The organism is Streptomyces mayteni, from assembly GCF_054783955.1.
Map to the genome: position 1 here is coordinate 55462 of NZ_BAAGPR010000013.1, position 55220 is coordinate 110681.

Here is a 55220-nt window from a genome sequence, read left to right on the forward strand (position 1 = left end):
GGGAAGTGGCAGGCCGCGCCGTGCTCAGCCGGGCCGCCGATCGTCAGCACCGGGTCCCGTTCGGCGCAGATCGTGCGCTCCGGGTTGGCCAGCGGTCCGATCGGGCAGCGGGTGCGGAAGCGGCAGCCGGACGGCGGGTTCCTGGGGCTCGGCAGGTCGCCGCGGAGCACGATCCGCTCGCGTCCCGCGCCGACCTCGGGGGTCGGCACGGAGGACAGCAGCGAGACGGTGTACGGGTGCCGCGGGTCGGCGTAGAGCCGCTCGGCCGGTCCGGTCTCCACGATGCGGCCCAGGTACATCACGGCGACGCGGTCGCTGATGTGCCTGACCACGGCCAGGTCGTGGGCGATGAACAGGTAGCCGAGGCCGAGCCGGTCGCGCAGGTCGGCGAGCAGGTTCATGATCTGCGCCTGGATGGAGACGTCGAGCGCGGAGACCGGCTCGTCGAGGACCAGGCACTCGGGCTCGACGGCCAGCGCGCGGGCGATGCCGATGCGCTGCCGCTGGCCGCCCGAGAAGGCGTGCGGCAGCCGGTCGAGGTGGCGTTCGCCGAGGCCGACGAGGTCGAGGAGCTCGGCGGCCCTGGCCGCGCGGCGGGCGGCGGGCACGCCGCGCACCTCCAACGCCTCGTCGAGCACCTGGCGCACGGTGCGCCGTGGGTTGAGGGAGGCGTAGGGGTCCTGGAAGACGTACTGCACGCCCCTTCTGGCCTCGGCGGCCTCGCGGCGGGGCAGGGCGGCGACGTCCAGGCCGCGGATCCGGACGGCGCCGGCCGCCGGCCGGTTGATGCCGACGAGGGTGCGGGCGAGCGTCGACTTGCCGCATCCCGACTCGCCGACCAGGCCCAGGGTCTCGCCGGCGGCGACCCGCAGGCTGACGCCGTCGACGATGTACAGCGAGCCGCCGCGGCCGAAGGCGCGCCGGGTGCCGAGGTCGACCCGCAGGTCCTCGACCTCCAGGATGGTCCCGCCGATGGCGGGCCGTTCCGGGGCGGCGGCCTCGGCGGCCGCGTCGGCGCGTGCCTCGGCATCCGCCGCCGGGCGGCCGGCGGCGGTGGCCCAGCAGGCGGCCCGGTGCTCGGGGTCGGCCGGCAGCACGTCGAGGACCGGGGTCTCGGCGCGGCAGCGGTCGTGGGCGAGCACGCAGCGCGGGTTGAAGGCGCAGCCGGTGGGCAGCGCGGCCGGGTCCGGTGGCTGTCCCGGGATGGCGGGCAGCCGGCCGCCGGTCGGGGCGTCGAGCCGCGGCATGGCGCGCAGCAGGGCCCGGGTGTAGGGGTGGGCGGGGTCGGTGAACACGGCCTGCGCGGTGCCGGTCTCGACGATCCGGCCGCCGTACATGACGGCGACCTCGTCGCACAGCTCGGCGACGACGCCCATGTCGTGGGTGATCATCAGCACGGCGACGCCGGTGCGTTCGCGGAGTTCGGCGAGCAGCCGCAGGATCTGGGCCTGGATGGTGACGTCGAGCGCGGTGGTGGGCTCGTCGGCGATCAGCAGGTCGGGGTCGCGGGCGAGGGCCATGGCGATGACGACGCGCTGCCGCATGCCGCCGGAGAACTGGTGCGGGTACTCGCCGGCGCGCCGTTCGGGGTCGGGGATGCCGACCATGTCGAGGAGTTCCACGGCGCGGCGCCTGGCCGTGGCGCGGCCCTCGCCGTGCACGATCAGGGCCTCGGCGACCTGCTGCCCGACGGCGATCACGGGGTTGAGGGAGGCCTGCGGGTCCTGGAAGACCATGGCGATGCGGTCGCCGCGGATGGCGCGCATCTCGCGTTCCGGCAGGGTGAGCAGGTCGGTGCCGGCGAATCTGACACTGCCGGCCGAGGTGCGGCCCGGCTCCGGCACCATCCGCATCAGGGCGCGGGCGGTGATGGACTTGCCGGATCCGGACTCGCCGACCAGGCCGGTGATCCGGCCGCGCCTGATGCGCAGCGAGACTCCGTCGACGGCGGTGACGGGGCCGCCGTCCGTGTCGAAGGTGATCCGCAGGTCGCCGGCGTCCAGCAGGACGTCGGTCTTCTCGACGGGGGACGCCGTCGTCAGTGCTTCGGTCATTTCCGGGTCACCGCCTCGTTGAGCGCGTCGGAGAGCAGGCTGAAGGCGAGTGCCAGCAGCAGGAGGACGAGGGTCGGGCCCAGCACGTAGACGGGCGCGTAGGACAGGAAGCGGACCCCGGTGTTGAGCAGGGTGCCGAGGGAGGGCTGCGGGGGCTGGATGCCGAGGCCGACGAGGGAGAGGCCGGTCTCCAGGAAGATCGCGACCACCATGGCGATGGCGGTGTGCACGATGATCGGGTCGATGGCGTTGGGGAGGATGTGCCGGAGCAGCACCCGCCACCTGGGGACGCCGAGGACCCGGGCGGCCAGCACGTACTCGCGCTGTTCCTGGGTGAGGAGCGCGGCCCTGGCGAGCCGGCCGTAGCCGGGGAGCAGCACGATCACGATGGTGATGAGCAGCGCGGTGGAGCCGGGTTCGAGGATCAGGGCGATGACGATGCCGAGGACGAGCCCGGGGAAGCCGAGGATGATGTCGAAGACGCGCTGGAGGAACATGCCGAGCGGGCGGGAGAGTCCGCCGGCGATGCCGAGCAGGGTGCCGAGGACCATGGCGATCGGCACGCCGACGAAGAGCAGCACCAGGTCGGAGCGGAGCCCGAAGAGGGTGCGGACGAAGATGTCGCGGCCGAGTTCGTCGGTGCCGAAGGGGTGGGCGAGCGAGGGGTCGGCGAAGGTGTTGCCGGTCTGCTGGTCGTAGCCGTCGCTGAACGCCGGCACCAGCAGGGCGGTCAGCACCAGCGCGACGACGAGCGAGGCGCCGACGATGCCGCGGGGGCGGCGGAACGCGAGGAGGTAGCGGCGCCAGCCCTCGTGGCGGCGGGCGGCGGCCTTCTTCGCTTCGGCCGGCGCGAGCGCCGGCGCCGGCGGGGCCGCGGGGTCACCGGTGAGGCTCATCGGGTGCCCTCCAGTCTGATGCGGGGGTCGAGCAGCGACAGGCCGACCTCGGTGAGCAGTTGGAGCAGGACGGCGATGCCGACGGCGAGCAGGATCAGCGCCTCGATGACGAGGTAGTCGCGCTGTCCCGAGCTGGTGACGGCGAGGCTGCCGAGGCCGTTGCGGGCGAAGATCGCCTCGATGACGATGGCGCCGCCGAGCAGGTCGCCGAGCCGCATGCCGAGCGAGACCAGGGCGCTGGCCAGCGAGTTGCGCAGCACGTGGCGGACGGTGACGCGGCGGGCCGAGGCGCCCTTGGCGATCGCGGTCTGCACGTACTCCTCGCCGCGGGCCTGCCGCATGGCGCTCTGGATGAGCCTGGCGATGGAGGCGGCCTGGGGCAGGGCGAGCGCGAAGGCGGGCAGCAGCAGGTACTGGATGCCGATCTCGGCGTCGTCGAACAGCGACACCTCGCCGCTGACCGGCAGCACCTGCCAGGCCACGCCGAGCAGCAGGGCGAGCAGCAGGCCGGTGAGGAAGGCGGGGGTGGCGAGCAGGGTGGTGCAGGTGAGGTCGAGGAGCGACCTGGCCCAGGGGCGGCGGCTGGAGCCGGCGGCGACGCCGAGCAGCAGCCCGATGGTGATCATGAAGAGGGCGGCGAACATGGCGAGTTGCACGGTGCTGCCGACCCGGTCGCCGATGAGGTCGGTGACCTCGCGTCCTGTGATGTAGGAGGTGCCGAAGTCGCCGCGGAGCACGCCGCCGAACCAGCCGAGGTACTGGCTGACCAGGGGCTCGTCGAAGCCGAGGTCGGCGCGGATCGCGGCGATCTCCTCGGGTCCGGCGTCCGGCCCGGCCACGGCGGCGGCGGGATCGCCTGGCGCCATCCGGGGCAGCAGGAAGGCGAGCACGGAGGTGGCGAAGAGGACGAGCAGCGCTGAGGGGATCCGGCGGATCAGGAATCTGGTCATGATCACACCACGTATGTGTCGTCGAAGATGAACGAGCCGAGGAAGGTCTGCCGCACGTCCTGGACCCGCTTGGAGCGGACGATGGTGGACTGCGCGGTGGCGATGCTGATGTTGAACGCCTGGTCGAGCATGTAGCCGCCGAGCGCCTGGACGGCGGCCGCCCGCTGGTCGGGCGCGGCGCTGGCGGCGCCGGCGACGAGTTCGGTGTACTCGGCCGTGGTGAATTGCGAGGGGTTCTGCTCGGCGGAGAACGCGGGGTGGGTCGCGAAGGTGGCCGCCGACAGGTCGGATATGCCGTAGCCGTTGATGAACAGCTGGCCCAGGTTGCCCTCGACCTGGCGGCTGTTGTACTCGACGGGGTCGAGGACCTGGGTCCGCACCCGGAGCCCGGCCTCCTCCAGGTTGTAGCGGACGATCTGGGCGGTGCTCTGCACGGCCTGGATGGGCGTGGTGACGATGGCCACCTCGGTGCGGGCGGCGCCGGCGTCCCTGATCAGGTCCCTGGCGCGGTCCGGCTGGTAGTCGAAGGTGTCCGACTGCTCCTGGCTCCAGCCGACCTCCTTCTGGCTCCACCACAGGCTGGTGGGCCGGCCGTAGCCGGCGAAGACCTGGTCGGCGATGCGCTCGCGGTCGATGGCGTAGCCGACGGCCCTGCGTACCCGGATGTCGTCGAACGGGGGGCTGGTGACGTCCATGCCGATCGCGTAGTCGACGGTGACGCCGGCGTTGATCTCGTAGCGGCCGTCGGTGGAGACGCCGCGGGCGTCGAGCGGGGCGGCGCCGTAGGCCATGTGGGCCCGGCCGCTGCGGATGGCGGTGATCAGCGCGGTGGGGTCGGTGATGGTCGGCTGCTCGACGCGGTCCAGGTAGGGCCGCTCGGGGACGCGGTAGTCGTCGTTGCGGACCAGGGTGAGCCCGGATCCGGGGTTCCAGGTGCCCCAGCGGAAGGGCCCGGTGCCGACCATGGCGCTGCCGTCGGGGATGCCGTCGGCGGTCTCCTCGTCGAGGATGGTGGCGAGTTCGAAGGCGTCGAACAGGTTGCTCGCGGGGCGGCTGAGCCGGATGCGCAGCGCGTGGTCGCCGTCGGCCGTCATGTCGGTGATCAGCGAGGTGACGGCGCGGGCCTGGGACCTGGCCGCCGGGTCGGCCGACCTGGTCAGCGAGAACATGATGTCCCGGGCGGTCATCGGGCGGCCGGTGTGGAACCGGACGTCGTCACGGAGGTTCAGCGCGACGGTGGTGCCGCCGTCGCGGATCTCCCAGTCGGTGGCCAGCAGCGGCTGGGGGGTGCCAGAGGAGTCGTAGGCGGTCAGGGTCTCGAAGACCAGGCGGCGCCAGACCACCGAGTTGGCGTTGTGCGCCTGGACGCTGTCGGGTTGGGCGTCGACGTTGATCGCGACGATGAGCGTGCCGCCCCTGCGGGCCCCGCCGCCGCCCGAGGCGCCGCGCGCCTCGTCCACCGCGAGGCGACAGCCGCTCGCGGTCGCCAGGCCGAGGCCGGCGAGGCCGAGAAGTGTGCTGCGCCGGGTGACGCCCCCGGCTGTTCGATCGACTCTCATGGGCTTCCTGTCTCTCCATCCGCCGTCGTTGGCGGCACCACCCAGCGTCGGTGGGTGGCGTGGGAGCACTGTAGACCCAGAAACCAATCATGTGAATGGTTTGTTGCGGGTTCTTTTCCGGGGGCCCATCGCGGTGCGAACTAGGACAGTCCGTGCAGATAATCATCCATGAAGCGGGCGAACACCCCGGCCAGGTCCACCGCCTCGGGCACCAACAGCCACTGGGTCTGGAGGCCGTCCATCGCGGCCATGATCACGGTGGCCGCCACCGACACGTCGACGTCGGCCCGGATCACGCCCTCCACGTCGCGGGCGTGCCGCAGATAGCCGGCCACCCGGTCCCGCAGCAGCAGGAAGCGCTCGGCGAAGTACGGCTGCGCCGGATGCTCCCCGCCCACCGACTCGCCGCGCAGCACCGTGTAGAGCCGCACCAGGCCCACCTGGTTCGCGTTGAGCTCCATCAGGTCGACCAGCCGCCGCAGCGCGACCGTGCCGTTCTCCTCGGCGAGCGCCCGGTTGAACGCGGACTGCTCGGCGTCACGCAGCCGCAGCACCTCGGTGAGCAGGTCGTCCTTGTTCCGGAAATGGTGCAGCAGCCCGGCCTGGCTGAGGCCCACGGCCTCCGCGATCTCCCGCATCGACGTGCTCCGGTAGCCCTGCTCGGCGAAGGCGCGCAGGGCGGTGCGCACGATCTCCTCGCGGCGGGCCTTGCCCTTGGCGTAGCCGCGGCGCCCGGGTGTGGCGCGGTCGTCCGAGGGTGACTGTTCGACAGGCATGCGAAGAACGGTAACCGGCCCGGCAACGGCCCTTGACGTGGCCGAACGGCCCGATCTATGTTCATCCGCACATATGTGCAAGCGCACACAGGGAGCGCGATGAAGCTCGAACAGGTCCTGCTCCGGCTGCTGGCGACCCGCCCCTACAGCGGCTACGACCTGCGGAAATGGCTGGCCGCCGACGGCCAGTTCGTGGGCTCCAAGGTCCACCACAGCCAGATCTACCGCGCCCTGGCCAGGATGCGGGAGGCCGGCCTGGTCGAGGACCGGATCGACCCGCGGGACGGCCGCCCCGACGCCCGGGTCCACCGGCTCACCGAGCGCGGCAGGCAGGCCCTCCGCGACTGGCTCGACTCCCCCTACGAGCCCACCAGCCGCTTCCACGACTCCGACTTCGTCAACCGCTTCCTGCTCACTGCCGCGCTCGACCGCGAGGCGGCCATCCGCCTGGTGACCACGGAACTCGACCACCGCACCGAGCAGATCGCCAGGAACCGCGACCGGGACCGCGCCATCCGCTTCGAGGACCCGCTCCCCGGCCTCGACCCCGCCCGCCACCAGGCCGCCGCCGACCTCGTGCACGGCTACGGCGCCGGCGCCGTCGACTGGTGGGTCGCCTGGCTCCGCGACGTGCTCCGCCGGCTGGAGGAGGACGACCTCGCCCCGGCGCCACCCGTCACCCCCCTTCCCCCGCAGGAGCGCCCGTGAAAGCCATCATGGTGATGTTCGACAGCCTCAACCGGCACCTGCTGCCGCCGTACGGGGCCGACTGGACGCACGCCCCCCACTTCGCCCGGCTCGCCGAGCGCACCGTCACCTTCGAGAACGCCTACGCCGGCTCGCTGCCCTGCATGCCGGCCCGCCGCGAACTCCACACCGGCCGGCACAACTTCCTGCACCGGTCCTGGGGCCCGCTCGAACCGTTCGACGACTCGATGCCGGAACTCCTGCGGCAGGCCGGCGTCCACACCCACCTCACCAGCGACCACCCGCACTACTGGGAGGACGGCGGCGCCACCTACCACGGCCGGTACTCCACCTGGGAGTTCTTCCGCGGCCAGGAGGGCGACCCGTGGAAGGGCCAGGTCGCCGACCCGCCGATGCCCAGAGACCTCAAGGAGGTGCGCCGCCCCGGCTACCGACAGGACTGGGTCAACCGCCAGCACCTGCCGACCGAGGAGGTCCACCCGCAGACCCTCACCTTCGACGCCGGCGTCGAGTTCGTCCGCACCAACGCCGCGGCCGACCGCTGGTTCGTCCAGATCGAGACCTTCGACCCGCACGAGCCGTTCTTCTCCCACAAGCGGTACAAGGACCTCTACCCGCACGACTACGCCGGGCCGCACTTCGACTGGCCCGACTACAAGAAGGTCGCCGAGAGCGGCGCCGAGACCGACCACGCCCGCTACGAGTACGCGGCGCTGCTCTCCATGTGCGACCGCTCGCTCGGCCGGGTCCTCGACCTGATGGACGAACTCTCGCTCTGGGACGACACCCTGCTGATCGTCAACACCGACCACGGCCTGCTGCTCGGCGAGCACGGCTGGTGGGGCAAGGGCGTGCTGCCCTGGTTCGACGAGCTGGTCCACCTGCCGCTGTTCGTCTGGGACCCGCGGGTCGGCGCCGCCGGCGAACGCCGCTCCTCGCTGGTGCAGACGATCGACCTGGCGCCCACCCTCCTCGAGTTCTTCGACGTGCCGCGCCCGGCCGACGTGCGGGGCCGCCCGCTCCGCGACACCCTCGCCGACGACACCCCCGTCCGCGAGGCCGGCCTCTTCGGCAGCTTCGGCGGCCACGTCAACGTGACCGACGGCCGCCACGTCTACCTGCGGGCCTGCGTCGACGACTCCAACGCGCCGCTCAACGAGTACACCCTGATGCCCACCCACATGAAGGCCAGGTTCTCCCCCGCCGAACTCTCCGACATCCGGCTGGTCGAACCCTTCGACTTCACCAAGGGCGTCCGGCTGATCAGCGTGCCTGGCCACTCGATGATCAACACCGCCGCGTTCGGCACCCTGCTGTTCGACCTCGCCACCGACCCCGAACAGCGCACCCCCCTGGTGGACGACGAGGCCGAGCTGCGGATGGCCGAACTCCTCGTCCGACTGCTCCACGAATCCGAGGCCCCCGCCGACCAGTTCACCCGCCTCGGCCTCCCGGCCGAAGGCCCGGTCGGCCCCGAACACCTCCTGGCGCGCGCCCAACGCGAACGCGGCGCGACCACGCTGCGCGCGCTGCCGCCGGTCGAGGAGTTCCCCGAGAGCCGCCTCTCGGTCCGCACCCCGGTCGCCGAACTGACCGCCGACCCCGCCGCGTCCGAGATCCTCCGCCGCCACCTCCCGGGCGTCACCGACACGGAGAACCTCCAGTTCATGGCCACCATCTCCCTGATCGGCCTGGCCACCCTCCCGGTCGCCCGGGTCTCCGTCGCCCAACTCCACACCATCGCCGACGAACTGGCCGCACTCGACGCGACGCGCGCCTGACGATCGCCCGCCCCGCCCCTCGAACGGCGCGCCCGCGGCCGAGGCGCGCCGTCCCGGGCCTACAGCGTCATGCCCGGGAGGGGTCACGAGAGCGCGGCGTACGCTCGCCGGCATGGTCTACGTCGAACTTCCCGAGATCGGCCTCGAAGGGGAGTGGTCGGTCAGCGACGCGGAACGGACAGTGGCGGCGCGGCTGCTGCCGATGCTTCCGGCCGCTCCGGCTCCCCGTGCCGACGCGTCCACCCGATGGCGGATCGTGGACACCACGCTGCGCACGGTCCTGGAGGTGACTCGCGACAGCGGGACCGTGCTGTTCGGTGGCCGGAAGGGGGTCCAGGAGGAGCCCGGCAGGGTGGACATGATCGGCATGCCGTTCGTCATCGCCAGGCTGTTCGCGCATATCGAGGACTCCCACCGGGTCCGCGGCGCGAACGGGGGCGCGGCGGCGGCGAACGCGTATCTGGCCGACTGCCTCACCCGGTTGGAGCCGGAGGTGGCCGAGCTGCGGCGGTTGCTGGCGCAGGCCGCGGCACCAGACGTTGAGGCGTAGGGAGTGTCACGAGCACCAGAACGGCGGCCCCACGGCGGTGTTCGTCGAACCGGTTCACGAGCCGGACGCGTCCGCCCTCGACCGGTTCCCGCACGGCATCCGCCGGTGCTGGCCGCTGGTCCAACCGATCACCGCCGAGTCCGTCATCGGCTGCCTCGACCGTGAACTCGGCTATCCGGACAGCGGGCTGAATCCACGCCGGCCGCACTGGTTCATCCACGACCGCTCGGCGGTCTCCGAAAGCACGGCTCGCGGCGACGCCCCACACCCGGCCGGCGACCAGACACTCGACGTCGTGGACCCGGCCTACGCGTCCGGTGGACGGGTCTTCGACCAGCTCACCGATCAGCTCGTGCCCGGCCCACCGCACACCGGTGTCCGGCCTCACCGCGCCGGCGTCTTTCCACGCTTCCACGGGCAGATCGTCGAATGGTCGTCGCCCGTCACGATCTTGTTGTCGCAGTACGAGCACGTGACCGGCTCGGCCGACTGGACGACGCCTTCAAGCCCGGTGACGATGGTGACGGTCTTCTCGGGGCCAGGCTCCACGGGGCGGACTGACGACTCAGCCATGCCACGTCACCGCCCGTCGGCCCAGGGCTCGTTCGGCCGGGCTGACGAGGATGGGCCCCGGTTCCCCCCGGAATCGCCGCATGGCCTGGGTGGCCAGGAACCTCGGGATGCGAATCGCGTCCCACCCGCCGCGGATCGCGGTAGCCGTCCTGGGCATGGGTGTGGTCGTCACGGGCGCCTCCGCCGACTGGGATGGTGCCGTGACCGTAGGGCCGTTCAGGGCCCGGAACCCGAACTGTCAGCTCGGGTGTACTGGGCGCTCGGGTATCAGCTCACGCCCAGCCGGGCGGCGAGCGCCACAGTCTGTTTCCGGTAGGTGGGTCTGACTCGCTGAACGAGACGCCGGACCATACCGATCGCCTCCGGAGTGCGTGCCAAGTCTTCCGGCGCGTCGTGCTGGAGGTCGATCAGGTGCACCAACACGGCGGCGTCCTCGCGTCGTTGGTCGTAGCATCCAGCGACGTGCAGCGCGAAGGTGAATCGCCGTTCCAGGGACGGAAGGTTACCGGTGTCCACGTCGTCCGCGACCCGCAGCGCCTCGGCTGTCTGCCCGGCCTCCATCTCGATGGACAGTGCGTGCAGGCGCACGTTGGTGGGGCCGAACACCGTGTAGCCCGTGTTTCCCTCGCCGACGGTGTCGCCCAAGGAGGCTGTCCTCTCCAGGAGTTCGCGGGCTTCCCACCAGCGGCGCCGGCGGGCGAGGCCGACCACGGCCACCAGTTGGAGGGCGCCCTTCATTGCCAGAACCTCTTGGGAGGCAGGCACTCCGGACAGTTGCTCGATGCCCTCGTGAGCGACCTGTTCAGCGGCCTCCGGCTGCCTGTCGCCGAGCAGGATGTGTCCGAGGTTCCAGTGCGCGGTGGCGATCCTTACCGGGTCGTCGGCCTCTTGCGCGGCACGCAGTGCGCGGTCCGCCACCATGAGGGACAGGTCCGTCCTTCCGGTGCGCCGGCAGTAGGAGCGCAGCAGCGCGTAGAGGTCGGCGGCGCAGCACAGCACTTCGTTGTGTGCGGTGGCCTCGCCTGGCGAGCGGTAAGCCGTTCTGGCTGTCTCGACGTCGCGGATGAGGTCCGGCAGTATGCCCGCTGCCTGGCTGAAACGGTCGCCGGCCGTCTGCCAGATCTGCCACGCGGCCTCGACCCGTTCCCGTAGCGCGTCCGGCCGGACTGGCTCGGCTTGTGGCGTGCCCCCGTATCCGAGGAGAGCGTGAGCGATCGCGGGCGCGATGGACGGGGTGGCCGCCGCCGACGTCTCCTTCTCCCCCAGTAAGTGGGCGAGCGGTGTGCCCAGTTCGCGTCCGATGGCGTGGAGCACGTCGATCGACGGCACCTTCAGGCCACGCTCGATCTGCGAGAGGTAGTCGACCGTGATCCCACACAGTCCGGCCACCGCCACCTGAGTGCGCCCCTGCCGCTCGCGCGCAGCCCGTACCCTCTGACCGATGGGTGACCGTGGTGGTGCGCCCATGCGTTTCCCCTCCACCGGCATTCCTCGCCGTCAGCGTATCGGCACTGACGGTGACGAGGGGCGTCATCGCACCGACGCGACACCTGAGGACCGAATGCGGCTCGTGCTCTGGGACATCGACCACACCCTCGTCGACATGCGCGGCGTCGGCGGCCGGCTCTTCGCCGAGGCGTTCGAGCACGCACTCGGGACCCCGCAGCGGGAACGGATCCGCATCGACGGGCTCACCGACCCGGTGATCTTCCGCGAGACGGCCGAGGCGCACGGCATCTCCAGCACCCCCGCCGACCTGGAGCGATTCGCGCTACGACTCGCCGAACTCCACCACACGCGCATGCCCGACATCCGTGAACAGGGCCACGCCCTGCCCGGTGCGGCCGCCGCCCTCGCCGCCCTCGCCGCCGAGCCCGACGTGCGGCAGACCGTCGTGACCGGCAACCTCCGTGCCACGGCCAAGGTGAAACTGGCGGCCTACGGGCTCGACGGTCCCATCGGCTGGGACGCCGGCGCCTACGGAGAGGACGCCGACGAGCGAGCCGGACTGGTACGCCGAGCCTTGGCGCGCGCCGCCGCGCGATGGGGAAGCATCGACCCTGCCGAAGTGACCCTGTTCGGCGACACGCCAGCGGACATGATCGGCGCGGTGGCCGCCGGTGTCCGCGCCATCGGTGTAGCCACCGGCCGGAGCACCGAAGCGGACCTCGGCCGGGCCGGTGCGGCGGCCACGCTCCCCGATCTCGGCTCAACCCAGGCTGTCGTCAAGGCCGTCCAGCGACAGGCCGGCTGACGCCGGTTCCCTGGTGCGCGTTCGCGGCGGGCCCAGCCGGCGGGCTACGCCCGGTGGCGCGTTCGCTCTCGCCGGCACAGCCCTGGAGACAGGACTCCGTTACCGTTCCGGGCACACCATCGAACGTGCTCGCCAAGGAGATTCGCCATGCGCGTGGGGATCACCGGCCATCGAGGGCTGCCGACTGACGTGGCTCGTAGGGTGCGCGACGCCATCCACGCGGACCTCGGGCGCTACGCGCCCGAATCGCTGGTCGGCGTCTCGTGCGTCGCGGACGGCCCCGACGCGTGGTTCGCCCGCGCCGTGCTCGACCTCGGCGGCCGGATCGAGGTCGTGATCCCGGCCGACGCCTACCGGGCCGGCCTGCCGGACTGGCACCACGCCGAGTACGACGCGCTGGTGGCGGCGGCCGTGGCGATACACAGGACCGGCCTTACCGACTCGGACTCGCAAGCCCATATGGCCGGCAGCGAAGTCCTCGTCGGCCTGGTCGACCACCTCGTCGCCGTATGGGACGGACAACCCGCCCGCGGCTACGGCGGAACCGCCGACGTCGTCTCCTACGCGCAGCGCACCGGCGTACCGATCCGTGTTCTCTGGCCGGCGGGGGCCACCCGCGACTGAGTTCCCCGCCAGGGAGGTGAATCGGACGCTGCCGGGCGACGGTCAGCGGATTCCGCAGCGGGCCGCCAGCCCTCGTAGTTCGGGGGCCGTTCGGCCGGAGACCAGCATCCCTGAGAGCAGTAGGCGGACGCCCGGCCTGGCGTGGGTCTCCTCGGGCCAGTGATGCTCAGCACCCAGCAGCGCGCGCACGGACTCGTCACGCAGGCCGAGTTGGGCAAGCACGTTCGCCAGATCGGTGGAGAACCAGCATCGTCGTTCCGCGGTGGGCAGTTGGGCCAGCGCGACAGCTCGGGCCGCGGCCAGGGCCGCTCCCGGGCCCCTACCTGGTCACCGGCCCGAGCGGCGGTGTACGCGGCGGACTGTACGAGCGGCCCGCGCTCGGCGCGGCCGGCCGGGCCCACGGTGGCGAGTTCGGGCTCGTCGGCGGCGGACAACGCGATGGTCATCGCCTCTCGGTGCCAGGAGGCCCTTCGGGCGAGGACGGCGAGCCGCCGCGTGGCCGCCGCCGATCACCCGGGGTAGGCGGTGGTGAGGGCTGCACAGCGGCAGCCGTCGAAGTCCGCGGCCGAGGTCGCCGCCGGCGGCCGAGGCCGCCGTGGCCGCGATCCAGACACGCTAGGTGCGGGCAGGCCCGGAAACGCGGACGTCGCGGGCGGCACCGTCCTCGGGAGTCGGGGCAGCCGTCAGCCGGTGGTTCGTGACGGCGACGTGGTGCGTGGGCGATGGGCTCGAACGTCCACAGGGCGTCCATCGGGATCGCGAGCCGTCATCGTCCACTGCGTGGGCAGTGTCTCGATCCCTCCGACCGGCCACCCGGCGCCCAGGATGTGTTCGCGCACCTCACACAGTTGCGCGTATGTTCCCACGCGCAGCCCCCATCCGGCCTTCCCGAGGGGATCGAGATCAGTGGTCGGGGCGGTAGCGGTTTCGACGATCATCAGGTGGTCGTCCCCGCCGACATCGATGACCGCGATCCGAGGATCAGAAGCGGTGGCGGCGCGCTCGAAAGCGAGCGCTGCTCCGAGCAACTCCGTGTAGTACGTCACGAGCCGGTCGAGGTCGGTCGTGGACAGAGTCAGATGGTTGATTCCGAGGAGATCGGGCATGGTGGGCCAACTGTAGTGCAGCCGCTGGACGGCAACTGGGACGCGATGGGGATGTGGTGACACCGAGGCCGACCTCGGCCGGGCCGGGTCGGCGCGGCCGCCACGTTCCCCTGTCTCGCGTCGACCCAGGCTGTCGTCAAGGCCGTCCAACGGCCGGCCGGCTGACGCCGGTTCCGGCGCGCGCTCGCGGCGGGACCGACCGTCGGGGCTACGCCCCGAGCCACGTGTCGAGCCAGGCGAACGCCTCGTCCTGCATATCGGCAGTGAAGACGTGCCCGTGGTCGGGCCACACCTTGGTGACCAGCCGGTCGCCCGCGCGCTGGGAGTCCCAGACGGCGCGCATCTTGTCGAAGGCGCCGGTCACGCCCTCGGGTGGGAACAGGCCGTCCTGGCCGCCCGCGTGGAACAGCGCGGGGCGCGGGGCGGCGAGGGAGGCGATGTCCGGGATGTCGAGGTGGCGGTAGAGGCCGGGGTGGAGCATGTGGAAGGCGGACTGGCCGCGCAGCGTGTTGTTGCCGGGGACCATCATCTCCTTGAGCGTGGTCATCCAGCAGACGGCGACCGTGGCGCTGATGTCCCGGGACAGGGCGGCGAGTTGCCAGGCCCGGTAGGCGCCCATCGAGAAGCCGAGCGCTGCCACCCGGTCGCCGTCGACCTCCGGCAGGGAGGCGAGGAACGCCGCCGCGCGGACGTCCTCGTGGGCGGTGAGGCCGGCGAGCGAGGAGCCGAGGTTGTAGAAGTTGGCGGCCAGCGCCTGCTGGTCCTCGTAGGTGAGCGGGCCCCGGTCGGACCAGCCGAGCGTGTCGACGGCGAGCACCGCGTAGCCGCGCGCGGCCAGTTCGTCGCCGACGAAGCGGCCGCTGAAGTACCGCGCGGACCATGCCTCGGCCGAGGCGAGGCGGGCCTCGTCGCCCCAGGGGCGGATCAGCTTCTCCTTGCCGATGTCGAACCTGGAGCCGTGGTCGTGCAGGAGGAGCACCGCGGGGAACGGCCCCCTGCCGTGCGGCAGGAGCAGCAGGCCGCGGGCGCGGCCGTAGTGGGTGAGGGTGAACTCCACGGTGCGGCGCAGGTAGCGGTCACCGCGCTGCTCATCGACGGTCGCCGGCCGGAACGGGACGTCCTCCCGGGTGCGGGGGCGTAGGAGCGCGGCCTCGACCTGGCCCCTGGCCGCCGCCCGCCAGGCGCGGAAGTCCCGGATCCGCGAGTTCCCCCAGGCGAGCGGGAAGGTCAGCTCGTCCTTCAGGCGCTGGTAGAAGGCGGGGAGCACCCGCTCCGTCAGCCCCAGGCCCCCGGAGACACCGGCCGTGGCCGGTGCGGTGGCGGAGGCGGCAGAGGCACCGGCCGTGGCGGCGGAGTGGGCCGCGGCGTCGGGGATGAGGAGCGGGGAGAGCGACGGGAGTTGGGCGAGCGAGACGAACGTGCGGCGCTTCATTTCACCTGTCCTCAGGAGCGGACGAGCGTACGGGTGCCGCCACCGTAAGCGCTTACTCCGCCACGTCAAGGCTACCGGCGGGTACGCGCGTTGCCGGCGGGGACTCGTCTTCCGTCTCCGACTCCTCGGTCACCACCCCGAGGAGAGCCGCACGGACCGGATCAACTACGCCGAGGACCCGCGGTCCAACGCCGAGATCAACAGCATCGGCGAGGAGACCGGCTACTGCCCCGCGCCCGGCCAGTAGCCTCGCCGGGCGCCGCCCCGCGAAAAGCGGTTGCCGTCCCGGTGGGCCGCGGAGACGATCGCGGCATGGTTTTCTCCTCCCCGGCCGACGGCCGCGCCGGCATCGACGCGGCGCTGGTGCGGCGGCTGATCGCCGCCCAGTTCCCGCGGTGGCGCGACCTGCCGGTGACCCCCGTCGCGGTGGACGGCTGGGACAACCGCACCTACCGGCTCGGCGAGGACCTGACGGTGCGCCTTCCCACGGCGGCCGGCTACGCGCCCGCCGTCGCCAAGGAGAACCGGTGGCTGCCGGTGCTCGCACCGTTGCTGCCCGTCCCCGTGCCGCCGATCGTGGCGCGCGGCCTGCCGGGCGAGGGCTATGCCTTCGACTGGTCGATCCGTCGTTGGCTGGCGGGCGAGGTCGCCCGCCCCGAACGCATCGCCGACCCGCGGGAGTTCGCCACCGCCCTGGCCGGGTTCCTGCGCGCGCTGTGGCGCGCGGACGCCTCGGAAGGGCCGGCGGCGGGAGCCCACAGCTTCTACCGTGGCGCGCCGCTTACCCACTACGACGACGAGACCCGCCGCACCCTGTCCGCGCTGGCGGGGCGTGTCGACGCCGACCGGGCCGCCGCCGTCTGGGACGCCGCGCTGAAGGCGGAGTGGCGGGGGCGGCCGGTGTGGTTCCACGGCGACATCGCCGCCAACAACCTCCTGGTCAGGGACGGCCGGCTGGCCGCCGTCATCGACTTCGGCACCTCGGGCGTCGGCGACCCGGCCTGCGACCTGGTCATCTCCTGGACGATGCTGGCCGGCGAGAGCCGGGACACGTTCCGCCGGGCCGTGGGCCAGGACGAGCCGATGTGGGCGCGGGCCCGCGGCTGGGCCCTGTGGAAGGCGCTGATCAGCCTGGCCCAGCACCTCGACACCGACCTGGAGCAGGCCGCCGAGCACCGCCGCGTCGTCGACCGGGTGCTGGCCGACCACGACCTGTTCGGCTGACCCGCCTCGGCGGCCGTCAGCAGTTCTGACGGGGAGCGCCCGCGGAGCGGGTGAGGACGGCCGCCGTCTCGCGGAGGGCGGCCCGCGCCTCCGGCGTCAACGGCGTGAGCAGGCCGATGAGTTCGCCGGTGACGTCCCGGTGGAAGGCGAGCGCGGAGCGCCGCCCCTCGTCGGTCAGGACCACCTGCACGGCGCGTCGGTCGCCGGGCACGAGTGTGCGCTCGACCAGGCCGCGTTGGGTCGCGCGGTCGACGAGCCCGGTCAGGTTGGCCTTCCCCACCCCGAAGAGGCGGGCGAGTTCGGCCATGCCGTGCGGCCGCTCCGCCAGCACGCACAGCATCCGCCCCTGCACCGGCGTCAGTTCGTGGCGGTCGGCCACCCGGGCGAAGGTGTCCCGGATCACCCCGGAGAGCTGGACCAGGGCCAGGGTGTCGGCGGCCTCCTCGGGCGTCGAGTGCGTCGAGGGCGTCGAGGGCGTCGAGGAGGTGGAGGGGTCGGCCGGCGGCTCGGCTCCGCTCCGGGCCGGTTCCCCGCTCCCGGAGCCGACTGAGCGTGGGGCGGACATGGGCGCCATGATACATCCCGGCAACCATTCATCACATATACTATCTACTGAACGTACTAACCTCGCCCGTCCGAGACCGCCGAAGGCACCCCATGAACGCCACCCACGACCGCGACGGCACGCCCCTGGCCGCCGCCGACGCCTATTTCGACGCCTGGCGGACCAACCGTCCGGAGGCCCTCGCCGAGGTGCTCGCGCCCGATGTCCTGGTCAACGGCCCGCTGGGCCGGATCGACGGCGCGACGCGGTACCGGTCCGTGCTGGCCAGGATCTTCGACCTCACCGACCGGCTCGCCCTCCGCAGGCGCTGGGTGGACGGCGCCGACGTCATGACGTGGTTCGACCTGCACCCCCGCGGCGGCGCCGAGCCGTTCCCGGTGGCCAGTTGGCTGCACGTCGAGCACGGCCGGATCGCCCGCGTCGACGTCACCTTCGACCTCGGCAGGCTGCTGCGGGCCGGCGACCCCCGCGACGGCCCAGCCACCTAGGAGCCAGGACCCAGCCGGGCGCCGGCGAGCACGTCGGCGTCCGCGAGACCTCACACCAGCGCCCGAAGGGAAGCGAGACCCATGTCAGGATCCGACCCCACCACGCCCCCGGTCCTCGTCGTCGGCGCGACCGGCGCCCTCGGCGGCCAGGTCGTCGACGAGCTGCTGAAACGCGGCAGGGCGGTCCGCGCCCTGGTCCGCCCGGCCAGCGACGCGAGCCGGCTCGAACGGCGCGGCGTCGAGATCGCCCGCGGCGACATGCTCGACCTCGACTCGCTCGTCGCCGCCATGACCGGGGTCGACGCCGTCGTCACCACCGCCGCCGGCTACACCCGCCGCAGCCGGGACGCGGAGGCCATCGACACCACCGGCAACGCCAACCTGGCGGCCGCCGCCCACCGCGTCGGCGTGCGGCGGTTCGTCCTCACCAGCATCCTCACCAGCGACCAGACCCCGGACGTCACGCACTTCTGGCACAAGAAGCTCGCCGAGGACCGACTGGCGGAACTCGGCGTCCCGTTCGTCGCCCTGCGCCCCGGCGCCTTCCTCGACCAGATCGCCACCATGGCGGGCGACCCCCTGGAGAAGGGCCGCCTGGTGTGGATGGGCAACACCACCGTGCCGCTCACCTTCGTCCTCACCTCCGACCTCGCGGCCTACCTGGCGGCCGCGGTCGACGCCGACGTCGAGCCGGGCGAACGCGTCGACATCGGCTGGGACCGGCCGGTCAGCGTGCGCGAGGTGGCCGGGCTGCTCGGCGACCGGGCGGGAAGGAAGGTCAGGGTGTGGACGGTACCCTCCCCCGTCACCCGCGCCGCGGGCGCCATCGTCGGCGCCCTCCAGCCGATGGTCAGGGACATGGCCGCGATGTTCCGCTGGTTCGACGGCGGCCGCTACGTCGCCGACACCCGGCGACAGTCCGAACTGTTCGGCCCGCCCCCCACGGCGGAGGACGCGATCGCCCGCCTCACAGCCGGACTCGCGGAGGCGCGGCACGGGTAGCCTCGCCTCGTGGTGAACCAGGAGCGGTACGCGCGGTACGCGGCCGAGGCGACGGTGCTCGCGGCGATCGGCGAGCGGCTCGACACTCAGCTCGGCCGGGTCGTGGTGCGCCTGCCCCGGGCCCTGGCCGAGGCCGCGGCGGCCGCGTGGGAGCGCGACGACCCGCCTGAGCCGGGTGAGCCGGCCCCCGAGACCCACGAGCAGTACGCGGTGCGGGGCGAGGCCGCGGAACTCGCCCTGATCGGCCTCGCGATAGTCGATCGCGGCCGCTGGGAGGGCGACGAGGTCGTGGTCGACCTCGATATCGAGTCCGCCGGCGCGGCCATCCGGGCGTCGCAGTAGTCGGGCCGCGGCCGCGAGGTGCGGCCACTGGGCCGGGAGGGCCGATGACCGAAGCGCGCGAGCCGGCGGACGAGGCGGCGGACGAGGCGGCGCGGGTCCGGCGGTTCTGGGCGGAGCTCGGGCTGCCCGGGCTCGTCGACGTGCACACCCACTTCATGCCCGAGCGCGTGCTGCGCAAGGTCTGGGCCTACTTCGACTCGCTCGCGCCCGGCACCGGCACCGGCACTGCGGGACCCGCGTGGCCGATCGCCTACCGCGGCGAGGAGGCCGAACGGCTCGCGGTGCTCCGGGACTTCGGGGTGCGGGCCTTCACCGCGATGCTCTATCCGCACAAGCCGGGCATGGCCGAGTGGCTCAACGGCTGGGCCGCGGAGTTCGCCCGCCGCACCCCCGACTGCCTGCACACCGCGACGCTCTTCCCCGAGGAGGGCGTCGAGTCCGCCGTCCGCACGGCGGTCGAGGCGGGCGCGCGGGTCTTCAAGGCACATGTGCAGGTGGGCGACTACGACCCCGCCGACGAACTCCTCGACACCACCTGGGGCCTGCTCGCCGAGGCCGGCGTGCCCGTCGTGATCCACTGCGGCTCGGGGCCGCTGCCGGGGCGGCACACCGGCCCCGAGCCGGTGCGTCGGGTGCTCGCCAGGCACCCCGGGCTCCGCCTGATCGTCGCGCACCTGGGGATGCCGGAGTTCGAGGACTTCCTCCAACTCGCCGACCGCTACGCGGAGGTGCGGCTCGACACGACGATGGTCTTCACCGACTTCGGCGAACAGCTCGCGCCGTTCCCGCGACGGGCGCTGCCGCGGCTGGCCGACCTGGGCCACCCACCGGGTGCTCCTCGGCAGCGACTTCCCCAACATCCCCTACGCGTACCTCCACCAACTGCGGGCCCTGGAACGGCTGGACCTCGGCGACGACTGGCTGCGCGCCGTCTGCCACGACAACGGTGCACGCCTCTTCGGCCTCTCCGCGCGGTGAGAGGCGAGCCGGTGGCCCCGGTCAGTGGTACTGGTGCACCACCGCGTGGCCCTTGCCGCGGGCGATCAGCCAGCGGTTGACGGGCGTGGTGACCAGGAAGGCGACGGCGAAGGCCAGCGCCAGGGCGCCCCAGAAGAGGCCGTCGGTGAGGTGGGCCTCCATCGCGCCGGGCACGAGCAGGATCACCCCGTTGTCGACGATCTCCATCACCGTGATGGAGAGGGTGTCGGCGGCCAGCGCCACCCCGATCGCCGCGCCGAGCGCGACGCCGGCGCGGGTGACGGCGCGCAGCGTGAGCGAGTAGCCGAAGACGAAGGCCAGCACGATCGCCAGCACCATCGTCGGGGCGGTGTGCCAACCGAGCGCGGTGCCGATGACCATGCCGAGCACCTCGCCGATGGCACACCCGGTGAGGCAGTGCAGGGTAGCCTTCGCGGCCATCCCCCACCCGGCGGGCGAGGGGCCGTGGTGGTGGTGCGCGTCCGCGCCGTGGACGTTCTGGGACATCGCCGCACTCCTTGGTCGAGTTGGTCGAGTGGGTCGAGTGGGTCGGGTCGGTTCCAGTGTCGGAACCCTACCCCCTAGGGGTATATTCCCGGGGCGATCCACCGCTTCTCCGTATTGATATCCTGTCGTGACATCCTGGAGGGGAGCGGTTTCGATGGTGGTTGAGGTGGGCGGCTGATGGGCCCCGTGGTGACGCGTATCGACCGGCGGTCGTCGGTCCCGTTCTACTCCCAGCTCAAGGAGATCATCGTCGCGGACATCGTCGCGCGGGGCCTGGAGGCGGGTGACCGGCTTCCAGGCGACCACGAGCTCTGCGAGCGGTACGAGGTCTCGCGCACGGTGGTGCGCCAGGCGCTGCTCGAACTCGAACACGAGGGCGTCATCAGGCGCGAGAAGGGGCGCGGCACGTTCGTCGACGATCCGCGCACGTCGCGCGGGTTCGGCGGGGCGCTGGTGGGGTCGTTCGAGGACATCCAGGGCGGCGCCGGGGCGCAGCACTCGCGGGTGATGCGGCGCGGGTTCGTGCCGGCCGGCGCCCGGGTGGCCGCCGACCTCGGGGTCGAGGAGGGCGTCGAGGTCGTCGAGATCGAGCGCATCAGGGAGGTCGGCGGCGTGCCGTGGGCCTTCACGCGGACGCAGCTGCCGCGGGACATCGGCGAGCCGCTGCTCCGCGCCCAGCTGGAGGACGTGTCGCTGTTCGGGATCCTGGAGCGCGAGTACGGGGTGCGGTTCGAACGCGCCAGGCGGACGATCGTCGCCGAGCAGGCGTCCGACCACGTCGCCGAGGCGCTGCGGATGACCCCGGGGGCGCCGGTGCTCGTCATGCGGAGCGTGTCGTTCGACAGCTCGGGGCGGGCGATCGAGCGGTTCGCCGGGTTCCACCGGGGCGACCGCAGTCGCCTCGACGTCGAGGTGCGGCACGCGGCGCCGTGATCCGAGAGATACACCTTGACATCCTGTAATGACAGGTCGCACCATGGCCTCGGCCCCGCGACGCGGCGGGTTTCCGAGCAATGGAGCACGAAATGGCAGTCAAGGCGCGAACCGGGATATTCCTCGGGGTGGCGGGGCTGACGGTGGCGGCGATCGCCGCCACCGTGGTCGTCAACGTCGTCCAGAACTCCTCGGGTGACGAGGACGTCGTGACGTGGTGGGTGCCCGACTGGGACTACCAGACGGCCGTCGACCTCGTCGCGGAGTTCGAGCGGCAGCACCCGGACATCTCCGTGGAACTGGTGCAGACGACCGGCGACACGGTCGCCAACCGCACCTCCGTCGCCCTGGACTCCGGGAACGTGCCGGACGTGATCACCGAGTCGATCGCCCGCGTCCGCGGCTACGCCGACAAGGGGCAACTCGCCGACCTGAGCGGCCTGTTCGGCGAGGAGATACCGGCCGACGACTTCGCCCCAGGGCTCGTCGACTCGCTGACGATCGACGGCGCCACCTACGCCATGCCCTACCGCTGGGCCACGAACGCCCTGATCTACAACCCGGAGCTGTTCGAGGCGGCCGGCATCGAGGAACCGCCGGCCACCTGGGACGAGTTCGTCGCGGACGCCCGCGCCCTGACCTCGGGGGACGTGGTGGGCACCGCGTGGCCCGTGCAGGGCGACCCCAGCGACCTGACGCTCCGCTTCCTCGAGTTCGCCGTCTCCGGCGGCGCCTCGATCAACGGTGACGGCATACCCGAGCTGACCGAGGAGTCCTCGCAGGCCGCGGTCGAGATGATCGGCGGCGCGATCGCGGAGGGCTGGGCGAGCCCCAGCTCCTTCGAGCTGGACAACACCGGCATCCGCGAACTGTTCCTCCAGGGCCGCGTCGCGATGTACCCCGGCGGGGTGTTCGACGTCGACGAGGCCCAGGCGCAGGGCGCCCCCGTCGCGACGGCGCCCCTGCCGGGACCCGAAGGGCCAGGCACCGGGCTCGGCGTGGGGTGGGCGTACGTCGTCCCCGAGGCGTCCTCGCACCAGGACGACGCGGCGGAGCTCGTCCGCTTCCTCGCGCGGCCGGAGAGCATGGCGGACCTGACGCTGACCTTCCCGGCGCGCACCAGCGCCTCCGAGGACGCCAGGTTCCAGACCCCGGAGCGGGTCGCCTACGCCGAGCAGCTCGCCGAGCACTCCGTGCCCGCCCCGAACGACCCGCGGTGGACGGCCTCGATCCAGCCGGTGCACGACCAGATCCAGGAGGTCGCGCTCGGCCGCGAGACCCCGGCCGAGGCGGCGGCGAACATCCAGCGCATCGTCGACCAGGCGTTCGCGGAGTAGGCGGAGTAGTTCGATCATGAGCGTTCGGAACATCCCCGCCGGAACGGGTGGCCGGAGCCGCGGCTCCGGCCACCCGGTGGCCCTCATCGTGCCCGCCCTGCTGCTCACCGCCGTGCTGATGATCGTGCCGATCGTCACGACCGTCGTGCGCGTGATCAGCGACGGCGACGAGGGGCTCGGCCGCCTCTTCGACATGCCGAACATCGACACGGTCTTCCTCAACACCCTCGTCTGGACGGTCGCCGCCGTCGCCGGCGGGATGATCGTCGGGTGCTTCGGCGCGCTGGTCCTCCAGTCCAAGCACCTGCGGGGCGTGGCCCTGTGGCGGGCGCTGGTGATGGTCCCGTGGATCATCCCCGGCGTCGTCGCGGCGACGATCTGGCGGTGGACGCTCTCCACCGACTACGGGATCCTCAACCAGACCCTGCTCGACCTGGGCGTCATCGGCGAGCCGGTCCGCTGGCTCTCCAACCCGGACGTCGTGCTGTGGGCGGTCGCCCTCATCCAGATCTGGGTCACCGCGCCGTTCGTGATGCTCATGGTCTCCGCCGCGCTGGCCGGCATACCCGAGGAGCGCTACGAGGCCGCCAGGCTCGACGGCGCCGGCGGCCCCGCGATCCTCTGGAACATCGTCCTGCCGGCCATCCGCACCACCACCGGCATCTGCGTGCTGACGCTGGCGATCTGGGCGCTGAACTCGTTCACGATCATCTACGTCACCACCAGCGGCGGCCCGGCCGGCGCCTCCACCATCCTGCCGATCCTGCTCTACCAGGCGTTCCAGAACGGCGACCAGACACTCGTCTACGCCGTCGCCCTCGTACAGCTGCTCATCGGCGCCGTCTTCGCCGTGCTGTTCGCCCGCACCATGCGCACCGACCTGGAGGAGCAGTCGTGAAACGGTCCGTCCTCCGCGGCGGTTCGCGCGCCGGGCTCGCCGGAACATGGGTGCTGCTCGCAATGCTCATGTTCTGGAGCCTCGCGCCCGTCGCCGTCATGGTCTTCACCTCGTTCAAGCCGCGGTCCGACATCTTCGCCGTCCCGACCACGCTGCTGCCCGAGACGTGGACCTGGGACAACTACGCCACCGTGTTCACCGACTCGTCGATGCCGCGGGCGCTGCTCAACTCGATCGTGGTCGGCGGCCTCGTCGCCGTCGCGACGCTCGTCTTCTGCTTCAGCGCCGGCTACGCCCTCGCCCGCTACCGGTTCCGCGGCTCGCGGCCGCTGGCGCTCGTCATCCTGCTCGGGCAGGTCGTGCCGCTGACGGTGGTGCTGCTCCCGCTGTACCAGTTCGTCTCCCGGATGCAGCTGCTGGACACGACGATCGGGCTCGCGTTCGCGCACCTGGCGATCACGGTGCCGCTCGTGACGTGGATGGTGCGGAACCAGATCGCCGCCATCCCCGTGGAGTTGGAGGAGGCGGCGCAGATCGACGGCGGCAGCCGGTTCGACGCCGTCACCTACGTCACCCTCCCCATCTGCGCGCCGGGGCTCGCGGCGGCCGGCATGTTCGCCTTCCTCCAGTCCTGGCACGAGTTCCTGTTCGCCTCCGTGATGACCAGCTCGGCGGAGGCCCGCACCGCGCCGGTGGCGCTGACCGAGTTCTCGAACGAGTTCAACGTCGACTGGGGCGCCACGATGGCCGCCTCCGTCGTGCTGACGCTGCCGATCGTGCTGCTGTTCGTGCTGATGCAGCGCTACTTCGTCGGCGGCCTGACGGGCGGGGCGGTCAAGGGGTGAAGATCACCGACATCCGGTGCGCGCGGATCGGGCGCAGCCCGATCGTGCGGATCCTCACCGACGAGGGCGTCGACGGCTTCGCGGAGATCGAGTTCTCCAAGCCGCTCGCCGTCTCCCGCACCCTCGACATGTACCGGCCGCTCCTGCTGGGCGCCGACCCGACCGAGGTCGAGCGGTGCATGCTGCGGATCCGCCGCATGGGCGCGAGCAAGCCCTGGGGCGCGGTCGTCTCGGCCATCGAGATCGCGCTGTGGGACGTCGCGGGACGCGCGCTCGGCGTGCCGATCCACCGGCTGCTCGGCGGCAGGGTCCGCGACCGCGTCCGCGTCTACAACGGCGGCGTCCGCACCACCCTCGGCAACCACACGCCCGAGGACTACGCCGCGTCCATGCGCTACATGACCGAGTCGCCGGAAGGCTTCTCGATCTTCAAGGAGGGCGTCGGACTGCACGGGTTCATGGCCCCCCACACCCCCGACTTCCTCTACGGGGAACTCCGCGAGGGCCCGCTGCACCCCAACCGTGGCTCGCTCACCCCGAGCGGGATCAGCCACCTCGTGGACACCGTCGCGGCGATGAAGGACGTGGTGGGGCCGCACCGCAGGCTCGCGCTCGACATGGGCCCCGGCTGGACGGTCCCCGACGCGATCAGCGTGCTGCGCGCGCTCGAACCGTTCGACATCGCCTGGGCCGAGGACCTGCTGACGGGCGACTTCGTCCCGTGGAACGACGTCGCCGGCTACCGCGAGGTGACCACCGCCACCTCGGTGCCGACCCACACCGGGGAACAGCTCTACCTGCGCCAGAACTTCCGCGAACTCGTCGAGCGGCGCGCCGTCCGCGTCATCGGCCCCGACCCTGGCGACGTGGGCGGGCTCGCCGAGCTGAAGTGGATCGCCGAGTTCGCCGACCTCTACGGCATCGGCATCGCCCCGCACGGGGTCAGCGGCGGCCTGCTCGGCCTGGCCGCGCTCATCCAGGTGTCGGCCACCCTGCCCGACAACCTCATCGCCTTCGAGTACCCGACCGCCGCCGACCCCTGGTGGTACGACGTCGTGCACGGCCTCGGCTCGCCGATCGTCGTCGACGGACACGTCACCGTCGGGGAAGGTCCAGGACTCGGCGTCGAGTGGGACCGCGAGGCGGCGGCCGCGCACCTGGAACCGGGGGCCGAGGACTTCTTCGACTGGCAGCCCGGGGAAGACTGACCATCAGGCCGGGAAGGCCGGAAGGACTGACAGATGGAATGGACACGGCGCCCCCTCGGGGGCACCGGCCTCAGCACGACCCCGCTGACGGTCGGCGGCGCCCCCCTCGGCTCGATGCCGAGGAACTTCGGCTACGAGGTGGCGGCCGAGGACGGCATCGCCACGGCCGTCGCCGCGCTCAGCGGACCGATCCGCTCGATCGACACGTCGTGCGCCTACAGCGACGGGGAGTCGGAGCGGCGGATCGGCGTCGCCATCCAGCGCGTCGGCGGGCTGCCTGACGACTACGTCCTCGCCACCAAGGTCACCCGCGACCTGGCGACCGGGGACTTCTCAGGACAGCAGATGCGGCGCGCGATCGAGGGCAGCCTGGCGCGGCTCGGCGTCGACCGGGTGCCGCTCCTCTACCTCCACGACCCGGAGAACACGACCTTCGCCGAGGCGACGGCGCCCGGCGGTCCCGTCGACGTGGTGCGGGCCCTGAAGGACGAGGGGATCGCCGGCGCGATCGGCGTCGCCGGCGGCGACACCACGATCATCTCCGAGTACGTGGCGACCGGACACTTCGACGTCCTGCTCACCCACAACCGGTGGACGCTGGTCAACCGGACGGCCGGGCGAATGATCGACCTGGCCGTCGAGCGCGGCATGGGCGTCGTCAACGCGGCCGTCCTGGGCGGCGGGATCCTCGCCACCGGCACCGGCGCGTCCAGCCGTTACGGGTACCGGGAAGCGCCCGAGGTGCTGCTCGACGCCATCCGGGAGATCGAGGCGCTCTGCGCGGCGGCCGGCGTGCCGCTGGCGGCCGCGGCCCTCCAGTTCTCGGCCCGCGACCCCAGGATCGCCACGACCATCGTCGGCGTGTCACGTCCCGAGCGCATCGCCGAGAGCGTCGCCGCCGTCGAACTCGACATCCCGGACGGCCTGTTCGCGGAGATCGACCGCGTCGCCGCCACCCTGCCCACCGACCTCGGTCCCCGCTGATCGCCCCCAGCCCGTCGCCCCCAGCCAGGAGAACCACGCCATGACCATCCGCACCGCGATCATCGGCTTCGGCACCGGCGGGCGCGTGTTCCACGCGCCGCTCGTCGCCGCCGAACCCCGCTTCACCGTCTCGGCCATCGTGACCACCGACCCGGAACGCGTCGCCGCCGCCGGCGAGTACGCCCCGGCCGACGTCCTCGCCAGCCCGGACGAGGTGTTCGCCCGCGACGACCTCGACCTGGTCGTGATCACCAGCCCGAACGAGACGCACGCCCCGCTCGCGCGGCGGGCGATCGCCGCCGGGGTCGCGATCGTGATCGACAAGCCCATCGGGGTGTCGAGCGCTGAGGCCCGCGCCCTCGTCGAGGAGGCCGAGGCGGCCGGGGTGCCGCTCACCGTCTTCCAGAACCGCAGGTGGGACGGCGACTTCCGCACGCTCACGGAGACCCTGGCCGCCGGGGAGCTGGGCGAGGTCCACCAGTTCGAGTCGGCCTTCGAGTGGTGGAAGCCGACCCTCGGCTCGCGGTGGAAGGACGTCGCCTCCCCCGAGCAGGGCGGCGGCATCCTCTTCGACCTCGGGCCGCACCTGATCGACCAGGCCGTCCTGCTGTTCGGCGACGTCGTCGACGTGCACGCCGAGCTCGACCGCCGCCGGCCGGGCGCCGCGGCGGACGACGACGCGTTCCTCTCCCTCACCCACGCGGGCGGCGTGCGGTCGCGGCTCTGGATGAACGCCACGGCCCCCGCCAACCGGCCGCGGTTCCGGGTGCTCGGCTCGCGGGCCGTGTTCACCTCGCACGGACTCGACCCGCAGGAGGACCAGTCGAAGGCCGGCCTGCGCCCCCTCGACCCCGGGTTCGGCCTGCCGGACGACAACCGCACGGCGCTGCTCTCGGCCCCCGAAGGCGAGCGGCCGGTCCCGCTGCTGGCCGGCGAACACCTGGCGTTCTACCGGGCGCTCGGCGACGCGCTCACCACCGGGGCGCCGCTGCCGGTCGACCCCAGGGACGCGGTGCGCGGCCTGGAGCTCATCGAGGCGGCCAGGGGCCTCGGGTGACGGCGCGCCTCGCCCTTCCCGACGGGCTGCTGCGCGGCGGCGTCGTCGCGGTGCTCCGCGCGGACGACGCCGACCGGTATCTCCCGGTCTGTCGCGCCCTGGTCGAGGAGGGCGTCACCGCGCTCGAGGTCACCCTGACGACACCCGGCACGCTCGACGCCCTGCCCGCGCTGCGGGCCGCGCTCCCCGGCGCGGACATCGGCGTCGGCACGGTGCTGACCACCGACGACCTGCGCGCGGCCGTCGCCGCGGGGGCCGGGTTCCTGGTCACGCCCGTCGCCGACCCGGCCCTCGTCCGCGCGGCCAACGCGGCGGGGACACCGATCGTGCCAGGCGCGCTGACGCCCACCGAGGTGCACACGGTGTGGGCGGCGGGGGCCTCGGCGGTGAAGGTCTTCCCGGCCGCGACGGTCGGCGCCGACTACCTGGGGCACCTCGCGGGACCGTTCCCGGGGCTGGTGACGATGCCCTCGGGCGGCGTCGGCCTCGACGACATCCCGGCGTGGATCAGGGCCGGCGCGGCCGCCGTCAGCCTCGGCGGCCCGCTCCTCGGCGACGCGCTCCGCGGCGGCGAGGAACTGGTCGGCGACGCCGAGGGCGCGCTGCGGGAGCGGGCCCGCGCGGCGCTCGCGCGGGTGCGCGAGGCCAGGGGGTCCGCGCGGTGAGCGGCCGCGTCGTCACGCTCGGCGAGGCGCTCGGGATGATCCGGGTCGCGGGCCCGGACGGCTTCGAGCTCGCGGAGTCCGCCCGCATCGGCACCGGCGGCGCCGAGGCGAACGTGGCGATCGGTCTTGCCCGGCTCGGCCACGACGCCGCCTGGCTCGGGCGGGTCGGCGACGACGAGTTGGGCGCGCGCGTCAGGCGCCAGCTGCGGGCCGAGGGCGTCGAGACCCACGCCGTCACCGACCGGGAGGCCCCGACCGGGCTGATGCTCAAGGACGCCTCCCACCCGGAACGCACCGTGGTGCGGTTCTACCGGGCGGGGAGCGCCGGAAGCCGGCTCGGCCCGGCGGATCTCGCCCGACTGCGGATCGCCGACGCGGCGTGGCTGCACGTCACCGGAATCCCGCTCGCGCTCTCCGCCTCGGCGGCGGACGCGGTCCTCGGCGCCGTCGACCTCGCCCGCGCCCACGGCGTCGGCGTCTCGTTCGACGTCAACCACCGCGCCAGGCTCTGGGACTACCCGACGGCCGTGCCCAGGTACCGGGAGGTGATCTCCCGGGCGGACGTCGTCTTCGGCGGCGACGACGAACTCGGCGCGGTGGTCGGCGTCGACGCCGCCCCCGAGGACCTGGCCCGTGCGGTGCTCGCCCTCGGCCCCACGGAGGCGGTGCTCAAACGCGGTGCGCGGGGCGCCGGCGTCGCCACGCCCGCGGGCTGGGCGTGGCGGGACGCCGTCCCGGTCACCGTCGCCGACACGGTGGGCGCGGGAGACGCGTTCGTCGCGGGATACCTCTCGGCCAGGCTCGAAGGCCGGGCCCCGGGCGCCGCGCTCGACCGCGCGGTGCGCACCGGGGCCGCGGCCTGCCGCCACCCGGGCGACTGGGAGGGCGCCCTACGCGCGGCGGACCTCGACCCGGTCGCGGGTGATCCCGCGGGGGATCCCGTGTCGCGGTAGCCGCCGGAGACGTGGCCCGCCCTCCATGGGAAGACCACGCCGGGGGTCGAACACCCGCGTGCGAGACTGCTGCCCTCATCAGCGAGTGCGAAGGAGGCCGGGCGTGAGCGGACGGCGACTGGCGGACGGGCAGCGTTCCCGGATCCGGATCTGGGACCGGGCCACCGGGACCGTGCGCACGGTCCACGAATCCCGGGACCGGCTGTACGAGGCGCCCAACTGGACCCACGACGACCGCCTGCTCGTCAACGCCGACGGGCTCCTGTGGACCCTCCCCACCGACGGCACGGCCGCGCCGGAGGCCATCCCCACCCCGGGGCTGCCCGACGTCAACAACGACCACGTCCTCGCCCCGGACGGCGCCACCGTCTTCGCGTCGGCGAACGACCGGCACATCTGGCAGGTGCCGCTCGCCGGCGGCACCCCCCGCCGGATCACCGGCGACGAGCACGCCATGCACTTCCTGCACGGCGTCAGCCCCGACGGGCGGCGGCTCGGCTACATACGGCTCGAACCCGAGGGCGACAACTGGTGGGCCTCGGCCACCGTCCACACCATCGGCACCGACGGCCGCGACGACACCGCCGTCACCACCCACCCCGGCCCCGCCGACGGCTGCGAGTGGACGCCGGACGGCGCCTGGATCCTCCTCAACACCGAGCAGTTCTCCGACGCCCCAGGCCACGCCCAACTGGCCAGGATCAGGCCTGACGGCACCGGCCTCGAACAACTCACCTTCGACGAGCGCGTCAACTGGTTCCCGCACCCCGCGCCCACCGGCGATGTCGCCGTCTACCTCAGCTACCCGACGGGCACCACCGGCCATCCGGCCGACCTGCCCGTCGAGCTCCGCCTCGTCGCGACCGACGCCTGGCAGGACCCCACCACGCTGGTCGCGCTCCAGGGCGGCCAGGGCACCATCAACGTCCCCAGCTGGGCACCCGACGGATCCGCCTTCGCCTACGTCGACTATCCCGTCACCGACTAGCCGCTCCGGGAGCCCCACCGCGCCGCCGAACGCCGCCGCGACGCCGAACATCGCCCGGCCGCGAGGGGCGTGCGTTCCGCACGGCCCATTCGTGACAGCCGCCACTGTCGGCCGTCCCCGGCCTGCTGGAAGCCTCTTGTCCGTGCCGAAGGAGGGCCATGGACAAGCGGTACGAGGTCTTCTGTCTCATCGACAGGTGTTTCTACGACACCCCGGAACGTCTGGCGCTGCACTCGGACGGCCGGGTGCGGGCCGAGGAGTCGTACGAGACGGCGCGGCGCCAGGTGCCCGAGGGCTGGCGCGATTCCGCGACCAGGGGAAGCACAAGGGCGTGCGAGGGGCGCGCGTTATTCTTTACGCGCCCCCTAGAGTGAACTGCGGGATAAGCAAGGCGACTTCGCGGCCGGTGCGCGGCGCATTCGCAAAGGCGCCGAGCGCCGTTGACCGGCCGGCCAGCCAACGGCGGACATGTCGATTCCCGAGGGGCGCGCGCACTCCCTGGACCTCTCGGGTGAGCGCTCACCGAACGCGCCACATACCGCGAGCGCGCGGCCGCACACTCGCGGAGCCGTCACGCCGCGGTGGTCACCAGCTGATGCCGGCCGCCACGGGCAGGTGGTCGCTCCCGGTGGCGGGCAGGACCCACGAACTGTCCGGCACCACGCCCCTGACCAGGATCTGGTCGGTCCGCACCACCGGGAAGTCCGCCGGCCAGCTGAAGCCGAAGCCGTCCCCGGCCTCCTCCTGGGCCGAGTCAAGCCGCGCGGTGAGGCCGTCGAACGCGCGGTCGTCCACGGTGCCGTTCAGATCGCCGAGCAGCACCACCCGCTCGTTCCGCTCGGCGGCGATCGCGTCGGTGAGCGCCCGGGCGCCGGAGTCCCGCGAGGCCGTCCAGAAGCCGTTCCTCGGGAAGACCCGCACGGACCCGAGGTGGGCCACGTACACCGCGAGCGGCCCCCGGTCCGCGGCCACCGTGGCACGCAGCGCCCTGGTGGTGTCCAGCGTGACGGTGACCGGCCGGACGTCCGAGAGCGGCAGCGTGCTCCACAGCCCGACGGTGCCCAGCACCACGTGGTACGGGTACGTCTCCGCCAGCTCCCGCTCGTACACGCCCCTGGTCTGCTCGGGCAGCTCCTGCAGGGCCAGCACGTCCGCCCCCGAGGCGGCCAGCTCGCGGGCGGTGCCGGCCGGGTCGGGGTTGTCGGCGTTGACGTTGTGGCTGGCCACGGTGAGGTCGCTGTCCTGGTGGGTCCTGTCGACGAGCAGGCCGCCGAAGAGGTTCGTCCACACCATGACGGGCAGGAGCAGCGCGGTCACGGCGGAGGCGGAGCGGCGCCAGAGCGCGGCGGCCAGCAGCACCGGGACGGGCAGGCCGAACCAGGGCAGGAAGGTCTCCACCAGGCTGCCGAGGCCCCCGCGGTCGGTGATCCGCCCGTGCAGCAGCATGAGGAGGCCGAGCAGCAGCGCCAGCGCGGCGAGCACCAGGCCGCGCCGCCAGGGCTCCGGCCGGGAGACGAGCGTGATCGCCGCCCGGCGGAGACCCCCGCGCCAGGCGGCGGCCCGCCCGGTGCCGAGGGTGGGAGTTTCCTTCATTCCGCCAGAAAAGGCGGCGCCGCGTTGCCGGCGAGTATGCGTTTTTCGATACGGGGACGATATACGCCGGCTTGTAATATCACCTGCATGCGTGTGTTGATTGTCGAGGACGAGCCGTATCTGGCGGAGGCCATCCGCGACGGCCTGCGCCTGGAGGCGATCGCGGCCGATATCGCGGGCGACGGCGACACCGCTCTGGAGCTGCTGAGCGTCAACGCCTACGACATCGCCGTCCTCGACCGCGACATCCCGGGACCCTCGGGTGACGAGATCGCCGAACGCATCGTCGCCTCAGGCAGCGGCATGCCGATCATCATGCTCACCGCGGCCGACCGGCTCGACGACAAGGCGTCCGGATTCGAACTCGGCGCGGACGACTATCTCACGAAGCCCTTCGCACTCCGAGAACTCGCGCTCAGGCTCCGCGCGCTCGACCGCAGGCGCGCCCACAGCAGACCTCCCGTGCGGGAGATCGCGGGCCTGCGGCTCGATCCCTTTCGCCGGGAGGTCTTTCGGGACGGCCGCTATGTCGCGCTGACCAGAAAGCAGTTCGCGGTGCTCGACGTCCTCGTCGCCGCCGAGGGCGGAGTCGTCAGCGCCGAGGAACTCCTGGAACGCGCGTGGGACGAGAACGCCGACCCGTTCACCAACGCCGTGCGCATCACCGTCTCGGCGCTCCGCAAGCGTCTCGGCGAGCCGTGGATCATCGCCACCGTGCCGGGCGTCGGCTACCGCATCGACACCGGCGGCGGCCGTGAATAGAAGGCCGGGGCCCAGCGCCCGACTGAAACTCACCGTGAGCTACGCCGGATTCCTCCTGGTCGCCGGCGTGCTCCTGCTGGCCGTGATGTGGATATTCGCGCTGCGCTGGATACCGACCGAGGACGCCGATTCCGTCCCGGGGACGTTCCGCGGCGTCATCATCATTGGGCCGAACCGCTCCGACCTCCTGAGCGGCTTCGCCCCCGCCGCGGCGGCGGCACTCGGCTTCCTGCTGGTGTTCGGCCTCCTTGGCGGGTGGATTCTCGCCGGCCGGATGCTCGCGCCCCTCACCCGGATCGCCGACGCGACCTGGAAGGCCACGAACGGATCGCTCTCCCACCGGATCCGCATGGAGGGCCCGAGGGACGAGTTCCGCGAACTCGCCGACCGGTTCGACACGATGCTCGAACAACTCGAATCCCAGGTCGCCGAACAACAGCGGTTCGCCGCGAACGCCTCCCACGAGCTGCGTACCCCGCTGGCCGTCTCGAAGGCCCTGCTCGACGTGGCCCGCACCGATCCGAGTCGCGACACCGGCGAACTCGTCGACCGCCTCCACGCCGTCAACACCCGGGCGATCGAACTCACCGAGGCGCTGCTGCTGCTCAGCCGCGCCGGGCAGAGGTCCTTCACCCGGGAGGAGGTCGACCTGTCCCTCGTCGCGGAGGAGGCCACCGAAACGCTGCTCCCCTTCGCGGAGAAGCACGGCGTCACCATCGAGTCCGACGGCGGCGACCTCACCCCCACCACCGGCTCGCAGGCGCTCCTGCTGCAACTGACCACGAACCTCGTGCACAACGCGATAGTCCACAACCTGCCGGACGGGGGCACCGTGTGGATCACCACCGGCGTCCGCTCCGGAACCGCGGTGCTCACCGTCGAGAACACCGGCGAGCTGATCACCCCCCAGCTGGCCTCGACACTCACCGAACCCTTCCAGCGCGGCACCGAGCGCGTGCACACCGACCAGGCCGGCGTCGGCCTCGGGCTGGCGATCGTCAGGACCATCGCCCACGCCCACGACGGCACGCTCGCTCTCACCCCCCGCCCCGCCGGCGGGATCCGCGTCACCGTGGAACTCCCCGTGCGGGCCCCGCACTCCGACGGCTGACGCCGCGGATATCGTCCGCGTATCGAAATCCGCATACGCGCCGGCAACGCGACGCCGCCTTGACTGGCGGCATGTCCTACCGCGAACCAGCACGCACCGCACGCCACATGTCCAGGGACGCGGGCGTGGGGGTCACCGTCCGGCCGATCAGCGCCGCCGAGCACCTGGCGTTCGTGCGGGCGCGGAGGTCGGTCAGCTTCCTCCAGACCCCGGCCTGGGGCCGCGTCAAGACCGAGTGGCGCGCCGAGTCCCTCGGCTGGTTCCAGGGACGGGAGTTGGTGGGGGCCGGGCTCGTCCTGCACCGCCCGGTGCCGCGGCTCGAGCGCTACACGCTGGCCTACCTGGCGCAGGGCCCGGCCATCGACTGGAGCGGCGAGATCGGCGCGTGGCTCGACCCGCTGGCGGCGTATCTCAAGGCGCACGGCGCGTTCGCGATCCGGCTCGGCCCGCCGGTGCGCACGGACACCTGGAGCGCCGAGCGGGTCAAGGAGGGCGTCGCCGACCCGGGCGTCAGGCGGCTCACCGAGCTGCCCGACCGGGAGACCGACCCGGTGGGCGGCCTGGTGACGAGCCGGCTCAGGGACGCCGGCTGGCTGCCGCGCAGCCCGGAGGACGGCTTCGGGGCCGGGCAGCCGCAGTTCACCTACGAGATCCCGCTGGCCGGCAGGACCGAGGACGACGTGCTCGGGGGCATGAACCAGCTCTGGCGCCGCAACATCAGGAGGGCGGCGAAGGAGGGCGTCGAGGTCACGGCGCACGGGGTCCCGACCGGTGCGGACCTGAGGGCGTTCCACGAGCTCTACGTCCACACCGCCGAGCGCGACCGCTTCACGCCCCGGCCACCGCACTACTTCGCGACCATGTTCGCGGAGCTGAGCGCCGAGGCCCCCGAGCGGATCAGGCTCTATCTGGCCCGCCACCGGGGCGACCTGGTCGCCGCCACCATCCTGGTCCGGGTGGGCACCCACGCGTGGTACACCTACGGCGCCTCCGCCACCGAGAAGCGCGAGGTGCGCGGCTCCAACGCCTGCCAGTGGGCGATGATCCGCGACTCGCTGGCGGCCGGCTGCGACGTCTACGACCTGCGCGGCATCACCTCCACCCTCGACGCGGAGGATCCGCACGTGGGGCTGATCCGGTTCAAGGTCGGCACCGGCGGCCGGGCGGTGCGGTACGTCGGCGAATGGGACCTGCCGCTGCGGCCGACGATCTACCGGGCCTTCGACCTCTTCATGCGGCGACGCGGACGCTGATCGTCCACCGGAGCGGTCCTACGGTATGTCGTCGACGTCGACGACGACGCAGGCGTGGATCACGTCCTCCGGTGCGCTGGGGCCGCCGCACTCCTCCGCCATCCACTCGTTCCACTCCCGCTGGTCCCACCCCCGCTCGGCCCAGCCGAAGTCCGCCACGCCGCCCTCGGACGGCGGCGAAACTTCCAGGCTCGGCTCGGCCGGCTCGCTCGTCGTCGCCGGCTCCGGCGGGTGCGGCGTGGTGCCCACGGGCGCGCAGCCGGCGGTCAGCAGCGCGAGGGTGAACAGCGTTGCCACGGTGGCCGGTTGGGCATGGTGGGCGCGAGGCATGGGGCGCAGCCTAGTGCCGCCCGTCCGGTACACGCTCACTGTGCGCGGCGGACGAGCGCCGCGGCGATCTCGTCGAGGGCCGCCCCGCGGGACGCCTTGACCAACACCACGTCTCCGGCGGCGAGTCGGCCGCGCAGCCAGTCGACGGCCGCGGCGTTGTCGGCGAGCGCCACCGCCCGCTCCCCCGCGCCCTCGGCGATCGGCCGGGCGGCCGGGCCGACCGCGACCACCACGTCGGCCAGGGTGGCGGCGTACCGCCCGACGGCGCGGTGCTCGGCTTCGCCGGTGGCGCCGAGTTCGAGCATCTCGCCGAGGACGGCGATGCGGCGCCGGCCCTCGACCGCGGCCAGCGCGTCCAGCGCGGCGCGGGTCGAGTCGGGGTTCGCGTTGTAGGAGTCGTCGAGCAGCGTCGCGCCGCCGGCGAGCTCGTGCCGCTCGAGCCGCCACCTCGACAGCGAGGCGGTGGCCAGCGCCGCCGCGGTCGCGTCGAGGGGGACGCCGGCGGCCAGCCCGGCGGCCGCCGCGGCCGCCGCGTCGAGCGCCTGGTGGGCGCCGACGAGCGGCAGCGCCAGGCGGGCGGAGGCGTCGGCGGTCACCAGCGTGCAGGACGGCCGGCCGAGTCGGTCGAGCGTCAGGTCGAGCACGCGCACGTCGGCGTGGGCCGCCCGGCCGAAGGTCAGCACGGGTCCTTCGGTGAGCGCGCGCATCGCGGCCACCCGGGGGTCGTCGGCGTTGAGGACGGCGGTGCCGCCGGCCGCCAGCCCCCGCACCAGCTCGCCCTTGGTCCTGGCGATGGCCTCGCGCGACCCGAACTCGCCGAGGTGGGCCTGGCCGACGTTGAGGACGACGGCGACGTCGGGGGCGACCAGGCCGGTGAGTGCGGCGATGTCGCCGAGGTGGCGGGCGCCCATCTCCAGGACGAGGAACCGGGTGTCCTGGTCGGCGCGGAGCATGGTGAGCGGCACGCCGAGCTCGTTGTTGAGCGAGCCGATCGTGGCGACCGTCGGCGCGGCGCCCGACACCACGGCCGCCAGCAGGTCCTTGGTGCCGGTCTTGCCCTGGGAGCCGGTCAGCGCGAGGACGCCGAGCCCGCCGCGCAGCCGGGCCACGACGTGGGTGGCGAGCGCCCGCAGCGCGGCCCCGGCGTCCTCGACGACGACGGTGGGCAGCGCGGTGGGCTTCGAGCCGAGCACGGCCACGGCGCCGGCCAGGGCGGCCTGGCCGGCGTAGGCGTGGCCGTCGACACGGGCGCCGACGAAGGCGACGAAGAGGCCGCCCGGCTGGGCCAGTCGGCCGTCGAGCACGGCCGGCGCGGTCACCGTCACGGCGGCGTCGCCCGCGACCCTCCCCCCGACGACGGCGGCGATCTCGCCGAGGCCGAGCGGGATCACGCCCGACCGCCGGAGTACGCGACGGGAAAGTCGAAGTAGGTGTCCGGATAGGGTTCCTCGCCGAGCGTGTAGTGCCACCACTCGCAGGCGTACGGGCGGAAACCGCAGGTCTCCATGACGGAGAGGAGACTCCGGCGGTTCGCCGCCTCGACCGGCGTGATGCCCGCCGCCCCGTGGTGGGAGATCGGGTCCATCAGGTCATGGCCGCCGCCCATGGCGGCGAGTTCGCCGGTGGCCAGGTGGTAGAGCGTCAGATCGACCGTGCTGCCCCGGCTGTGTCCCGACCTGGCGGCCACATAGCCGTGTCCGAACATGTCGGCCCGGTCGATGTTCGGATAGTGTCGTGGCTTCGTCCGGCCGTCCTCCGGCTGTCGCGACCAGCGGACGAAGCAGTCCACGGCGCTCTGCGGGCGGTAGCCGTCCCAGAGGAGCAGGCCGAAGCCGAGGGACGCGGCCTGCTCCCGCGCCCTGGCCAGGGCCGCGCACAGCGCACGGGTGCCGACGACGCGGTTCGCCAGGTATCCGTCCACCGGCTTTCCGGTGAAGTTGTCCCAGGTGGCGTACTTGGCGTCCCAGCGCACTCCGGGGACGCACTCGTCGAGGAAGACGAAGTCGTCATTCATCGGCTTTGCCCGCCAACGCCAGCGACACCAGCCGGTCGATCACCTCGGCGAGCGGCAGCCCGGCGGCGGCCATCATGCGCGGATAGCGGCTGTAGGAGGTCATGCCCGGCAGGGTGTTCACCTCGTTGAGGACCACCCTTCCGTCCTCCGTGAGGAACATGTCCACCCGCGCGAGGCCCCGGCAGCCCAGGGCGCGGTACGCGGCCTTCGCCGTCTCCTGGACGAGGGAGCGCGACGCCGCCGGGATGTCGGCGGGAACGACGGGGGTCGCGTTCTCGGAGCCGCTCTCCGGGTCGTCCTCCTGATGGATCCTGAAGAAGCCGTGGGAGAGCGCCATCCGGTCCACCTCGCCGGCGATCAGGTCGGGGGCGTTCCCCAGCACGGCGCAGCCGACCTCGCTACCGACGACCGCCTCCTCGATCAGCACCTTCGCGTCGTACCGCCTGGCGGTCTCCAGCGCGCTCGGCAGTTCCGCCCTGCCGGACACCTTGCTGACGCCGAAGGACGATCCGGAACGGGCCGGCTTCACGAAGGCGGGATAGCTGAGCCGGTCGGCGTCGACGCTCTCGTTCGCCGTGACCGTCCGGAAGTCCGGCGTGGCGATTCCCGCGCTTCGCGCGACCAGATAGGTGAGGGACTTGTCCATGCACAGGGCGGAACTCTGCACGTCGCAGCCCACGTAGGGGATGCCGGCGAGTTCGAACAGCCCCTGTATCGCACCGTCCTCGCCGAGCCTGCCGTGCAGGACGGGCAGCACGACGTCAAGCCGGATCGCGCCGTATCGCCCCTGCTCGAGGACGAGCAGCCCGCCCACGCCCGGGTCGGGCGACAGCACGGCGGGACGGCACCTCCCGTTCTCCCAGTCCGCGTCGGGGCCTTCGCAGAGCTGCCAGGCGCCGCTCCGCGTGATCCCGACGTAGAACGGTTCGTACCTGTCGAGGTCGAGGCTACTGGCGACCTCCCGCGCCGACTTGACGGAGACCGGGTGTTCCTCGGAACGGCCCCCGAATATGACGCCGACCTTCAACCTATCCATGCTCGTTCCCCTTCTCGAATATCAGACAGTTGGCGAGGGAGTTCTCCACGGTGTCGCGCAGGGCGTGGTCCGTGTAGTAAGCGGTGTGCGGGGTGATGAGCACGTTCGGCAGCCGCCGCAGCCGCGACAGCGCCTCGTTCTCGATGGGTTCGCCGCCGCGGTCGGCGTAGAAGATGCCCTCCTCCCCTTCGAGGACGTCCAGCGCCGCGCCGCCGAGTCGCCCGCTCTCCAGGGCCGTCACCAGGGCCTCGGTGTCGATGAGCGCACCGCGCCCGGTGTTGACGACGAACGCGCCGGGCCGCAGCCGCCCGATGCGGCGGCGGTCGAGGAGGTGGTGGGTGGCGGCGTCCAGCGGCACGTGGAGCGTGACGAGGTCGCTCAGCTCCAGCAGCGCGTCGAGCGGTACGTGGTCGGCGGCGGCGGTGGGGCGGTTGCTGTGGGCCAGCACCCGGCAGCCGAAGCCGCGCAGTCTCTCCAACACCGCCGTGCCGATCCGCCCGGTTCCGACGACGCCGACGGTGAGATCGCGGAGTTCCCTGCCGCGGGTCTCGTTCAGCCGGTAGTCGTGGACGGCCGCGCGGCGGACGGTCGATCCGGCGTTCCGCACGGCCATCAGCATCAGCATCAGCGTGTAGTCGGCCACGCTGTCCGGCGAGTAGCCGACGTTCCCCACGGAGATGCCGACACCGGCCGCGTACTCCAGGTCGACGTGGTCGTATCCGACGCTCCGGGTGGAGAGGTACGCCACGCCCGCCCGGCTGAGCGCGCGAAGCGTGGTCCGGGTGATCCGCGTCCGGTGGCCGACGCTGACGCAGCGGTTTCCGAACGCGAGGTGGACGTTGGCCTCGGACACCGCCGCCGCCGTGAGGGTCGGGACGACGCCGAGGCGGGGCGCCAGCTCGCGGAAGAGCGCGGCCTCGTCCTGCCCGCAGCCGTAGACGGTGATTCCCGTCGTCGGGACGGTCGACGCCGGCGATCGGCTGCGGCGGTCCTTCGTGGGTGCTGGCTGGCGGTAGGTCATGCCCCGAGTCAAGGCGGCGCGGTGTTGCCGGCACGTATGGGGTTTTCGATATGCCGGCGATACGTCACCGGCGGGTGGCCGGCCGGACCCCCGGTGGGTCGCGCGTCAGGCCCGCTTGTTGAGGACGTCGTTGATCCGCAGGCCCTCCGCCGGGGTGATCCGTCCGTGCGGAAGGTCGAAGCCGAGCGCCTCGGCCAGCTGCCGCTGGTGGGTGTCGACGGCGGCCTCCACCAGGTCCGCGAGCGCCGCCCCCGAGGCGCGGCCCCTGCGCCAGCCGACGAGGACCAGGGCCGCGCCCGCCGGCAGCGCCGGCCACCAGAGGAGACCGAGGAGCAGGGTGAGCAGCCCCCAGGCGGTGGTCTCGGACGACGCCTGGTAGCGGGAGTACGCGGAGCCGATCAGCGGCCTGACGGTCTCCGGCAGCAGCAGCCACAGCCGGGGCCAGGCCAGGGCCACCGAAAGGCCGTACTGGGCGTCCACCCGCTCGTCGACCAGCCGGAAGCGGTCCCCGATCTCCGTGACCCGCGCCGGGAGATACCGCTCGGGGCCGCGGTGGCCCGCCCGCTCCCGCGCGGCGAGGGCCCGCTCCCGCCGCCTCCGCACCCAGCGTGCGGGGCGGCGGGCGACCCACCCGCGCCGCACGGCGACCGCGAGCCCCTGCACGGCCAGCCCGGAGGCGGTGGCGGCCAGCAGGCTGCCGGTCACCGTGAGGGCCGTCGCCGCCGGGCGGTTCGTGACCCGCTCGGCGAGCCGGGTGAGTTCGTCGGCGAGGTGCGGCGGGTCGAGCGCCGCGCCGTGGCCGAGCAGCACCCCGCACACCGCGGCGGCGAAGAACAGCAGGCCGGGCAGGAGCAGGGCGCCCATCCAGCGGTCGGCGAGCTTCTTGCCGAACTCCGCCAGGACCGCGTTCATCGTCCGGGCTTCGCGCGCAGGATCATCGGCGCCTCGTCCACCTGGCAGCGCGGCTCCCGGCCCGAGTCGTCGGCCGGTGCCCGGCGCGAGCAACGCCGCGACGGGCAGTGGTAGTCGCCCTGGACGAGCACCGGGTCGAGGCCGAACTCGTCGAGCCGGTCGACGTCACGGGTGTGCTTCTCCGGTTCCTCGCGGGCGGGGAAGCCGAGGCGACGGCAGATCGGGGCCGCGGGCTCTCCGCGCCGCACCGCGTCCACCGCCTCGTCGATCCACGCCAGCACTTCCTCGTCACCCAGCGCGCCCTCGCGCAACTCGGGTGCGACAGCGCACAGCCACCCCGCGGCGACCCGGTCCTCAGCGGTGGGCACGGCGTGTTTCCTTCCTTCCGAAGACTCAACGACCCTGATCTCCTACGGTAGTCGGGCAGCCGGCGCGACGGGGGGCGGTCGAGTGGATCTCGGGGAAGCCGTGAACGCGGCGTGGGAACGGGTCGAACGGTGGGAGCGCGAGGGCGACCGGGAGGCGGTCGTGGGGCCCGGCGTGCTCGCCGTGGCGGGACGGCTGTGGCAGGCCGTCCTCTTCCGGGACGGCAACACCCTTGAGGTGGTGCACGCCCTGGCCAGGCTGCACGGGGCGCGTGCGGTGGTGCCGGGCCTCGGCGGCCCCGTCGACGACTTCTCGTGCGCGCTGACGCTGTACGCGGCCATCGAGGGCGTGGAGTCGGTCCGGGTCCCCGACGAGCTGCGGCGCCACCCCGCCTGGTCCTCGTGGCCCCTGCCGCTCTCCCATATCGGGCCCGAGCACTGGGGGCGGATGGCGATCCGGTCCCTGAAGGAGGCACAGGTCGACTGGGACGTCGCCAAGCTCGACGCGGTGGTCGAGCTGCTGGGCGGCACGGTCGAGGCGTACCCACGGGACCACGAGTACTGGGCCGGCGACCTGTCCAACCTGAGCCTGGCCCTGCACATGCGCTACTTCGCGCGCGGCGACCCGGCGGACCTCGACCGGGCGGAGCGGGCGGCGCGGGCGGCGGTCAGGGCCACCGAGCCCGGGCACCCCGACCTGCCGAACCGCCTCGACAACCTCAGCGGAGTCCTCCAGTACCGGGCCCAGCGCACCGGCGACGCCGCCGCGTGGACCGAGGCGGTCCAACTCAGCGCCCAGGCCGTGCGGAGGACGCCGCCCGACCACCGAATCCGCCCGATGCTGGAGGAGAAGCTCGCCGGCGCGCGCCTCGGACGGTCAGGCGTGACCGGGGACGTGGACGAACTCGACCAGGCCATCGCCGACTTCGAAGGGCTGGTGGCGCGGACGCCCGAGAACGACCCGGCCATCCTGAGCCGTTGGGGTCGACTCGGAATCGCCTACCGGCGGCGGTACCTCCGCACCGGCGATCCGCGCCCGCTGCACCGGGCCGTCGAGTTGCTGACCAGGGCCGCCGACAGCACGCCGGTCGGCGCGCCCGACCGCGAGGCGGCCCTGACCGCCCTGAGCGAGGTGCTGCTCTGCCGGTTCCAGGAGACCGGAGACGCCCGTGACCTGGACGACGCCGTCTACACGGCGGAGCGCTCCGTCGAGGAGGGTCCTGGCACGGCGGCGGGCACCGCGGGAGCCGCCCGCCGCGCGGAGAGCCTGCACGCGCTGGGCGACGCGCTGTTCGCCGCCGCCGAGTACACCGGGGATCCTTCGCTGCTCGACCGCTCCGTCGAGGCGTTCCGCGCGGCGGTGGGCACCCGCACGACCGACGCGCGCCAGCCGGACAATCCGCGGACGGCGGCGTACCGGAGCGGTCTCAGCCGCGCCCTCATGGCCCGGCGCTTCCAACCGCTCGGCGTGGTGACGCCGTTCGGGATGACGGACCTCGTCCACGAGCGGGCCCGGGCGCGGTGGGAGCGCGCCGAGGAGGCCGGGGAGGTGCTGGAGGCCGCGGTGCTCGAAGACCTCGACGAGGCGTACGAGCACCGGCTGCGCGCGGTCGAGCGTGCCGAGCCCCACCATCCGGACCTCGGCCTGCACCTCACCGGCCTGAGCACGGTCGCGTACGCCCGCGGTGTGGTGCGCGACCGGCGGGACGACGCCGAACGAGCCCTCGAACTCGCCGAGCGCGCCGTGCGGGTGACGCCGGCCAGGCACCCGCACCGGGCCGAGGCGGTGCTGCACCTCGCCGCCCTGCTGCCCGAACTCGGCGGGGAGGCCGGGGCCGACCGGGCCCTGTCCCTGTACCGGGCGCTGCTGGCCGACCCCGCGACGCCTTCCACCTCGCGCCTCGCGGCCGCCGCGCTGGCCGCGCGGGCGCTGTGCCGGCGCGGTGCCTGGGCGGCCGCCGTCGAGCAGTACGCCGGGGCGCTCGATCTGCTGCCCTCGCTGGTCACCCCCGCGCTCGCCCCGCGCGCCCAGGAGGAGTCGCTGGCCCGCTGGAGCGGACTCGCCACGGAGGCCGCGAGTTGCGCGATCGCCGCCGGGGACCGGGACCGCGCCGTGGAACTGCTGGAGCAGGGCCGTGGCGTCCTCTGGTCCCAACTGCTCAACTCCCGCACGGAACTGGGCGAGCTGGCCGCCGCGGAGCCCGAGCTGGCCGGCCAGCTGACCGCCGTCGAGCGGGAGTTGAACGCCCCGCCGCGGGCCGAGACCCCCGAACCGTGGTGGGACCGGATCGCCGACCGGCGTCTCACGCTGGCCGCGGAGCGCGAGGAACTCGTCTCCCGGGTCAGGGCGTTGCCCGGTTTCGAGGGCTTCAGGCGCCCGGCCGGCAGCGCGGAACTCCGCGCGGCGGCCGCGGCCGGCCCGATCGTGCTGATCGTCTCCAGCCAGTGGCGGACCGACGCCCTGCTCTTCACCACCGCCGGCACCAGGGCGGTGCCGCTCGACGTCGACCAGGCGGAGCTCCTGACCAGGACCGAGCGCTATCTGACGGCGCTCCACCAGTACGAGACGGGACCACGCGACGCCCTGGCCCAGGTCAAGCTCAACCTCATGGTGACCCGCACGCTGGAATGGCTGTGGCGGGACATCGCCGAACCCCCGCTGCGGGCACTGGAGATCACCGGCCCACCGCCGCCCGGCGGGACCCGCCCGCGCCTGTGGTGGTGTCCCACCGGCCTCCTGGCCCTGCTGCCGCTGCACGCCGCCGGGCTCCCCGACACCGGTCCTGACACCGGTCCTGACACCGACACCGACACCGACAACGACACCGGCGCCACCGCACCGGCCGGCGACCGAGTCCAGGACCGGGTGACGCCCTCGTACACGCCCACCCTGCGCGCCCTGCTCGACGGCCGGGCCGCCGCCCGCCCGGCCGCCCCCGAGGACCGGATGCTGGTGGTGGGCCTGCCGTTCACCCCGGGGCACCGCCCGCTCCCCCAGGTCGAGGACGAACTCGCCGTGCTGGCCACGGCGGTCCCCGACGCGACGGTGCTGCGCGACGCGCGGGCGAACCGGCGGGCGGTGCGGGAGGCGCTGCGCACGCACCGCTGGGCACACCTGAGCTGCCACGGCGGCCAGGACCTGGCACGTCCCTCGCAGGGCGGTGTGGTGCTGCACGACGCGATGCTGACGGTGGCCGACCTCCGCTCCGACGGGTACGCGCAGGGGGAGTTCGTCTTCCTCTCCGCCTGCCAGACGGCCCTCGGCGGCCTCGCGGTGCCCGACGAGGCCATGGCCGTCACCAGCGCCTTCCAGTACACCGGCTGGCGGCAGGTCGTCGGCACCCTGTGGTCGGTCGGCGCCGTCACGGCCGCCGAGGTGACCGCCGACCTCTATCACGCACTCGCCACCGATGGGACCCTGGACGCGGGCGAGGCGGCGCTGGCCCTGTGCGAGGCGGTGCGGCGACTGCGGGAGGCCGGCCATCCGCCGCGCGTCTGGGCGCCGTTCGCGCACGCCGGGATCTGACCCGCCTCGCCTGAGGGGAAGGACACGAGCCATGCCACCGCACACCGACGAGGGTCAGGACCTCCCCCCGGAGATCGCCGCACGGCAGGAGCGCGCCCTGGAGTACCTCGACGGGGGCCTCTACGACGCGGCGGAACCGCTGCTGCGCGAACTCCTCGCCGACTACGAACGGCTCCTCGGTTCCACACACCCCATGACCATCTCGCTGTACGACGCCCTGGGCCACACCCTCTACCAGCGGCGGCTCCTCCCGGAGGCCGAGGCCATGCACCGCGAGGCCCACGAACGCGCGCTCCGCCACCTCGGCCCCGACGCCGAGGAGACCCTCGCCTACGGGCACAACCTGGGAGCCGCGCTGGTGATGGGCGCCGAACGGGAGGAAGGGCTCGCCCTGCTGCGGGAGGTGGTGGCCCGACGCGACGCGGTGCTCGGCCCCGACCACGTCGACTCGCTGGCCAGTACCACGCTGCTGGGCGCGGTGCTCTTCCAGGCGGGCGAGCAGCAGACGGGCCACGAGCTGCTGCACCGCGCCTACACCGGCTACCAGGCGGCCCTCGGCCCCGACGACCTGGTGACCCTCGACGCCGGAGGCAACCTGGTGGCGGCCCTGCACACCCTGGGCCGCCGCCAGGAGGCGGGGCTGCTGCTCGTCGAGATCTTCACCCACTACACCCGCGTCCTCGGCCCGGACCACGAGCTGACGCGGGCGACCCACCAGCGCCTCTGGCGGATGGGCTGGAACGTCAACTTCAGGTGACGCGGTGGCGAGCGGACACCCCCTGGCCGAGCCGGCGGATCGGGGAGCCGGCGAGGAAGGCCGCGATGTCCTCGACGGCTTCGCCGTAGTACCGGCGGTAGTTGGCCTCGGTGACATAGCCGAGGTGCGGGGTGGCGAGCAGGCGGGGAACGGTGCGGAGCCGGTGGTCCGCCGGCAGTGGCTCGGTCTCGAACACGTCGAGCCCCGCGCCGGCGATGGCGCCGCGCTCCAGCGCGTCGACGAGGGCTTCCTGGTCGACGATGGCGGCGCGGGAGGTGTTCACCAGGTAGGCGGTCGGCTTCAGCAGCGCCAGCTCGCGGGGGCCGAGCAGGCCGCGGGTCCGGTCGCTCAGCGCGAGGTGGACGGAGAGCACGTCGCCGGTGCTCAGCAGCTCGTCCAGGGACGCGGCCAACGCGACGCCGGCCTCGTCGGTCCGGTCCCTGGTGAGGTGCTGGCTCCAGGCCACCACCTCCATGCCGAAGGCGAGGCCGACCCTGGCCATCCGGCCGCCGACCCTGCCGAGCCCGAGCAGCCCGAGGCGGCGGCCGTGCAGGTCGGCGCCGACGGTGCTCTGCCAGGGGCCGCCGGCGCGCAGCGCGGCGTTCTCGGCGACCAGGCCGCGGGCCAGGCCGAGGATCAGCGCCCAGGCCAGCTCGACCGGCGGCGTGGGCGAGCTGGCCGTGCCGCAGACCGTCACGCCCCGCCGCTCGGCCGCGACGAGGTCGATCGCCGAGTTCCGCATGCCCGTGGCGACCAGCAGGCGGAGCCTCGGCAGCCTCGCGAGCAGCGAGGCCGGGAAGGGCACCCGCTCGCGCAGCGTGACGACGATGTCGAAGCCGGCGAGCGCCGCCGTCAACTCGTCCTCGGTGCCGAGGTGTTCGGTGAAGCCGACCACCTCGACCCGGTCACGGAGCGACGACCAGTCGGCCATGTCCTTCGCCACGCCCTGGTAGTCGTCGAGTACCGCGCAGCGTGCTCTCATGCCGGGGCCCGGCGGCCGAGCAGGGCGCCGAGCGCCGGCTCGTCCAGCGGGTCGGCCCCGGTCAGCGGCGGCTCCGCCTGCCGCGCGAGCAGGCTGAGCAGTCCCCGACGCCCCGTCAGTGGCCGTGCGGGGCCGGTGAATCCGCCGTGCACCAGCGCCGTCGACGTCACCGCGTCGGCGGCCGCGAGCCGCGCCCGCCGCGCCTCGACGGCGGGCGAGGTGACCGGCCCGGCGACGCCGGTGGTCCGGGTGCCGGCCAGGCCGATCGCCATCAGCGCGGTGCGGGGCGTCGGCCGGTGCGCCGCGACCGTGGCGAGCGCGGCGGCGAAGCCGGGGAGCCGGTCGACGCTCACGTCGAGGCGCGCCGCGAGCCGGGCGGTGACGGCGAGCGCCACCGTGACGGCCCGCGCCGCGTCGGCCGGGGCCAGCTGCTCGGTCGCGCAGGGCGCCACCGCCGCGGCCACGGCGGGCCGGTGGCCGGCCAGGACGAGTTCCGCGGCGACGGCGCCGGCCCGCTCGCGCTCGTCGGCGGCGGCGACGCCCCGCCGCAGGCGAAGGGCCTCGACCAGGAGGTCGCACGCCGCCACCACGTTGGGGTGGTCGGCGGGCAGCGCACCGACGTCGGCCAGCAGGTGGGCGAGCGCGGTCTCCTCCCCCGGCTGGTCGGCGGCGGGCGCCTCGGCCGACCCGCCGTCGGTCTTGACCGGCCGCTCCGCCTGGTCGGGCTCGGCCGCCGCCAGCAGTCCCCGCAGATAGCCGGGCCCCGGGCGCCGCGTCGCCGCGTCGAGCGCGTCCGCGCCGCCGGCGCGCACCCGGTCGACGAGCCCCCTGGCCTTGATCCGCAGCTCCTCGTCGGTGAGCGGCCGTGCCAGGCTGCCCCGGGCGTGCGTCACCTCGTGGCCGAGCACGCCGCCGTCGGCCAGCGAGACCTCGATCCGGGCCGCGTCACGCGCGCACTCCGCCGTCGGCTCGAAGGCCACCAGGCCGCGCAGCCGCCGCGCCGCGTCGGACACCACGAACGCGTCGGCGTACGCCGCGAGGTCCACCCGCGGCCTCAGCAGCCCGGCCGCCACCCCGTGGGCGGTGGAGAACCGGGCCTGGAGGCCGTCCATCGGCCGGATGTTGCCCGTCAGTTCCGGGACCAGCGGGTGGCAGACCAGCCGGATCGCCCGCACCGCGTCGGGACCGCCGCGCTCGGCGAGCCCGGCGTGCAGCGCCTCCGCCGCCTCGATCGCCGGATGGCTGACGATCCCGCACGGATAGGGCTTGAAGGTGTTGTCCAGCAGCTCCCAGCGCCGCCCCACGTCGCCGCGCAGCGCCTCCGCGTCGAACGCGCCCCGCGCGAGCCGCCCGACCAGCCCGTCGGGGCCGGTGAGGGAGTCGCCGGGCCCCGGTATGCCCGATCCCACGGCCACGTCCCACGCCGCCCGCAGCCCGTTGACCGCCGCCTGGCCTGGGTGGAAGGGCTTGGTCATCGAGCCGAACGCCTCCCGGTTGCCGAGCCCGCCCTCGACGGCCCACTCCAGCGCGGTGCACAGGTCTTCGGCCCCGAGGCCGAGCAGCAGCCCGGCGGTGACCGCCGCCCCCACCGCGCCGCAGGTCCCGGTGATGTGCCAGCCGGCGTCGTAGTGCTCGGGCGAGACGGCCACCCCGAGGCGCAACTGCGCCTCCACGCCCCACGCGAAGGCCGCGAGCACCTCGTCGGCGCCCGCGTCGGCCGTCTCCGCCCGCAGGCCGGCCAGCCCGACCAGCGCGCCGAGGCCCGCCGCGCCCGGGTGGATGACCGTGGACAGGTGGGTGTCGTCGTAGTCGTCCAGGTGCGCCGCGATGCCGGTCAGCAGCGCCGCGTCCAACGGTTGGAGCCGCTCCTGACGCCCCGGCGGCCGGGTCAGGCCCCCGCCGAGTCCGGCCGTCGCGCCGGCGACGACCTCCGTCGCCGGCTCCCGCGCGGCGCCGACCGTCGTCGCGAGCACGTTGTAGAGGGTGCGCCGTGCGGCCTCCCTCACGTCGTCGGGCAGAGGCGCCCCCGCGTGCGAGACGACGAGGTGGGCGAGCCGACCGAGCGGGGCTGACATGAATCTCCTTGGGTGCGTGGTGCGTCGACAGGTGTGTGTGGGGAGGGGTGAGAGGTCGGGGTCACAGGCCGACGAGCGGCGCCATCGCCAGGACGCCGACGACGAGGAGGGTCACGCCGATGACGTCGAAGACGAAACCGCTGCGGATCATCCGCGTCATCGGCACCATCCCCGAGCCGTAGACGATGGCGTTCGGCGGCGTGGACACCGGCAGCATGAAGCCGTATCCGGCGGCGGCCGTGGCGACCAGGCCCGGGATCAGCGGGTTGACGTCCATCGCGACGGCGATCGGCACCACGATGGGGACCACGATCCCGGCGCTCGCGGTGTTGCTGGTGGTCTCGGAGATGAGCAGCCCGGCCACCGCGGCGAGGACCGTGATCGAGACCAGCGACGACACCCCGAGGTGGTCGGCGAGTGACGTGCCCATGGTCTCGGCGAGGCCGGTCTCGGAGGACAGCGAGCCGATCACCGTGCCCGCGCCGAACAGCAGGATGACGCCCCAGTCGATCTTCACCGCCTCGTCCCAGGTGAGGGTGCCAGGCCGCCGCCCGGCGCCGCCCGAAGCGGCCAGCGGCAGCAGGAAGAGCAGCGTGGCCGCGCCGATCGCGGCGACGCCCTCGGTCAGGTGCTCGTGCATCCACGTGACGGCCTCGTGGTCGTCCCCGAGGAACAGGCTGGAGATGCCGGGCAGCGTCCAGCCGACGACGGCGAAGGCGAACGCGAGGCAGGTGTTGGCCTCGCCCCGGGAGAAGGAGCCGAGCGCGGCGCGCTGCCCGGCCACGTACTCCTCGGCGCCGCTCAGTTCGCGGACCTCGGGGCGGTTGAGCCTGAGCAGCACGAGGCAGAGCGCGACGAACATCACCAGCACGATCGGGGCGAACAGCAGCACCCACTCGACGAAGTTGATCGTCTCCCCGGTCTGCTCCTCGACGAGGTCGCGCCCGATGAGCTGGTGCGGGGCGCCGATGGGGGTGAGCAGGCCGCCGATGGAGGCGGCGTAGGCGATCATCAGCATCAGCGCCGTCGACCACCGGGAGTGGTGCAGGTCCTGCCCGCCCTTCTCGGTGCTGATCGCGCTGACCGCCCGCACGATGCCGATGCCGATCGGGAACAGCATGGCGACGGTGGCGGTGTTGGAGACGAACGCCGAGATGACGCAGGCGATCCCGCCGAAGGCGATCACGGTGCGGACGGGCGAGCGGACCACGCCGCCCACCGACAGCACGCGCAGCGCGATGCGCCGGTCGAGGCCGTGCACGGTCATGGACCTGGCGATGACGAAGCCGCCGAGGAACGTGAAGATCGTGTCGTTGCCGAACGCCCCGAAGACGGCGTCCTCGTCGCCCACGCCGAGGAAGACGCAGAGGACGATGCCGAGCAGCGCGGTGGCGGCCAGGGGTATGGCCTCGGTCACCCACCAGACGATCATCAGGCAGAGCACGGCGGCCAGCGCCCGCTGCTCCCATTCCAGGCCGACGGCGGCCAGGAGCATCAGGGCGAGGGCGAGGGGGCCGAGCACGAGGCCGACGCGGCCCCGGATCGAATCGAAGCGTTCCTGGCTGTCCTGCTTGTCCGCGGCGGTCTTCGAGGCGACCGCGCCGCTGCGGTCCTCGATCGTCATCGGTCCTCCGTAGTGCTCAGCGGGTGCCCGTATCGCGGTACGGCGTTCTGTAATGTGGGCACACTAGGGTGCCTGAGTCCTCTCGACAAGGGCGGCGACGCCCGAAAAGGCCCAGCGCCTAAGCTGGCGACGTGACGGCACCGGGAGAGAACGCTGTGGAGTCGGCCGGCCGGCCATCCGGAGTGCAGTCGATCGATCGGGCGATGGCGGTGCTCGCGGCCTTCTCCCGCGCCCGCCCCGTGCTCGGCATCAGCGAGCTCGCCCGGCACATCGACCTGACCAGGGGGACCACCCATCGGCTGGTCAGCGCCCTGGCCGCGCACGGCATGCTCGTCCAGGTGCCCAACTCCACCACCTACTCGCTCGGCCCCAGGCTCCTCGGCCTGGCCGAGGCGGCACGCGACCAGCTCTCGCTCGACGTCCAGGCGCCGCCGATCATGAGCTGGCTGCGCGACCGGACCGGCGAGACCGTCGGCCTGCACATCCTCGACGCCCTCCCAAGCCGCCGCACGATCGCCCAGGTCGAGTCCCTGCAACCGCTCCGCCGCACCTACACCGACCTCGGCACCGCACTGCCGCCCCACCGCGGCTCGCCTGGCAAGGTACTGCTCGCGTACGCGCCCGGCACCGTCACCCACGACGTGCTCGCCGAGCTGCGCCGCTCAGACCCCGACCAGGCCGCGGAGGTGGCGTCGGCCCTGGAGCGGGTCCGCCACGACGGCTACGCCATCTCCCTGGAGGAGCGGGTGAAAGGCGTGGTCGCCCTCGCCGTCCCGGTGCGCGACCACAACGAGGCGGTCGTGGCCGCGCTCACCGTCTCCATCCCGGCCGTCCGCGCCGGCGGACCGGAGCTCGTCGCCATGGTCCCGCTCGCCCAGGAGGCGGCCGCGAGGCTCTCCCACCGCCTCGGCCACGACCCCGACCGGTCGGCGGCAGCGGACAGTTGACCGGCGCCGGCGCGTAAGCCTCCGCCCGCGCGCCAGGTCAGCCGGCCGGCGGCTCGGTGCGGTCGGCGGCTGGTGGGGTGGCGCGGAGTTCGCCGATGACGCTGTCGATGTGGGCGCGGGCCGCCGACCTCCTCGCCGCCTGCGGCTCCGCCCCCTGCGACCGGTTCCTGCTGCGCACCCACGGCCGCCGCCACTGGTGCTCCACCCGCTGCGGCGACCGCGCCCGCGCCGCCCGCGCCTACGCCCGACGCGGCGAGGGCGAGGGTGAGGGCGACGCCGCCACCTGACGTCACCGCTCGCGCTTCGGCGGCGCCGGCAGCGCCAGGCAGAGGGCGTCAAGGGCCGCGGCGAAGGCGTGGTCGGGCGGGGTGGTGTAGCCGATGACGAGGCCGTCGCGGGCCGGCATCCGGCTGTCCTGGTGGCGGTAGGGGCGCAGCCCCTCGATGGCGAGGCCCTGCCGGCGGGCGGCGCGCAGCGCGGCGTCCTCGGTGCCGTCCGGCAGTTCGAGCACGGCGTGCAGCCCGGCCGCGACGCCGCTGACCCTGATGTGCGGAGCGCGTTCGGCGAGCGTGGTCGCCAACTGGTCGCGGCGGCGCCGGTAGTGCCGCCGCATGCGGCGCAGGTGCCGGTCGTACGAGCCGCCGGCGACGAAGTCGGCGAGGGTGAGCTGGTCGACGACGCCGGACCACAGCTCCCGCGGGCCCTTGACGGCGAGCACCTCGTCGACCAGCCAGCCGGGCAACACCAGCCAGCCGAGCCGGAGCGCGGGGGACAGGCTCTTGCTGGTCGAGCCGACGTACACCACCCGGTCGGGGTCGAGCCCCTGCACCGCGCCGACCGGCTCCCGGTCGTAGCGGAACTCGCCGTCGTAGTCGTCCTCCACCAGCAGCCCGCCGTGCGACCTGGCCCAGTCGACCACCGCCGCCCGGCGCTCCGGGTGGAGCGGCCCGCCGGTGGGGAACTGGTGGGCGGGGGTGAGCAGGGCGGACCGCGCGCCGCCGGCGGGTAGTTCGTCGACCCTGGCGCCCCGGGAGTCGACCGCGAGCGGGACGGTGCGCAGGCCCGCCTCGTGCAGCAGGCTCCGGTGGAAGTCGAGGCCGTAGGACTCCACCGCGACCGGCCCCCTCAGCACCCGGCCGAGCAGCCGCAGGGCGTGGGCGAAGCCGGAGCAGATCACGATCCGGTCGGGCTCGGTGCGCACCCCCCTGGCCCTGGCCAGGTACTCCACGAGCGCGCCGCGCAGCTCGACCCGGCCGCGCGGATCGCCCACGCCGAACGCCTCGTTGGGGGCCGCGGTCAGGGCCCGGCGGGCGGAGGCGAGCCAGGCGGCGCGGGGGAAGGTCGCCGCGTCCGGGGTGCTCGGCATCAGGTCGTGGACGACCCGCCGGCGGTCCTGGCGCCTGCGGCGGCCGGCCTGGTCCGCGGGGAGCGGCGCGGTGCGCCGCGCGACCCGGGTGCCCGAACCCTGGCGGGCGTGGAGCCAGCCCTCCTCGACGAGTTCGGCGTAGGCGCCGGCGACGGTGTTGCGGGCGATGCCCAGGTCCTGGGCGAGGCCGCGGTAGGGGGGCAGCCGGGTGCCGGGGGCGAGCCGGCCGGAGCCGATGGCCTCCCGCAGGGCGCCCATCAGCTGGGCGCGCAGGCTTCCCCGGCCGCTGAGCTCCAGGTGGAGGTCGGCGCCGGCGGCCTGGCCGCCCTCCGGGGAATTGACCCAGGATTCCGCCATGGAAATGCACCCTACCGTGGGCCGATTCCGCTCGTAGTTTCGTGGCATGACCACCGTCGACACCCCACCGGCCGCCGTGGGCGACCGCTCCCCCGTCCGGGGCTGGCTCGCCGTCCTGGCGGTGGCCCTCGGCATCTTCTCGCTGATGACCTCGGAGCTGCTGCCCGTCGGGCTGCTCACTCCGGTCGGCTCCGAACTCGGCGTGTCCGAGGGCACCGCGGGCCTGATGGTGACCGTGCCGGGGCTGGTGGCCGCCGTCACCGCGCCCCTGGTCACCGTGGCCACCGGCCGCGTCGACCGCCGCCTGGTGCTGGCCGTCCTGATCGGCCTGATGGGCGCCGCCAACCTGGCCGCCGCCCTCGCGACCGACTTCGCGGTGGTGCTCGCCGCCCGCTTCCTGATCGGGGTCAGCGTCGGTGGCTTCTGGTCGGTGGCCGGCGGCATCGCCCTGCGTCTTGTTCCCGAGCGGCACGTGCCCCGGGCCACCGCCGTCGTCTTCGGCGGCGTGGAGACCGCGTCCGTACTCGGCGTCCCCACCGGCACGTTCATCGGCGACCTCAGCGGCTGGCGCACCGCGTTCGCCGCCGTCGGCGTCCTCGGCCTGGTCTCGCTCACCCTGATGGTGCTGCTGATGCCGAGAGTGCCGCCGGCGCGGACGCTCGCCCTCGGCGACCTGCCGAGGGTCTTCCGCGGCAACGCGGGCGTGCGGGCCGGGCTCGCCCTCACCTTCCTCGTCATCACCGGCCACTTCCTGGCCTACACGTTCGTCCGGCCGATCCTCCAGGACGACGGGGTCGAAGGCGGCGTGATCGGCGCGCTCCTGCTGGCCTTCGGCGTCGCGGGCATCTGCGGCAACTTCCTCGCCGGGGCGCTCGTCGCGAGGCGGCTGCGGGAGACCGTGGCGGGCATCTCCGTGGTCCTCGCGCTGGCGATGGCGCTGCTCGCGCTGGTCGGGAACTCAGGGAACCCCGGGATCACCGCGGGCGCCGTCCTCGTCCTGTGGGGCCTGGGCTACGGCGCGGTGCCGGTCAGCTTCCAGACCTGGACCCTCGCCGCCGCCCCCGACACCGGCGAGGCCGCCTCCTCGCTCTTCGTCTCCACCTTCAACCTGTCCATCGCGCTCGGCGCGCTCCTCGGCGGCCTGGCCGTCGAGTCCCTCGCCACCACGAGCGTCCTGTGGATCGGCGCCGCGCTCGCCGCGCTCGCCCTGCCGTTGGCCCGCCGGGCCCACCACACCCGCTGAGAAGGAACCCACCCCATGAACGCCCCGCACGCCCCGCACGCCCAGCACACCCGGAACACCAGGAACGCCCTCGGCACCCTGCGCTCCGCCGTCCGCGGCCAGGTCCTGCTGCCCGGCGACCCCGGCTTCGACGCCGCCCGCCGCCCCTGGAACCTGGCGGTCGAACAGCCGGTGGCGGCGGTGGTCGAAGCCACCGACGCCGACGACGTCGCCGCCCTGGTCCGGTTCGCGCGCTCGGCCGGACTCGCCGTCGCCACCCAGCCGAACGGACACGGCGCCACCGGCCGCACGGACGGCACCATCCTGCTGCGCACCAGGCGACTCGACTCCGTGACGATCGACCCGGCGACCGCCCGCGCCCGCGTCGGCGCCGGCGTGCCCTCGGGACGCCTGCAGGCCGCCGCCGCGGCGCACGGCCTGACCGGCCTGCCGGGCAGCTCACCCGTGGTCAGCGTCACCGGCGTCGCCCTGGGCGGCGGGCTGAGCTGGTTCGGCCGCAGGCACGGCTGGGTGGCCGACGGCGTCACCGCCCTCGACGTCGTCGACGCGCGGGGCCGGCAGCGGCACGTCACCGCCGCCACCGACCCCGACCTGTTCTGGGCCCTGCGCGGCGGTGGCGGCGACTTCGCCGTCGTCACCGCCCTCGAACTGGCCCTGCACCCCGCGCCGCTGCTGTTCGGCGGCCGGATGCTGTGGGCCGCCGAGCACGCCCCCGCGGTGCTCGACGCCTACCGGAGGATCACCGCGACCGCGCCCGAGGAGCTGACCGTCTGGTTCGACCTCCTGCACTTCCCCGGCGGAGAGCCGATGGTCGCCGTCGACGCGACCCATCTCGGCACGGCGGAGGAGGCCACCGAACTGCTGGCCCCGCTCGACCGCCTGCCCCGCCCCCTGTCCGACTCCCGGCGGGCCATGTCGGTCGCCGAACTCGGCTCCATCACCGCCGAGCCCACGGACCCCGGCCCCGGCATCTCGCGCGCCGAACTCCTCACCGAGCTGGACGACGTCGCGGCCAAGGCGCTGCTCGCCGAGCCGATCGCGCCGCTGCTGAGCGTCCAACTCCGCCACCTCGGCGGCGCGTTCACCCGCCCGTCCGACAGCCCGCACGGCCCGCTGACCGAGCCCTACGCGCTCTACCTGTTCGGCATCCCCACCGATCCCGCCACGGCCGAGGCCGTCACCGCCAGGCAACGCGCCCTGGCCGAGGCGCTTCCCGTGACCGGCCGCAAGCCCGTCACCTTCCTCGGCCCCACCGAGACGCTCGCCGACGCCCTCACCCCGGCCACGCTCGACCGGCTGCGGGGCATCAAGCACCGCCACGACCCGGACCGCGTGCTCCGCGGCAACTTCCCCGTCCCGCCCCGTCCGTGACACCGGCCGGCCGGTCAGCCCTTGCCGACCCCGGGTTCCCGGCGTCCCTCAGCTGTCGTAGTCGACGGTCAGGGTCTCGGAGACGGGGAAGCTCTGGCAGGTGAGGACGTAGCCGGCGTCGACCTCGGCGGGTTCCAGCGCGTAGTTGCGGCGCATGTCGGCCTCGCCCCGGGTGACGAGGGCGCGGCAGGTGCCGCAGACGCCGCCCTTGCAGGCGAACGGCAGGTCGGCGCGTGCACGTTGGGCGCCGTCCAGGATGGTGCCGCCGCGCGGCAGCGGTGCGGTGGTGGAGCGGCCGTCGAGGGTGATGGTGACCTGGCTGACCGGGCCTTCGGCGG

At 73.5% G+C, this 55220-nt stretch carries 53 protein-coding genes and 2 pseudogenes (2 of these 55 only partly in view); 30 read left to right on the forward strand and 25 right to left on the reverse strand.

The annotated features are described in order from the left end of the window. The 5 genes from ACYVPE_RS08925 to ACYVPE_RS08945 all read right to left on the reverse strand — a co-directional run. On the reverse strand, positions 1 to 2054 hold the 5' portion of the coding sequence (locus ACYVPE_RS08925) for a dipeptide ABC transporter ATP-binding protein (protein ID WP_461032905.1). 43 nt of this gene lie to the left of the window's left edge; 2054 of the gene's 2097 nt are visible here — the first part of the coding sequence; the start codon lies at positions 2052 to 2054; its stop codon lies off the left edge, out of view. Beyond that, entirely contained in the window at positions 2051 to 2950 is a 900-nt protein-coding gene (locus tag ACYVPE_RS08930; RefSeq protein WP_461032906.1) for an ABC transporter permease, read from the reverse strand. The genes ACYVPE_RS08925 and ACYVPE_RS08930 overlap by 4 nt, the downstream gene beginning before the upstream one ends. Next, positions 2947 to 3900 carry an ABC transporter permease gene (locus ACYVPE_RS08935; protein ID WP_461032907.1) on the reverse strand — a complete coding sequence of 318 codons (954 nt, stop codon included), beginning with the start codon at positions 3898 to 3900 and terminating at the stop codon, positions 2947 to 2949. The genes ACYVPE_RS08930 and ACYVPE_RS08935 overlap by 4 nt, the downstream gene beginning before the upstream one ends. A 2-nt stretch (positions 3901 to 3902) precedes the next feature. Continuing rightward, on the reverse strand, positions 3903 to 5459 hold the full coding sequence (locus ACYVPE_RS08940) for an ABC transporter substrate-binding protein (RefSeq protein WP_461032908.1): 1557 nt from the start codon (positions 5457 to 5459) through the stop codon (positions 3903 to 3905). A 140-nt stretch (positions 5460 to 5599) separates the two neighbouring features. Then, positions 5600 to 6235, reverse strand: coding sequence for a TetR/AcrR family transcriptional regulator (locus ACYVPE_RS08945; protein ID WP_461032909.1), 636 nt, complete (start codon positions 6233 to 6235; stop codon positions 5600 to 5602). Between the two features lie 99 nt (positions 6236 to 6334). Here ACYVPE_RS08945 and ACYVPE_RS08950 point away from each other — a divergent pair, with 99 nt between their 5' ends. The 3 genes from ACYVPE_RS08950 to ACYVPE_RS08960 all read left to right on the forward strand — a co-directional run bounded on the left by ACYVPE_RS08950 (position 6335) and on the right by ACYVPE_RS08960 (position 9274). Further along, a complete protein-coding gene (locus ACYVPE_RS08950) occupies positions 6335 to 6943 on the forward strand; it encodes a PadR family transcriptional regulator (protein WP_461032910.1) in 609 nt (202 codons plus the stop codon). Next, positions 6940 to 8724 (forward strand): sulfatase, encoded by a 1785-nt coding sequence (locus ACYVPE_RS08955; RefSeq protein WP_461032911.1) that lies wholly within the window; start codon positions 6940 to 6942, stop codon positions 8722 to 8724. Before ACYVPE_RS08950 ends, ACYVPE_RS08955 begins: the two co-directional genes overlap by 4 nt. Positions 8725 to 8836: 112 nt before the next feature. Next, positions 8837 to 9274, forward strand: coding sequence for a hypothetical protein (locus tag ACYVPE_RS08960; protein WP_461032912.1), 438 nt, complete (start codon positions 8837 to 8839; stop codon positions 9272 to 9274). A gap of 384 nt (positions 9275 to 9658) precedes the next feature. Here ACYVPE_RS08960 and ACYVPE_RS08965 read toward each other — a convergent pair whose 3' ends face one another. Together ACYVPE_RS08965 and ACYVPE_RS08970 are read right to left on the reverse strand one after the other, a co-directional pair. Next, positions 9659 to 9847 carry a hypothetical protein gene (locus tag ACYVPE_RS08965; RefSeq protein ID WP_461032913.1) on the reverse strand — a complete coding sequence of 63 codons (189 nt, stop codon included), beginning with the start codon at positions 9845 to 9847 and terminating at the stop codon, positions 9659 to 9661. Positions 9848 to 10114: 267 nt separating this feature from the next. Continuing rightward, entirely contained in the window at positions 10115 to 11335 is a 1221-nt protein-coding gene (locus tag ACYVPE_RS08970; RefSeq protein WP_461032914.1) for a helix-turn-helix domain-containing protein, read from the reverse strand. Positions 11336 to 11408: 73 nt separating this feature from the next. On the opposite strand from ACYVPE_RS08970, the gene ACYVPE_RS08975 reads away from it, so the two are divergent. Together ACYVPE_RS08975 and ACYVPE_RS08980 are read left to right on the forward strand one after the other, a co-directional pair. Next, positions 11409 to 12101, forward strand: coding sequence for an HAD family hydrolase (locus ACYVPE_RS08975; protein ID WP_461032915.1), 693 nt, complete (start codon positions 11409 to 11411; stop codon positions 12099 to 12101). A 147-nt stretch (positions 12102 to 12248) separates the two neighbouring features. Continuing rightward, complete coding sequence (locus tag ACYVPE_RS08980; RefSeq protein ID WP_461032916.1) at positions 12249 to 12725, forward strand: hypothetical protein; 477 nt, start codon at positions 12249 to 12251, stop codon at positions 12723 to 12725. 42 nt (positions 12726 to 12767) lie between these two features. Here ACYVPE_RS08980 and ACYVPE_RS08985 read toward each other — a convergent pair whose 3' ends face one another. The 3 genes from ACYVPE_RS08985 to ACYVPE_RS08995 form a co-directional block, all read right to left on the reverse strand. Then, a complete protein-coding gene (locus tag ACYVPE_RS08985) occupies positions 12768 to 12947 on the reverse strand; it encodes a hypothetical protein (RefSeq protein WP_461032917.1) in 180 nt (59 codons plus the stop codon). A 461-nt stretch (positions 12948 to 13408) separates the two neighbouring features. Then, a complete protein-coding gene (locus ACYVPE_RS08990; protein WP_461032918.1) occupies positions 13409 to 13831 on the reverse strand; it encodes a VOC family protein in 423 nt (140 codons plus the stop codon). 208 nt (positions 13832 to 14039) lie between these two features. After that, positions 14040 to 15263 carry a dienelactone hydrolase family protein gene (locus tag ACYVPE_RS08995; RefSeq protein WP_461032919.1) on the reverse strand — a complete coding sequence of 408 codons (1224 nt, stop codon included), beginning with the start codon at positions 15261 to 15263 and terminating at the stop codon, positions 14040 to 14042. A gap of 312 nt (positions 15264 to 15575) precedes the next feature. Between ACYVPE_RS08995 and ACYVPE_RS09000 the strand changes: the two genes are divergently transcribed. Continuing rightward, positions 15576 to 16487 (forward strand): aminoglycoside phosphotransferase family protein, encoded by a 912-nt coding sequence (locus ACYVPE_RS09000; RefSeq protein ID WP_461032920.1) that lies wholly within the window; start codon positions 15576 to 15578, stop codon positions 16485 to 16487. Between the two features lie 16 nt (positions 16488 to 16503). Here the strand turns inward: ACYVPE_RS09000 and ACYVPE_RS09005 are convergent, their stop codons facing one another. After that, entirely contained in the window at positions 16504 to 17052 is a 549-nt protein-coding gene (locus ACYVPE_RS09005; protein ID WP_461032921.1) for a MarR family winged helix-turn-helix transcriptional regulator, read from the reverse strand. Positions 17053 to 17144: 92 nt separating this feature from the next. Here ACYVPE_RS09005 and ACYVPE_RS09010 point away from each other — a divergent pair, with 92 nt between their 5' ends. From ACYVPE_RS09010 to ACYVPE_RS09025, 4 genes and pseudogenes are all read left to right on the forward strand, one after another. After that, entirely contained in the window at positions 17145 to 17540 is a 396-nt protein-coding gene (locus ACYVPE_RS09010; RefSeq protein ID WP_461032922.1) for a nuclear transport factor 2 family protein, read from the forward strand. An 81-nt stretch (positions 17541 to 17621) separates the two neighbouring features. Further along, positions 17622 to 18542 (forward strand): SDR family oxidoreductase, encoded by a 921-nt coding sequence (locus ACYVPE_RS09015; RefSeq protein ID WP_461032923.1) that lies wholly within the window; start codon positions 17622 to 17624, stop codon positions 18540 to 18542. A gap of 9 nt (positions 18543 to 18551) precedes the next feature. Continuing rightward, a complete protein-coding gene (locus tag ACYVPE_RS09020; RefSeq protein WP_461032924.1) occupies positions 18552 to 18884 on the forward strand; it encodes a hypothetical protein in 333 nt (110 codons plus the stop codon). Between the two features lie 44 nt (positions 18885 to 18928). Continuing rightward, a pseudogene (locus ACYVPE_RS09025) lies at positions 18929 to 19862 on the forward strand (amidohydrolase family protein). Between the two features lie 21 nt (positions 19863 to 19883). Here ACYVPE_RS09025 and ACYVPE_RS09030 read toward each other — a convergent pair. Next, positions 19884 to 20369 carry a DUF4396 domain-containing protein gene (locus ACYVPE_RS09030; protein WP_461032925.1) on the reverse strand — a complete coding sequence of 162 codons (486 nt, stop codon included), beginning with the start codon at positions 20367 to 20369 and terminating at the stop codon, positions 19884 to 19886. A 177-nt stretch (positions 20370 to 20546) separates the two neighbouring features. Between ACYVPE_RS09030 and ACYVPE_RS09035 the strand changes: the two genes are divergently transcribed. The 11 genes from ACYVPE_RS09035 to ACYVPE_RS09085 all read left to right on the forward strand — a co-directional run bounded on the left by ACYVPE_RS09035 (position 20547) and on the right by ACYVPE_RS09085 (position 30611). Beyond that, entirely contained in the window at positions 20547 to 21302 is a 756-nt protein-coding gene (locus tag ACYVPE_RS09035) for a GntR family transcriptional regulator (RefSeq protein WP_461032926.1), read from the forward strand. Positions 21303 to 21394: 92 nt separating this feature from the next. Next, positions 21395 to 22639 (forward strand): ABC transporter substrate-binding protein, encoded by a 1245-nt coding sequence (locus tag ACYVPE_RS09040; RefSeq protein WP_461032927.1) that lies wholly within the window; start codon positions 21395 to 21397, stop codon positions 22637 to 22639. 16 nt (positions 22640 to 22655) lie between these two features. Continuing rightward, entirely contained in the window at positions 22656 to 23537 is an 882-nt protein-coding gene (locus tag ACYVPE_RS09045) for a carbohydrate ABC transporter permease (protein ID WP_461032928.1), read from the forward strand. Then, a complete protein-coding gene (locus ACYVPE_RS09050; RefSeq protein ID WP_461032929.1) occupies positions 23534 to 24382 on the forward strand; it encodes a carbohydrate ABC transporter permease in 849 nt (282 codons plus the stop codon). Before ACYVPE_RS09045 ends, ACYVPE_RS09050 begins: the two co-directional genes overlap by 4 nt. Continuing rightward, a complete protein-coding gene (locus tag ACYVPE_RS09055) occupies positions 24379 to 25590 on the forward strand; it encodes a mandelate racemase/muconate lactonizing enzyme family protein (protein ID WP_461032930.1) in 1212 nt (403 codons plus the stop codon). Before ACYVPE_RS09050 ends, ACYVPE_RS09055 begins: the two co-directional genes overlap by 4 nt. 33 nt (positions 25591 to 25623) lie before the next feature. Further along, the gene (locus ACYVPE_RS09060; RefSeq protein ID WP_461032931.1) at positions 25624 to 26574 is read left to right on the forward strand and encodes an aldo/keto reductase; all 951 of its coding nucleotides are present in this window, start codon (positions 25624 to 25626) and stop codon (positions 26572 to 26574) included. 40 nt (positions 26575 to 26614) lie between these two features. Beyond that, complete coding sequence (locus tag ACYVPE_RS09065) at positions 26615 to 27631, forward strand: Gfo/Idh/MocA family protein (RefSeq protein ID WP_461032932.1); 1017 nt, start codon at positions 26615 to 26617, stop codon at positions 27629 to 27631. Then, entirely contained in the window at positions 27628 to 28296 is a 669-nt protein-coding gene (locus ACYVPE_RS09070) for a bifunctional 4-hydroxy-2-oxoglutarate aldolase/2-dehydro-3-deoxy-phosphogluconate aldolase (protein WP_461032933.1), read from the forward strand. Before ACYVPE_RS09065 ends, ACYVPE_RS09070 begins: the two co-directional genes overlap by 4 nt. After that, positions 28293 to 29249: a sugar kinase gene (locus tag ACYVPE_RS09075; RefSeq protein WP_461032934.1), complete on the forward strand. Its 957-nt coding sequence runs from the start codon at positions 28293 to 28295 to the stop codon at positions 29247 to 29249. Before ACYVPE_RS09070 ends, ACYVPE_RS09075 begins: the two co-directional genes overlap by 4 nt. Before the next feature lie 103 nt (positions 29250 to 29352). After that, complete coding sequence (locus tag ACYVPE_RS09080; protein ID WP_461032935.1) at positions 29353 to 30237, forward strand: TolB family protein; 885 nt, start codon at positions 29353 to 29355, stop codon at positions 30235 to 30237. A gap of 158 nt (positions 30238 to 30395) precedes the next feature. After that, a complete protein-coding gene (locus tag ACYVPE_RS09085) occupies positions 30396 to 30611 on the forward strand; it encodes a hypothetical protein (protein WP_461032936.1) in 216 nt (71 codons plus the stop codon). Positions 30612 to 30822: 211 nt separating this feature from the next. On the opposite strand, the gene ACYVPE_RS09090 is transcribed toward ACYVPE_RS09085, so the two are convergent. Then, on the reverse strand, positions 30823 to 31830 hold the full coding sequence (locus tag ACYVPE_RS09090) for an endonuclease/exonuclease/phosphatase family protein (protein ID WP_461032937.1): 1008 nt from the start codon (positions 31828 to 31830) through the stop codon (positions 30823 to 30825). Between the two features lie 87 nt (positions 31831 to 31917). Between ACYVPE_RS09090 and vanR-Sc the strand changes: the two genes are divergently transcribed. From vanR-Sc to ACYVPE_RS09105, 3 genes are all read left to right on the forward strand, one after another. Continuing rightward, complete coding sequence (gene vanR-Sc, locus ACYVPE_RS09095) at positions 31918 to 32592, forward strand: VanSc-type vancomycin resistance response regulator transcription factor VanR (protein ID WP_461032938.1); 675 nt, start codon at positions 31918 to 31920, stop codon at positions 32590 to 32592. Then, positions 32585 to 33703 carry a sensor histidine kinase gene (locus tag ACYVPE_RS09100; RefSeq protein ID WP_461032939.1) on the forward strand — a complete coding sequence of 373 codons (1119 nt, stop codon included), beginning with the start codon at positions 32585 to 32587 and terminating at the stop codon, positions 33701 to 33703. The genes vanR-Sc and ACYVPE_RS09100 overlap by 8 nt, the downstream gene beginning before the upstream one ends. A gap of 71 nt (positions 33704 to 33774) precedes the next feature. Next, a complete protein-coding gene (locus ACYVPE_RS09105; RefSeq protein ID WP_461032940.1) occupies positions 33775 to 34956 on the forward strand; it encodes a lipid II:glycine glycyltransferase FemX in 1182 nt (393 codons plus the stop codon). Positions 34957 to 34974: 18 nt separating this feature from the next. On the opposite strand, the gene ACYVPE_RS09110 is transcribed toward ACYVPE_RS09105, so the two are convergent. From ACYVPE_RS09110 to ACYVPE_RS09140, 7 genes are all read right to left on the reverse strand, one after another. Next, complete coding sequence (locus ACYVPE_RS09110) at positions 34975 to 35286, reverse strand: hypothetical protein (RefSeq protein WP_461032941.1); 312 nt, start codon at positions 35284 to 35286, stop codon at positions 34975 to 34977. 35 nt (positions 35287 to 35321) lie between these two features. Beyond that, positions 35322 to 36677 carry a UDP-N-acetylmuramoyl-tripeptide--D-alanyl-D-alanine ligase gene (locus ACYVPE_RS09115; protein ID WP_461032942.1) on the reverse strand — a complete coding sequence of 452 codons (1356 nt, stop codon included), beginning with the start codon at positions 36675 to 36677 and terminating at the stop codon, positions 35322 to 35324. Next, positions 36674 to 37300: a D-Ala-D-Ala dipeptidase VanX gene (vanX, locus tag ACYVPE_RS09120; protein WP_461032943.1), complete on the reverse strand. Its 627-nt coding sequence runs from the start codon at positions 37298 to 37300 to the stop codon at positions 36674 to 36676. Before vanX ends, ACYVPE_RS09115 begins: the two co-directional genes overlap by 4 nt. Further along, positions 37293 to 38336 carry a D-alanine--(R)-lactate ligase gene (gene vanA / locus ACYVPE_RS09125; protein WP_461032944.1) on the reverse strand — a complete coding sequence of 348 codons (1044 nt, stop codon included), beginning with the start codon at positions 38334 to 38336 and terminating at the stop codon, positions 37293 to 37295. Before vanA ends, vanX begins: the two co-directional genes overlap by 8 nt. Next, positions 38329 to 39357, reverse strand: coding sequence for a D-isomer specific 2-hydroxyacid dehydrogenase family protein (locus ACYVPE_RS09130; protein ID WP_461032945.1), 1029 nt, complete (start codon positions 39355 to 39357; stop codon positions 38329 to 38331). The genes vanA and ACYVPE_RS09130 overlap by 8 nt, the downstream gene beginning before the upstream one ends. Before the next feature lie 105 nt (positions 39358 to 39462). Then, on the reverse strand, positions 39463 to 40269 hold the full coding sequence (locus ACYVPE_RS09135) for a hypothetical protein (RefSeq protein ID WP_461032946.1): 807 nt from the start codon (positions 40267 to 40269) through the stop codon (positions 39463 to 39465). Continuing rightward, entirely contained in the window at positions 40266 to 40637 is a 372-nt protein-coding gene (locus tag ACYVPE_RS09140) for a hypothetical protein (protein WP_461032947.1), read from the reverse strand. Before ACYVPE_RS09140 ends, ACYVPE_RS09135 begins: the two co-directional genes overlap by 4 nt. A gap of 82 nt (positions 40638 to 40719) precedes the next feature. Here ACYVPE_RS09140 and ACYVPE_RS09145 point away from each other — a divergent pair, with 82 nt between their 5' ends. Together ACYVPE_RS09145 and ACYVPE_RS09150 are read left to right on the forward strand one after the other, a co-directional pair. Next, positions 40720 to 44160 (forward strand): CHAT domain-containing protein, encoded by a 3441-nt coding sequence (locus ACYVPE_RS09145; protein WP_461032948.1) that lies wholly within the window; start codon positions 40720 to 40722, stop codon positions 44158 to 44160. Between the two features lie 31 nt (positions 44161 to 44191). Further along, positions 44192 to 44917 carry a tetratricopeptide repeat protein gene (locus tag ACYVPE_RS09150; protein WP_461032949.1) on the forward strand — a complete coding sequence of 242 codons (726 nt, stop codon included), beginning with the start codon at positions 44192 to 44194 and terminating at the stop codon, positions 44915 to 44917. On the opposite strand, the gene ACYVPE_RS09155 is transcribed toward ACYVPE_RS09150, so the two are convergent. The 3 genes from ACYVPE_RS09155 to ACYVPE_RS09165 all read right to left on the reverse strand — a co-directional run bounded on the left by ACYVPE_RS09155 (position 44910) and on the right by ACYVPE_RS09165 (position 49598). After that, positions 44910 to 45899 (reverse strand): D-2-hydroxyacid dehydrogenase family protein, encoded by a 990-nt coding sequence (locus ACYVPE_RS09155; RefSeq protein ID WP_461032950.1) that lies wholly within the window; start codon positions 45897 to 45899, stop codon positions 44910 to 44912. The two genes, ACYVPE_RS09150 and ACYVPE_RS09155, sit on opposite strands and share 8 nt — an antisense overlap. Continuing rightward, positions 45896 to 47974, reverse strand: a complete 2079-nt coding sequence (locus ACYVPE_RS09160) for an MmgE/PrpD family protein (RefSeq protein ID WP_461032951.1) — start codon at positions 47972 to 47974, stop codon at positions 45896 to 45898. The genes ACYVPE_RS09155 and ACYVPE_RS09160 overlap by 4 nt, the downstream gene beginning before the upstream one ends. 61 nt (positions 47975 to 48035) lie before the next feature. After that, positions 48036 to 49598, reverse strand: coding sequence for an SLC13 family permease (locus tag ACYVPE_RS09165; protein WP_461032952.1), 1563 nt, complete (start codon positions 49596 to 49598; stop codon positions 48036 to 48038). Between the two features lie 131 nt (positions 49599 to 49729). Between ACYVPE_RS09165 and ACYVPE_RS09170 the strand changes: the two genes are divergently transcribed. Continuing rightward, a complete protein-coding gene (locus tag ACYVPE_RS09170) occupies positions 49730 to 50545 on the forward strand; it encodes an IclR family transcriptional regulator (RefSeq protein ID WP_461032953.1) in 816 nt (271 codons plus the stop codon). Between the two features lie 122 nt (positions 50546 to 50667). Further along, positions 50668 to 50832: pseudogene (locus ACYVPE_RS09175) on the forward strand (CGNR zinc finger domain-containing protein); the annotation flags it as partial. A gap of 2 nt (positions 50833 to 50834) precedes the next feature. Here the strand turns inward: ACYVPE_RS09175 and pdxR are convergent. Then, the gene (gene pdxR / locus ACYVPE_RS09180) at positions 50835 to 52268 is read right to left on the reverse strand and encodes a MocR-like pyridoxine biosynthesis transcription factor PdxR (protein ID WP_461032954.1); all 1434 of its coding nucleotides are present in this window, start codon (positions 52266 to 52268) and stop codon (positions 50835 to 50837) included. A gap of 46 nt (positions 52269 to 52314) precedes the next feature. Here pdxR and ACYVPE_RS09185 point away from each other — a divergent pair, with 46 nt between their 5' ends. Continuing rightward, the gene (locus ACYVPE_RS09185) at positions 52315 to 53511 is read left to right on the forward strand and encodes an MFS transporter (RefSeq protein ID WP_461032955.1); all 1197 of its coding nucleotides are present in this window, start codon (positions 52315 to 52317) and stop codon (positions 53509 to 53511) included. Positions 53512 to 53526: 15 nt separating this feature from the next. Continuing rightward, entirely contained in the window at positions 53527 to 54882 is a 1356-nt protein-coding gene (locus ACYVPE_RS09190; RefSeq protein ID WP_461032956.1) for an FAD-binding oxidoreductase, read from the forward strand. Positions 54883 to 54930: 48 nt separating this feature from the next. Here the strand turns inward: ACYVPE_RS09190 and paaE are convergent, their stop codons facing one another. After that, positions 54931 to 55220, reverse strand: the 3' portion of a protein-coding gene (gene paaE, locus ACYVPE_RS09195) for a 1,2-phenylacetyl-CoA epoxidase subunit PaaE (protein ID WP_461032957.1). The gene runs 787 nt beyond the window's last position; 290 of the gene's 1077 nt are visible here — the last part of the coding sequence; its start codon lies off the right edge, out of view; it ends in the stop codon at positions 54931 to 54933.

Bases quoted from the DNA above. Each gene is read 5' to 3' on its own strand.
- ACYVPE_RS09035 (WP_461032926.1), top strand. From the start codon at position 20,547: ATGGGCCCCGTGGTGACGCGTATCGACCGGCGGTCGTCGGTCCCGTTC.
- ACYVPE_RS08945 (WP_461032909.1), bottom strand. From the start codon at position 6,235: ATGCCTGTCGAACAGTCACCCTCGGACGACCGCGCCACACCCGGGCGC.
- ACYVPE_RS09150 (WP_461032949.1), top strand. From the start codon at position 44,192: ATGCCACCGCACACCGACGAGGGTCAGGACCTCCCCCCGGAGATCGCC.
- ACYVPE_RS08930 (WP_461032906.1), bottom strand. From the start codon at position 2,950: ATGAGCCTCACCGGTGACCCCGCGGCCCCGCCGGCGCCGGCGCTCGCG.
- ACYVPE_RS09010 (WP_461032922.1), top strand. From the start codon at position 17,145: ATGAACGCCACCCACGACCGCGACGGCACGCCCCTGGCCGCCGCCGAC.
- ACYVPE_RS09110 (WP_461032941.1), bottom strand. From the start codon at position 35,286: ATGCCTCGCGCCCACCATGCCCAACCGGCCACCGTGGCAACGCTGTTC.
- ACYVPE_RS09160 (WP_461032951.1), bottom strand. From the start codon at position 47,974: ATGTCAGCCCCGCTCGGTCGGCTCGCCCACCTCGTCGTCTCGCACGCG.
- ACYVPE_RS09030 (WP_461032925.1), bottom strand. From the start codon at position 20,369: ATGTCCCAGAACGTCCACGGCGCGGACGCGCACCACCACCACGGCCCC.
- vanR-Sc (WP_461032938.1), top strand. From the start codon at position 31,918: ATGCGTGTGTTGATTGTCGAGGACGAGCCGTATCTGGCGGAGGCCATC.
- ACYVPE_RS09060 (WP_461032931.1), top strand. From the start codon at position 25,624: ATGGAATGGACACGGCGCCCCCTCGGGGGCACCGGCCTCAGCACGACC.
- ACYVPE_RS09165 (WP_461032952.1), bottom strand. From the start codon at position 49,598: ATGACGATCGAGGACCGCAGCGGCGCGGTCGCCTCGAAGACCGCCGCG.
- ACYVPE_RS08935 (WP_461032907.1), bottom strand. From the start codon at position 3,900: ATGACCAGATTCCTGATCCGCCGGATCCCCTCAGCGCTGCTCGTCCTC.
- ACYVPE_RS09000 (WP_461032920.1), top strand. From the start codon at position 15,576: ATGGTTTTCTCCTCCCCGGCCGACGGCCGCGCCGGCATCGACGCGGCG.
- vanA (WP_461032944.1), bottom strand. From the start codon at position 38,336: ATGGATAGGTTGAAGGTCGGCGTCATATTCGGGGGCCGTTCCGAGGAA.
- ACYVPE_RS09085 (WP_461032936.1), top strand. From the start codon at position 30,396: ATGGACAAGCGGTACGAGGTCTTCTGTCTCATCGACAGGTGTTTCTAC.
- ACYVPE_RS08990 (WP_461032918.1), bottom strand. From the start codon at position 13,831: ATGCCCGATCTCCTCGGAATCAACCATCTGACTCTGTCCACGACCGAC.
- ACYVPE_RS09015 (WP_461032923.1), top strand. From the start codon at position 17,622: ATGTCAGGATCCGACCCCACCACGCCCCCGGTCCTCGTCGTCGGCGCG.
- ACYVPE_RS08965 (WP_461032913.1), bottom strand. From the start codon at position 9,847: ATGGCTGAGTCGTCAGTCCGCCCCGTGGAGCCTGGCCCCGAGAAGACC.
- ACYVPE_RS09130 (WP_461032945.1), bottom strand. From the start codon at position 39,357: ATGACCTACCGCCAGCCAGCACCCACGAAGGACCGCCGCAGCCGATCG.
- pdxR (WP_461032954.1), bottom strand. From the start codon at position 52,268: ATGGCGGAATCCTGGGTCAATTCCCCGGAGGGCGGCCAGGCCGCCGGC.
- ACYVPE_RS09185 (WP_461032955.1), top strand. From the start codon at position 52,315: ATGACCACCGTCGACACCCCACCGGCCGCCGTGGGCGACCGCTCCCCC.
- ACYVPE_RS08975 (WP_461032915.1), top strand. From the start codon at position 11,409: ATGCGGCTCGTGCTCTGGGACATCGACCACACCCTCGTCGACATGCGC.
- ACYVPE_RS09135 (WP_461032946.1), bottom strand. From the start codon at position 40,269: ATGAACGCGGTCCTGGCGGAGTTCGGCAAGAAGCTCGCCGACCGCTGG.
- ACYVPE_RS08995 (WP_461032919.1), bottom strand. From the start codon at position 15,263: ATGAAGCGCCGCACGTTCGTCTCGCTCGCCCAACTCCCGTCGCTCTCC.
- ACYVPE_RS08940 (WP_461032908.1), bottom strand. From the start codon at position 5,459: ATGAGAGTCGATCGAACAGCCGGGGGCGTCACCCGGCGCAGCACACTT.
- ACYVPE_RS09105 (WP_461032940.1), top strand. From the start codon at position 33,775: ATGTCCTACCGCGAACCAGCACGCACCGCACGCCACATGTCCAGGGAC.
- vanX (WP_461032943.1), bottom strand. From the start codon at position 37,300: ATGAATGACGACTTCGTCTTCCTCGACGAGTGCGTCCCCGGAGTGCGC.
- ACYVPE_RS08970 (WP_461032914.1), bottom strand. From the start codon at position 11,335: ATGCCGGTGGAGGGGAAACGCATGGGCGCACCACCACGGTCACCCATC.
- ACYVPE_RS09190 (WP_461032956.1), top strand. From the start codon at position 53,527: ATGAACGCCCCGCACGCCCCGCACGCCCAGCACACCCGGAACACCAGG.
- ACYVPE_RS09090 (WP_461032937.1), bottom strand. From the start codon at position 31,830: ATGAAGGAAACTCCCACCCTCGGCACCGGGCGGGCCGCCGCCTGGCGC.
- ACYVPE_RS09040 (WP_461032927.1), top strand. From the start codon at position 21,395: ATGGCAGTCAAGGCGCGAACCGGGATATTCCTCGGGGTGGCGGGGCTG.
- ACYVPE_RS09155 (WP_461032950.1), bottom strand. From the start codon at position 45,899: ATGAGAGCACGCTGCGCGGTACTCGACGACTACCAGGGCGTGGCGAAG.
- ACYVPE_RS09005 (WP_461032921.1), bottom strand. From the start codon at position 17,052: ATGTCCGCCCCACGCTCAGTCGGCTCCGGGAGCGGGGAACCGGCCCGG.
- ACYVPE_RS09045 (WP_461032928.1), top strand. From the start codon at position 22,656: ATGAGCGTTCGGAACATCCCCGCCGGAACGGGTGGCCGGAGCCGCGGC.
- ACYVPE_RS08950 (WP_461032910.1), top strand. From the start codon at position 6,335: ATGAAGCTCGAACAGGTCCTGCTCCGGCTGCTGGCGACCCGCCCCTAC.
- ACYVPE_RS08960 (WP_461032912.1), top strand. From the start codon at position 8,837: ATGGTCTACGTCGAACTTCCCGAGATCGGCCTCGAAGGGGAGTGGTCG.
- ACYVPE_RS09065 (WP_461032932.1), top strand. From the start codon at position 26,615: ATGACCATCCGCACCGCGATCATCGGCTTCGGCACCGGCGGGCGCGTG.
- ACYVPE_RS08980 (WP_461032916.1), top strand. From the start codon at position 12,249: ATGCGCGTGGGGATCACCGGCCATCGAGGGCTGCCGACTGACGTGGCT.